The following is a 57,671-nucleotide window of genomic DNA, read 5'->3' as shown; positions in this document are numbered from 1 at the left end:
TGATGACTTCGGCACGCTCGATTCGCTCTCACAGCAGGTTCTCCGCGCCGTCTCCAGCGTTCGCGGAGCAGCGGATGCGCAGATTCAACTTACCTCTGGGGTGCCAGATCTCACCATCCGCATAGATCGCGGTGCGTTGGCTCGCTATGGCCTGAATGTCTCTGACGTAGAACAGGCTGTGGAGGCTGGCGCTTCCGGGGCAGTCATATCGCAATTGATCGATGGCCAGAAACGATACGACATCGCAATGCGTCTGCCTGACTCCTACCGCGCGAATCCTCAGACGATGCAAGACATCACTTTGCGCGCTCCGGGAGGCGCACAGGTCAAACTGGCGCAGCTAGCGAAGGTGCGGGTGGTGCGCGCGGCGGTCGAGATTGACCGCGAGGAAGGCCAGCGGCGCATGGTCGTCATGTCCAATGTGCGTGGACGCGACCTTGGCAGCTTTGTCACAGAGGTACAGGCAAATATTGCACACCAGGTGAAACTGCCCGCTGGCTATTCCATTGAGTTTGGCGGCCAGTTCGAGAATCAACAACGCGCCACCAGGCGACTGATGATCATCATTCCGATTGTCATCTTTCTTATCTATATCCTGCTCTATCTCACCTTCAAGTCCTTCAAACAAGCGCTGCTTGTAGTGGGCAATATCCCATTCGCTCTCGTCGGCGGCATCGCAGCACTCTGGCTGCGCGACATGAACCTGAATCTCTCGGCATCAGTTGGTTTCATCGCTTTGTTCGGAGTTGCCATGTTGAACGGAGTCGTCCTAGTCAGCTCAATCAATCAAGTCCGGGAGTCCGGGCAGACAACTTATGATGCTGTGCTAGCGGGAGCACGCCGCAGACTCCGTCCTGTACTGATGACAGCTTGTGTTGCGAGTTTTGGTTTTATCCCCATGGCGCTCTCGACATCTACGGGTGCCGAGGTCCAGCGACCCCTTGCGAGTGTGGTGATCGGAGGGCTCTTCACCTCAACTCTGCTGACTCTGCTGCTCCTGCCCGTTCTCTATGAATGGATCTTCGAGAAGGAGCGTCTAACGACGGTGGAACAGAATGGTGACAGCATGGCTCGATAGCTCAATCTTCCTTAGCGAGCTCAAAGTTCAGTGGCACACTCTGAGCCGGTGGTTTGCGAACCTTGAAATCAAGGTACGTCTGTTCGTGGCCTTCGGAGTGCTGCTCTCGCCACAGTACCAGCAGAAGCGGCGGAAACTCCGTAAGGACAACCATCGTCCGGTGGACCTTTGCGTGACATCCCGCACAGAGAGCGATCATCAGATGCAGTACAGACTTGCCCGGTTTCCGATGATGCACTCCGGGATCGGAATCACCGCACACCCTACAGACGTATCCATCGCGCTCTAAGACCTGCTCTCGCAAGCCGCCGAAATACTCGGCATCCTGCCGTTTCAGCGTGTAGCAGGTCGCGCAGAGGCCCAGGGCGAGGATCTTCTCGTTCCCGCAGGGACAGCAAATTGCGGTCTGGACCCCTTTCTTCAAAGCCCTACCCCTTCGTCTTCAGCTTGGAGTCGTTTTCGCGGCTGAACGCCTCGATCTCCGCCGCACTCGCCAGGATGCGGAGCCACTGTTCTTTGTAGAGCGTGACCGGAAAACGGTCCATGCCGTACAGAGAGAGCCCGCCTTTCTCGCTCACCTTCAAAGTGAGGCCGCCCTTGTCTTTGCTCTTGAGCTGGGCAGTTTCAGCTCGTAAGCGCTCCAACTCCGCTTGCATCTACAACTCACTCATCGTTTCCCTCCTCCGATTCCCTGCATACAATTCATTTTGCAAGCTTCCCAGCCCGACGCTTTTGACCGGAGCATACCGATATAGCGTATCCCGGCTGATGCCGAACTCACGCCTGGCTACGACCCACGCGATCTATTGAAGTTATATCTGTACGGTTATCTCAACCAAATCCGTCCCTCAAGACGCTTGGAAGCAGAGTGCCATCGCAACGTTGAGTTGATGTGGCTCCTAGGTCGGTTGTATCCGGATCATAAATCGATTGCAGAGTTCCGCAGGATTCACCGCTTCGGCGGTGACTGTGGGTTGATTCGGGGGGAATGGATTGCTATCGACGGATCAAAGTTCCGCGCTGTGGCAAGCATCGACAGCGCCCGCGAGCGGCTCTCCTTACAACGCTATTTGGAGCGTATGGAGAAGGCTGACGAAGAGCGGCAAGCAAGCATAGATCCGACCGCCGTACAGGCTGCACTAGAGGAGCTCAAACAACATAGTGAACCGGAAGTCAGCTTCATGCTGATGCGGCAACAGGTTTTATCGGCTTACAACGTGCAGACCGCCGTCGACGCAGAGCATGCGCTGATCGTTGCGCACGACCTGGTGCTGGATGCCGCTGATACACGCAGCCACGGCATTCAAGGTGGACACCGATGCTATCGCGCTCAAAGTCAAACAGGAGTTTGCAGCCAAAACGAAGGCACCGACGGCGAAGAGACCTGTAACTAAAGCCCACCTAAGGCTACACAGAAAGCGAAAGCTGCCTAGTCTCGGATTTTGTCTGTAGGAGCCTGCCTGGTGGCGGGCTCCATTTCTCGCGCCCGTCCTGCCAAAAAAACAAGGATGCGGAGCCCCGTTCCTTCTGGCCCGGCTCGGAGGCGGAGATACAACCGTCCGTCCGACCAATCAAATCCCGAACGATATGAGTGGGGCTCAGGTTATCTTCCATAAGAAAATTTGCTTTTGTGAAATCTGTGACATACCCTGATACTCTAAGTTGATCTAGTCTGAATCCCACCGGACAGACTGATCTGCGATGAGTGACTCTGATCCATGCGGATAATTTCTCCCAATCGACGCGTATCCGTTGTCACAGGGTTCGCAGTTCTATTTTTAGCGTTCACCGTATTCGGTTGGGGTATTGGATACAAACTCTCGCTTTATGACCCGCCCGGTAGTCCGTCAACCATAATTCCTGCGGCGAAACTTTTGTCACAGGAAGAACGACCGTCGACTGCAAAGGTCGACGGTCAACTACTCCCTGCAGCTCCGGTTCAAAAGACCCCTAACTATTACCCAGCGATTGTCTTTGTCGCTTTCATCTTTAGTCTGCGACTCCTCGTATCTACCTGGGTACGAGTGACGACAGAGCATGATTTGATCGCGCAGCGATCCTGTCATTCGAGCTTTTTCTCGTTCCGCCCCCCACCTGCATCCCTCTTCTGCAATTAGACAGTTCCCTTCAAATAGATAGTCGGACCTTCGCAACTCGCTAGGTCGTGCTCCTTCGAAGGGTTTGTTGACCCCATATATTTTCCTGTATTGCGATAGGTGCCTTCACCATGTCCATGCGATCTGCTTCGATCGTTTTGAGGGGTGCGCTTCTCATGGCGCTTCCATGTTTTGTCTCTATTGGCTGTAGCGAAAAGCAGGCGGATTCTGCGCCCGTTGCTACAGCTTCGATAGCTCCTGTGGTGCGTGGAGATCTTTCGAGCACGCTGACTGTCGCTGGCGAGTTCCAGCCGTACCAGGAGGTGGAACTCCACGCGAAGGTCTCTGGCTATATTCGGCGTATCAATGTTGATATTGGAGATCGGGTCAGGAATGGGCAGGTCATTGCTACACTCGAAGTCCCTGAACTGACTGCTCAGGTAGCAGGATCGCAGGCTGAGGTGCGGCACAGTCAGTCTGAGATTGCGCGCGCACAAAGTGGCGTCGCACTTACCGAGGCGAACTATGCTGCGGTCCACGCAGCATATACCCGATTGTCCGAAGCATCGAAGCAAAGACCAGGCCTGGTTGCAGAGCAGGAGCTCGATGATTCGCGGGCCAGGGATCTGGACGCTCAGGCCAAGATCAACGTCGCCAAGTCGGCCCTCGAAGCTACCAAAGAGCAATTGGGGGTTTCGCAGGCCGACAATCAGCGCGTTCAATCTCTCAAGGACTACTCCGTGGTGACCGCACCGTTCACCGGCGTCATCACCATGCGTTACGCCGATGTTGGCTCGCTCATCCAGGCCGGAACCGCGTCGAACACGCAGTCGATGCCGGTGGTAAAGGTAGCGCAGAGCGACCTTCTCCGTCTGAGAATGCCGGTGCCCGAGGAAGATGTTCCCTTCATCAAGATAGGTGGGGATGTCTCGATTAAGCTGCAGGCGACGGGGAAGACCTTTACAGGGAAGATCATTCGCTTCACACGCGAACTCTCTACATCAACCCGGACGATGCTGGCCGAGGTCGATGTTCCCAACCCCGATCTGACTCTCAGCACAGGAATGACGGCTCAGACCACCATCGTCCTGCAAGCGCAAAAGAACGTTCTTACCGTTCCCGCCGGGGCCGTGCTCAAGGGTGACGGCCGGGCATCGGTGCTGATCGTCGATACACACAACACGGTGCAGAAGGTGCCGGTCACTCTTGGGATTCAAAGCCCCGACAGGATCGAGATCACACAAGGACTCTCCGAACATCAGTCAGTCATCGTTTCCGGACAAACGAACTACCAGCCCGGTCAGGTCGTGCGTCCGCAACTTAGTACTATCTCGATGCCGAAGCAGGGGGACAACCAGTAATGTCATCCTTCGCCATCAAGTATCCCTTCTTCGTCCTAATGATGTGTCTTTTCGTGATGGTGGTCGGCATCACTACTGTAACTAGCATGCCGGTAGACCTCTTTCCAGAGGTCAATATCCCCGTTGTCGTCGTCGCGACGTTTTACGCGGGTATGCCACCTCAACAGATTGAATCCGACATCACGAATAGCTATGAACGATTCTTCACCCTGGGCAGTGGAATCGACCATATCGAATCCCGCTCTCTGCCCGGCGTCAGCCTTATTAAGATTTATTTTCAGCCCGGAACCGACGCGAATGCAGCAGTAAGCAATATCTCGAATCTTGCGATGGCGAACCTTCGTCGTCTGCCTCCCGGAACTCTGCCGCCCGTTGTTCTAAAGTTCGATGCCGCCAATTTGCCTGTCTGCCTCATCACCTTAAAAGGTGAAGGGCTCAACGAAACGCAGCTCAAGGATCTCGCCCAGTTCACAGTCCGTAACCAAGTCGCCAATGTCCCGGGAGCATCGGTCCCGCAACCCTATGGCGGACGCTATCGCCAGATCATGGTGTACGTCGATCCCGTGAAGCTCGAAGCCCACCAGATGAGCGTTACAGACGTAGTGGACTCTCTCAACAAGTCCAACTTGATTCTTCCCGCAGGTGACGTTCGCATTGGGATGAAAGACTACAACATCTATGCCAACAGCCAGGTTCCTGTCGTGGATCAGATTAACGACCTACCGCTCAAGACTGTAGGTAATGCCTCGGTCATGGTCGCTGATATTGGTCAGGTAAAGGATGGTGGACAGCTCCAGACCAACATCGTTCGAGTAGACGGTCAGCACTCCGTGTACATCCCTGTCCTTAAACAAGGCGGCAATTCCAACACGATCACCATCGTGAATGGCGTCAAGAAGGCAGTCGAAAACCTGCTGGATATTCCTTCCGTATTGAAGACAGACGTCGTCTTCGATCAGTCAGTCTTTGTGAAGATCGCGGTCAAGAATGTCATAAACGAAGGAACGATTGGGCTCTGCCTGACAGCGTTGATGATTCTGCTCTTTCTGGGCAACGTTCGCGCGACTGTCGCTGTACTCATCTCCATCCCGATCTCGTGTCTGGCTACATTTCTAGGACTAAACCTTGGAGGCAGCTCGATTAACACGATGGTTCTGGGAGGGTTGGCCCTCGCGCTGTCTCGTCTCATCGACAACTCCGTCGTGGTCCTTGAAAACATCTTCCGTCATATGGAGATGGGCGAGGCACCAGCGGAGGCCGCAGTCAAGGGAGGCAAAGAGGTACAGCTTGCTGTTCTTGCGGCCACGTTCAGCACCTGTATTGTTTTCTTTCCCGTCATCTTGCTCGTCGGTGTAAGCAAGTATCTCTTCACTGCACTTGCCCGCGCAGTTGTACTTGCTCTCTTCGCGTCTTATGTCGTCGCAATGACTGTCGTGCCCCTTTTCTGCGCGAAGTTCATCACGGTCGATCCAGCTCATCTTCATCATGGTGCGGCAGCGATTGAGGAAGACCTCGACTCGCATACCCCCAAAAAGATTAAGGTCAACTTCTTCCGCGTCATCATCGACAAATTCAACCTGGGATTCCATAAACTTCAGACGCAGTACGAAAAAGCAATTGCCATCTGCCTGAATCGTCCTGTGCTTGTCGTCGTTGTCTTCAGCCTGTTTGTAGTGTGCAGTTTTGCTCTCTATCCATTCCTTGGCAAAGCGTTCTTTCCTCGCACCGATCCCGGCCAATTCGTCGTCAACGTCAAGGTTCCGGCGGGAACCAGAATCGAGGTGACAGACGACTACATTGCGAAGATGGAGCAGGACATTCGGAGTGTGGTTTCGCCGGAAGACCTCAACATGATCGTTTCCAATATCGGCATCACACCCGACCTTTCCGCCATTTACACCTCGAACTCCGGAATGCATACGGCATTCATTCAAGTTAGTTTGAAGGAGGAACACAAGACTGGCAGCTATGCCTATATGCAGAAGGTCCGCGAAAAGCTCAACGAGGACTTTCCCGATGTAGCGACCTACTTTCAGGTGGGCGGTCTTGTGGATTCGGTGGTCAATCAGGGGAAACCCGCCCCAATCGATATTCAGATCGGCGGCAACGATCTGCAGCAAGCCTACGACATCGCCCAGGCGACAGCAGCCAAGCTGAAGAAGCTGGGCTCGGTCAACGACGTGCTGATTCCACAGGATCTGGACTATCCAGGGCTGGAGCTGAACATCAACCGCGTCCAGGCGGCTCTACTCGGTGTGTCACCCAAGAATGTCGTCGACAACGTCATCACGGCACTCACCTCGAACGGCGTCATCTCCCCGAGCTTCTGGGTCGATCCGAAGACCGGCAATAGCTACATGTTGACGGTTCAGTACCCCGAGAACCTGATCAAAACGATGACCGATTTCAAGCAGATTCCTCTCCGGTCCCCGGAAGGCGCTAACACTACACCACTCCAATCAGTTGCCGACATCAAGCAGATCAATACACCTACGGAGGTGGACCATTACCAACTACGCCGCGAGTTCGACATCTATGTCATGCCGAAGAAGGAGGACCTAAGCGAAGTCAACAAAGAGGTCGAGTCAATCGTCGGTCGGATTCAGAAGCCGCACGGCGTAACGGTTAAGATCCGTGGCTCAGTCCGCGATATGGATAACTCTTTCTCCAGTTTCGGAATCGGCCTCATTCTTGCCGTGGTGCTGGTGTACCTCATCCTGATGGCTCAATTCGCGTCTTTCTCTGACCCGTTCATCATTCTGCTGGCTGTCCCGCCCGGTCTGTCGGGAGTATTGATCTTCCTTTTGCTCACAGGTACGACCCTCAATGTCATGTCGCTGATGGGTGTGGTCATGATGACGGGTATCGCAGTGTCAGACAGCATTTTGATTGTTGAGTTCGTCGGAACGTTGCGGCATGAAGGGATGGTCCTGAAACAGGCTCTATCGGAGGCCTGCAAAGTGCGATTGCGTCCAATTCTTATGACGACCATGGCCACGATTCTTGGTCTCATCCCGATGGCGCTAGCGCTCGAACCTGGAAGTGAGCAATATGCACCACTGGCACGCGCCATTCTCGGAGGATTGTCGGTATCGGGCCTTGTCACTGTATTTCTAGTGCCCACTGCTTATCTGCTCATCCACCGAAATGAAGAGCATAGCGACGTAGCAGGGGAGGTTTAGCCATGCAAGCGAATCCAATCATCTATGCCGCACTCCTTTCATTGATTCTGGGGGCTCCGGGGCTGCTTGCACAGAGGGCCTCGACATCACTTCCAAATGCACCGATGACGCAATCGTTCCTTGTCGCGTCGGCACAGGCACGATCAGTCACGAACTCTCCATCACCTGCCGGGGCGGAAGGAATCCCGACACCTTTTACCCGGCAAGAGGCTGAAAAGCTCGCCCTGGCCAATAATCCTCGCATCCGCATCACTCAGTTAATCGCCCGAGTTCAACATCAGGCCGTGAGAGAACGCCGAGCCGATGAGCTTCCCAACTTAAACGGAAACTTGACTGCGGTAGAGGCGAACGACGGAAGCCGCATCTCCAGCGGTTCACTAACAGCATCGCGGCTGCTTGAACACGCTGGGATGGGAGTCCAAGTCAGCCAGCTCATCACCGACTTCGGACACACCCGGAATTTGGTGGCCTCCGCAAAACTGCAAGAGAAGGCCAGGTTGGCGGATGCTGAGGCAAGCCGTCTTGATATAGTCCTCGCTACTGATCAGGTCTTCTTTGCGGTCATCGAGGCGCAGGAGACACTAAAGGTTGCCACCCAGACCGTCAATGCTAGACAGGCGCTTACGGATCAAGTGAGTGCGCTCACGAAGGCAAAGCTGAAGTCAGACCTGGACGAGAGCTTCGCTCAAGTTAATTTGTCCCAGGCGAAGCTCCTGCAACTGGATGCGCAAAACAATCTTGATGCTGCTAAAGCTGCGTTCAGCGCGGTACTTGGCTACGACAAGGAGATGAACTTCCAGCTTGTTGATGATTCGGGCTCTCTCCCCGCAGTTCCTCCCGATTCGGATGCGCTCATAGCTCAGGCCATCCAAAATAGGCCCGATCTTCAATCGTTGAAATATAGCGAACAGGCCGCCGAGAAGTTCAGTAAGGCACAGCACGAACAGTTGTTCCCAACTATTAGTGCTCTCGGAGCAGTTGGCGGAACGCCTGTAGGCTCTTCGCAATATTTCACTACAAACTGGTATGGTGCGGTGGGCGGGAACGTAAGCATCCCGATCTTCAATGGCTTTCGACTCACGGCACAGGCCTCTGAAGCCGCGCTCCAATCGAAGGCCGCGACCGAGCAGACCCGTGCGTTGCGAGACCAGGTTGTCCGTGATGTCCGTACAGCGTGGCTCAACGCAAACACAGCAATGCAGCGGGTAACCGTGACGGCGGAGTTGCTGAAACAGGCAAATACCGCGCTTGATCTGGCCAAGACCCGATACGATCTTGGCCTCAGCTCCATTGTGGAGTTGAGCCAGGCAGAGTTGCAGCAAACGGAAGCAGCGATCGGCAATGCCAATGCGAGGTCCCAGTACAACTTCGCAATCTCAACGCTCAACTTCCAGACAGGCGTCCAGCCATGATCGAGAACTTCAAACTCCATGTGTTCCGGGTCGTCGCGGACACACTCAACTTCAGCAAGGCTGCGGAGGAGCTGCACCTCTCCCAGCCTGCCGTGACCTCACAAGTACGAAGTCTTGAAGAGGGATTGGGGATCGCACTCTTCGATAGGGTTGGACGAAACGCAACGCTCACCCCAGCCGGAAAGACTCTTCTTCCCTTTGTCCGCCAGATCGAAACGTTGTCGAGCGATGCAATCGCCGCCCTCGCCCCGTTTGGAGTGCAGGAGGGTGTCGAACTGAACATCGGTGCGTCCCATGCAGTTGGGGTCTATCTGTTGCCAAGACTGCTCCCCGCTCTTGTCCGGGAGTGGCCGAAGCTGCGAATTCATATCGTCAGCGGCAGCACGTCCGAAATCCTAAATGCTTCAGAGCGAAAGAGAATCCGATGCAGCGAGAAAGACCTGGGCAAGTTGAATCCCATTACGGTGCTGCGGAATGCCGCTGTCTTTGGCCCAGCGCAACTTCACCGCGTCCTTGCTGACCACTCTACATTTCAAGACGAACCCTTCTCGCGCATCTTCAAACATTTTGCTGTCTGACTCCGACACCTCAATGGCACCCTGCGAACTCACTCCCCAAGATTCCGTCGGAATCTTGCAACCAAAGAACTCGAAGTATCCGGGCTAGTTTTCTACTGGTGAGAACAAATTGACCACGGACTCTCCCCTGAGAGCGAGAAGTTGCGCCTCTAAAACCGGGCCCGAACCTTTTACCATGTCGAACTCGGCAGTGAGACCTTGACCAAAATCTCTTCCATTCAATAAACAATCAAGCACTCTAAGGTTCTCTGCAACCTGATCATTTATTTCGAAACTCATTTTGAGTTTCACGCTGAGTTGTCTTTCTATCTCACAGCAAAGCAAGAGTAAGCGTCGCATGTTCTGATCGAACGGCCCTTCACCTTAATATACGTCTCATCACAACGCCATGACCGGTTCTGACAGGCACCCGATCAGGCAACTTCCCTTTTTTCTCGCGGTTGATCCCTTGATTGGAGCCGACGAACATCTTCACGCTCGGCTCGATTCAATGCCTTGAAAGCTCCAGCAGCAACAGCAGCGCCAGCAAAATCAGCCACCAGGTAAATCCAGATATTCGCCCAGGACGATAGCCCGAGAACGGAGATGCCCGCCGCGACCGCTGGGTTGAACGCTCCACCGGAAATGTTGCCAACGGAAAATGCCCCCACCAGCACCGTGAAACCGATCGCCAGTCCATAAAAGGAATTGCCCAACGTGCTCTTGGCCGTAGCCACATTCAGCACGACGTAAACGAGCGCGAAGGTGAAAAGAAACTCCGCCAGAAGCGCGGGTATAGTCTCCGGTTGGAGCGGCACAACAGCGCCGCCCCCCTTTAGAAACTTTACGACCAAGGCCGCCAGTACCGCCCCCATAACCTGAAAAATCATGTATGGCGCCACATCTTTGGTCTCGCATTTCCCACGCAGCCAGATGCCCAGCGTAACGGCCGGATTAAAGTGCCCTCCAGAAATTGGCCGATGACCGTGCATCCAATGGTCAGAACCAGGAAGAAGGTTCCGATGAATTCAGCGAAGTACTTGTTCATGATCTATCTCCTTCAACTCTCGATTGCGACATCTTGTCACCTTTCAATAGACTTTCGCGGAGCGTCGATGGATTAGGTTGAGACGCTGTATGAACAAATCGTCACGAATTTTGACGACAAAAGTGAGTCGATTGGTACGTGCAACCCAATCAGCAATTCGGTTCAAGATCATTGGTAGAGTTACCGCGTTCTATTGCTGGAGATCTGGGGTAGCAGAGCTGTCGTGATCTGTTGTCAAAACTTAGGATTATGACAAAAAGTTCATTTGCCAAACCATGAAGTATTTAGGCGCACGGATCGATACACGTTATGGAGGTAGCACCATGAGTTTGTCCGCCATAAGTTCCGTCGCCATCACAAACAATCAGCCAGAACTTCAGAAATCAACCCCCACGCCAGTTGCATCACACCAAGCCCAGGCATCTTTGCCGACCGACACCGTTTCGTTAAGCCCTGCTGCTCAAAAAGCGACCAGCGGAGCCGACGTTGATCACGACGGGGACAGTCATTAAACCATTGCGCCAGGTTCCATAAAGTGGTCCGCGGCGTATGCAGGTTAGCTGCCAGCGTCGCGGGCTACTTGGCTCTCTCCGAGAGGCTTATCTGCCATCAACACAATCTTTCAATGAACAATTTGTCATTGTAAGGTTGATGTTTCGCCGTGTTAGGTTGTTTTATCTACTGGTGGTATCGTCGCCGCATTCTTCTTGGAGTACAGACATACATGAAGCGAATCGCTCTCTCTTTCCTCAGCTTCATAGCGGGGCTACTTTTACTACCAGCGGTAATCTACTGTTATTTGGTCTTTGGCAAACCTCCTGTGGCTACCACAGACGCTACATTTCCATTCGAGGCAAAGATCACACATATGGTCATGAAAAGCCGCATTAAGCGCGAGATGCCTACAGGCTCTCCCGTTGTTGCCAGCGATAACAACCTGACAGCTGGCGCGGAAATCTACAAGAACAAATGCGTGCAGTGTCACGGCACAGCTAATGAGTCCTCCCCCCTTGCCAGAAACATGTTTCCAAGGATTCCGCAGCTTTGGGCCAAGCATAAAAATGGCGTCGTCGGGGTTAGTGACGATCCCGTCGGGGAAACCTACTGGAAGATTAAGAATGGCATAAGGCTATCTGGCATGCCTGCATATGGAACAGTTCTTTCAGATCCGCAACTGTGGCAGGTTAGCTTATTGTTATCCAAGGCGGACAAGCCTCTTCCTATCGAAGCTTCTAAACTTTTGCTTCGATAGTTTTTCATCTCGACTTAGGGAACCTATTTATTAAGCAGAGGGCCGACCACGCGCTTCGCTCCTGTCAAGGGTGACGATCAGTCTGGATCTGCAGTCGCGATTTCAAGCAATAACGGCTCCGACCCCCAAATAGATGGATACGACTCGTCTCCGCGCTCTTCACGTCGAGGCTTGTTCAAACGCACGCGGATTCATCTCGAGATGAACATTTTGTCATGACAGAACTTCGCAGTGAGCGATATTGAGTCCGTATATTTGATAGTAGCTGTCGATGCGAGGTGTGCGCTGCTCCGATTCATCCGGATAGGGTGCGGACTGCCTGCCCCAGATGGAAGCACTATGTCGAGTGGAGATGGTATGCCGTGCGAGCTTGCGGTCTCGATAACACCAGGAGAGATCATGTTGACCCGCACAGCTTGGGCCCAACCTCATTCGCAAACCCCTTACTGTAGGTGCTGAACATTGCTCTGGTTGACAGCGCCGCAATACGCAAGAGTTCCATGACGATTTGTTCATTCAGTATCTCAAGTCAATTTATCGTTGCTTCGCGCGAGTCTAATGAAAAGCGAACGGCTAAGCCGTGCGGAGCAATCGATCATTTATGCCTGGAACTTCGTCCGTCTATTTAGTCTGTCTCGTACTTTTTTCAAGTTCTTACAGCGTCGCCCAATTGCAGCAGACATCTCAGCCCTCGTTACCTGATTCGCCAGATGTGTTCATCACGCTCCTAAGCGATATGCACTCTGCTCCTAAAGGCTACTCCTCCTCGAACGAGCCGGTCGCCGTCCAACAGAACAACACGTCGTCACCGGCCGATGAGCAAATTCCACAGACCAAACGCATCCTCGGTATCATTCCCAACTTTCGTGCGGTTAGCGCGAATCAGGTGCTTCCTCCGCAATCGGCGAAGGAAAAGTTCATCACCGCCTCCGAGGACTCTTTCGACTACTCCGCGCTGCTACTCCCCGCCGCTTTGGCAGGCTATTCGATGGCAACCAAAGCGACCCCGGAGTTCCATCAGGGTGCCGCCGGCTATGGCCGCTATTTTTGGCACACCTATGCCGATCAATCGATCGAGAACTACGCGGTTGAGTTCATCGTGCCGGCACTTACGCATGAAGACATCCGGTATTACACGCTGGGCAAAGGCGGTTTTTTTAAGCGAACCGGCTATGCATTCAGCCGCGTCGTCATCACGCGGTCCGATGCTGGAACCGCGACCTTCAACAGTGGCGAAGTCATCGGCGCTGGCGCAGCCGCTGGCATTTCTAATCTCTACTATCCCGCAAGCGAACGTACCTTCGGCAACACCGCTCAGAAATGGGGCATTAATGTCGGTGTGGATGCTGCGACCTTTGTGTTCAAAGAGTTCTGGCCAGATATCAACCATGCTCTCTTTCGTACCAAAGACTAAAGCAATGCCTAATCAAGCCTGCCGGCGGTTTCTGACTTCGCTGTTTTGTAGGTCGCAGGGCTTCCGGGAGGATAGATGCCAGCAACATGATTCGCTGCCTTAAAACAACAGAAAAGACCACAGGAATTCGACTGTTGACATTCCTCGCCGAGAAACAAGACCTTGCGATGGCAGCATGTTACAGCCGTGAGTGATCGGGGAACACGACGAACTTCGTCTGCGCGGTCGACTGAAGTTCGACTCTGCCCAACTCCGGCCTCTATCCATTCATTCCGAACTGCAATCGCACGAGGAGCATTGCCCATATGGCTGTTCATTTGATAAACCCTAGCGACAATTCTTTTGGGACTGCGGTGATTACTCCGCGATGGTTGTTTGTGTTGGCGGCGGCGACGCCCCTATCAATGGGCGACCCTCGTTTGGTGGATGAGTCACTGGAGCAGCTCGATCCGGCGACGATCCAAGCCGGGGATGTGGTTGGAATTAGCGTTCACACAGGCAATGCGCTGCGAGGCTATGAGGTGGGGAGGATTGCGTGGAAGCGGGGTGCAACGGTGGTGTATGGGGGTATACACGCGACGCTTTTCCCAGAGGAGCCGTTTGAGCGCGGTCATGCGGCTGCGGTAGTGAAGGGCGATGGGGATGTGGCGTGGGGACGAGTGCTGCATGATATCGAGGCAGGATGCGCGGAGCGAATCTATGACGGCGGGAAGATCGAAGGCGAGGAATTCCTGTCGGCGCGCTGGGATTTGATGCAGATAGATAAGTACATGTGGGCGTCGGTGCAGACAATTCGCGGGTGCCCTAAGCATTGCTCATTTTGCTCGGTGTGGCGAACCGATGGACAAACACCTCGGCAGAGAACCTTCGAGAAAGTGATTGACGAGATCATCGATTTGCGGCGGCGAGGCTTTCGGTTTATCGCTTTGGCGGACGACAACTTCTACCCGGTGACGCTGACGGACCTGCGATTGGCGCGGGAGCAGAACAACCATGAGAGGGTAGAGTCGCTGATGCAAACTCGAGCAGAGCGGTTCTCGTTGATGGCAGAGATGGCCAAGCTGCCGAAGGATATGGTGTTCTTCACGCAGATCACAATGGAGTCTGCCGAGGATACGGAGTACTTGGACGCGATGCGACGGGCGAACATTAAAGGAGCACTGGTGGGTGTGGAGGCGGTCACGCCCGAAGGGTTGAAGGCGGTGTACAAAGACTTCAACTACTCAGGGGATCGGCTCGTGCAGCAATTGCAAACCTTCCGAAAGCATGGGGTGCATGTGCTCGGATCGTTCATCTTCGGTTTGCCGACAGACAAGCCGAGCACATTTGATGCGACGGTGGAGTTGGCACTGAAGGCTGGCGTGACGTTCGCGCAGTTCGTGATGATGACGCCTTTTCCGGGAACAGTGGACTTCGGACGATGGGAGAAGGAGCAAGCAGAGAATCCGCTGATGGTAGATGGGACGCCGATTACACGGTACTGGCTGATTCCGACTGCGATCCGTCCAAAGATGTTTACGCCGCATCCGCTGATGAGCTCGGACGAGATCGGGGCGCGGACGCAGGGAGTCTGGGATAGGTTCTACGACTTCGGAGCGGTCTGGAAAAGATCCTCATGCGTACCTAACCTGCGAGCTCGCGTGGCGTTTGTGCTTTTGTCGAAGCTGTACCGGCAGATGTACGCCGGGACGGGCATCTCGACGGATAGCGCTCGGCGAAAGAAGGCGAAGACCTGGGCCCGATGGATGGCTCGGCAGGCACGCAAGATATTCCGTACGAAGCCGATGCCAGAGCTGATGTACCCAGTTTGGAAACCTAGAGTAAAGGGGCAACCGCGCCTGACACAGCTTACGGTTCAGAACCAGCACGTGTCCGGGGACTGATTTTGACACGCCTTGGGACGTAGAGGTTTGTTCGACGCGTTTAGACCTGATACAGAGTGACCGTCTCAACCTGCGCAATCTATGTTTTTTTTGTTGTCGTTGCTTTCGTTGTTTTTCGAAGACAGAGCGAGCAGCAGTCGGGGCAGTTTTCAACGACGACACGGGGCGGCCCTGGTCTCGCCGCCATAGATCGGCGCGATGAAGGCCAACGGTGCGCCGCGCGGTTCCATCGCGAGGTCGGTGGCCAAAAAGGCGCCGGCGGAAAAGCCGACCATGCCAATCCGATCCGGCTTGACGCCCCATTCGGCGGCTCGCTCGCGGACGATCTCGACCGCGGGACGGCCGTCGTCGCCGGCGATTTCCCGGGCGCGGGGATGCTCTCATCGGGCAGCCCATCGGCCAGTGCGCGGGGCGCCTTGGCGCCGGGAATTACGGCCGGAATGCCGGCGAACCTCTTGGCCACGTTCTCGGCGTACTCGGCCGGATCGGGCGGGGTGCCCCGCACCCGGTATTTCAGCAGGAAGGCCGTGTAGCCGCGCGCCGCCAGCCAGCGCACCGGAGTGATCCCCTCATGCTCCCAGGCCAGAACCCGCCAGACGCCGCCGGGGCAGACGATGATGCCGGCGCCATTGGCCTTGGCCGGGTCAGGCGTGAATACGGTGAAGCTCGGGTCCGAAACATTGCGCAGCATGACGGTCTCGGGACCGAAGACAGCCGGGCTACCGAAGGTGATTTCCGGCCCAACGTCGGGCAGGCTACTGGGGGCCCGTCAGGCCAGAGCCGGATCACCGTGTTCAGCTCATTTGGCCCGCAGTCCTTCCGCTTAATTTTTGTTCCTCGCTAAACCAAGTTTTGCTCGGATCTCTTCCCGCGCTGCGGCCAGGTCTCGTTGAAACCTTGGCGTAGCCAGCATGTAACCGAACACCACATACGCTACCCTGCGGCTTGCCTCGATGTCACTGGGGTAATGCACTCCGCACACTAAACGGTTTAACGCATAGTCGTCTGCGCGCGCCAGTATCTCAGTTCGCTTGTCCGGAACGATCTCCGCCAAAGTAAACGCTTCCAGGTAACCGGTCATCCCATGTCCACTTGGGTAAGAATCATGCTCCGTTTTTAGCGCGCACACAGGATGAAGGGTAGTGTCGGTTTGATATGGCCGTGGGCGCTGATAAGAATGCTTAAGCTGGTTTCCTACCACGCTCTGCTCATTCTTCACATGCACGCCCAGGGCCGCCGTAACTGGCAGCGCCTCCGCTGTAAAGCCCGGACCAAAGACTGTCTTGAAGACGAACATATTCTCCTCGCCTTCGTCTGCCAGTGCCTTTGCCATCGGCTCCGGCGTCCGCACCCGCTCGATGCGGTGCAACTCCGCCAACTCTGCCTTAGTCAAAGCTGAGTCCACCGCTGGCGGCTCCGGGAGGAACACCCCTACGTCCAGCAATGCGCTATCGACGTAATACGCCGTCTTCGCCGGTTTCGGAGTCGCTGCCGTAGGCTTCTCCGACTGAGACTGTACAACCACACATGAAGAAAGCATCAAGCAGATAGAAATAGGCCTAATAATGTTCACAGACTAAAATCCTCTCGCGTTGGGGCTGAAGTGGTATTGGTTGGATCCTCCACATGGCTAGATCCACGCCGCGGCCAGTCGAAGAAGTGAGATCGATTGTTCATACGTTCATCGATTGAATCTCCTAAGCTAAAGTGAGACAGATTGGAACGACGATGCCCGCGATAAAAACAATTGCTAAGAGTACCTTCCTGCGGCAGTACTTGTACGACATGTAAAGGCCGGTAGCCGTAGAAGCAAATAGGCCGACGCTAACGACCAAGAAGAAGATCTTCAGGGAAAGTGGGTGATGGGCTGGACCCTTTTCCGAACTCCCGGTCCTTTCTGGCCCACCGGCTTTACTTGCTAAGGAAGAGGTGGCCGGCTGCTGAACCTTGCTCGCAGGCCGTTCGGTGGTCTGCTTTTTGTGAAGTTGGGCCAACACGATGATCCAGTGTGCGGGCTTGTAGGTGCTGCCCTTAGAGCTCTCGTGGAGCGAGAGGGTTTGTAATGCACCGGTGAACGCAAAGAACACTATAGCTGGTGCTATAAAGACGCCGAGGTAGAGATGGATGAGGCGGACAACCTTGAGTGCGGCGATTGGCATGCCCATGGTTTGGACTTTCTCTTTGCATCTGGCAAAGACAGGCGATCTGAAACAGTACAGTCGCTATAAGTTTGTGAATCACTCGCCGGGCTCGAAGCCGAGCATTTGAACGTTTCTATCGTTTTCGCTGAAGGCCGAAGGTCACGGAAAGCATCACGCTCCGACCTGGCGTGAGCGTCAGCAGATCGCCGCCTGCTGAGGTGGTGCTTGCAAGATAGGTCGAGTTAACACCGCCTATCGAGACGGGCACGGCGGCATTCGCTGGAGTGACTCCGATGGTATTTTCTGAGTTCAAGAGATTATTGAAGCTCAAGCCGATCTTGGTTTGATCAAAGAGGGTGTTGTTGCGGACGGTGTAGTTGAGGAAAAGATTCACCATCGTAAAGGGATCGATCGCGACCTGGTTGTGATAAGACTTGTTGTCGTTCCACATGGGACCAATGCGCTTCTGAAAGATGCCAAGGTCGAAGTTGCGCTGCTGGTAGGTGAGTCCGAGGCCCTGGGTGTAGGAGGGAGTGTTCGCCACCAGAGGCCAGAGGGAACGCCGGCGCCAGTGTACTGGGCGCGGCCTACGCTCCCGTTGGCGTAAAGGCTGAGGCCGCGAGTGAGGGAGATGTTAGTCTCCAATTCGCCACCTATGGTGACGGAGTCGGGGTTGAGGAAATAAATGGGGGCTCCGTTGGGCGGAGTAAAGCTGGTATAGGCGTTCTGAAACTTGATGCGATAGACATCGCCGTCGAACATGACTCGCTTGAGTTTGAGCACGGTACCAGCCTGATAGGCGGTGGTGCGAGCAGGCTTGGGCAGGGTCTCAACCGCTCCTGACTTGACGTCGAAGACGCTGCTGGGTGGAATGACGCTGCCCTGAGCGAACTGGGCGTAGGCGGACCAGTTCGGCAGAATGCGGTAGTTGACGGAGCGTCCGGAAGAGGAGAGCTGTAGCCGGCATGATTGAAGACGGAGGACGCGCCGGCGGGCGGAGTACCGATCGTTTTGCCGTTGTCGGGGTATTGGGTAAAGTCCTGGGCATAGTAGGCGTACTTGAATCCACCGGTGAGCGTAAGCCGGGTAATAGCCCTGTAGGAGTACTCCGTGAATGGCTGATAGGAACTGGTCGTGAAGTATTCGCGATAGCTGGGCAGACTTCCGAAAGCCCGGGTGAACGGGTCGGTGGGATAGAGATAACGATTGGTGGAGGCCCATTCGTACCAGATACCGGCGGTGAAAACGCCATAGGCCGAGGTCTGGCTGACCGAGCTGACCTCACCATACTTGTGGTATCCGTTGAGCTGGTCGGAGGCGCAGGGAAGGATGCCGCTGACAGGAGTCGAGCAGAAGGTGGGATTGACTCCCCCTGTCGGGGTCTTGATGGGAGGGGTGGTATACCACTGGTGATTTTTATAGCTATAGGTGTACGGCTTTAAATCCAGCTTCCACCCATGGCCGAGATCCGAGAGAAGGCCGACGTATTCGAAGTTTGTGGGAAGATGATAGCCGTTATAGCCATAATAGTAAGGGCTTGTGGGATCGTTGTTCAGGAGGAAGTTGTAGCCGAATGCGGCGACCTGGGCTCGGGTAGGGGCCACCGTGTTGGGCGTATTGTTGTCCAGCATCACCCAGCCGCTGTAGCCCGTGAGGACGAGCTTGTCGGAGAACTTGTACTGTAGCTTCACGTCACCAGCTACGCGCTGCTGATGGTTGAAGGTCTGGAAGCCATCAGAGGTAAGGCGCTGTAGATCGAGCGAAAGGCCTGCCTTGCTGTTGCCGAGGATTGGACCGGAATCGTATTGACCGTCTAACAGGAGGGTGTTGAACGAACCATAGGCGACGGAAGTGCGAAGGGACTGCTGGTCGGGAACGTCCTTGGAGAGCAGGTTGATAGAGCCGCCGAAAGGTGTGGGACCTACCGTGGAAGCGGTACCAGGGCTGCGGTCGAAGTCGATGCCGCCGAGCCATTGCGAAGGGAAAAAGGCCCAGGAGTGATGTGTGGGGCCGTTGGTGTCGTTGAAGGGGATGCCGTCCCAGGTGATGTCGTAGTTGCCATCGGCGAAGCCGCGAAAGTAGGTCTTATCCTGGCCGAGGCCGATTCCATTCGGACTGATGCTGAAAGTCCCCGGCGCCATCTGTAAAACAGTGCCGTAGTCAGAGACTGGCGAGGAGAATTGCTTAATATACTCGGTGCCGAACTCGGATCGCGGGGATTCGGTATCGAGGGGCGTCTGTATCGGCGATAGTTGGACCGCAACTGAGTCAGAGTCTGCCGCTGAAACGGTAACTTGCTGGGATACATTTCCAACGGCCAATTGAAACGAAACATTCAATGGCTGTCCCGCAGTGACCCGCACGCCGGTGCGCGTGGCGTTTACGAATCCTTGGGATGTCACTTCCACCGTATATATGCCGGCGGACAGTCCATCGACCGAGAACCGGCCCTGGCCGTCGGTGCTGGCTTGTTTGCTGACACTGCCAGACGCGCCACGGATAATGACGGTGGCCTTGGGCAGAGCGCCGCCACTGGGATCCAGCACTGTCCCGGTGATCGAACTGGATAGCTGGGCGAGAAGAGAAGCTGGAACGATTGTGTAGAGGCACAGGACAAAGCAGATTGTGAATAGTCGAAACCAACGCGCACTCAAAGTGTTTTTCAAAACTATCCTCCTGAGGATCATCTGCGGTGTTGATGTCTGTTCCGCAAAAGTAGCTAGCGAGGATGAATGCAGTGTTACTTCCTCATGCGTGAGGCGGCACGATTAGCACAAGACCGAATAGATTCCGGCCGATGCTCATTTGTTCGTCGATGCATCAAACATATTGATTTCAGAGGTGATCCATTTGTTCTGCGTCTGTGAACGGTCGTGATCGGATTGCCCCCAATTGCGTCTTGAGTTGTTGGGCTAAGACAGAGTGAAGGCACTCATTTCTTAGAAAAGATGCAAGGTCTTCTTAAGGCATGATTAACGATCGACACAGCCCCTTATGAGCTAAACACGAGCCGGGCAGCATTCTTCTCGCTCTATACTCTGGCGTTGAGTTCGGCTACGGGAGCGTCAGAGAATACTCTGTCCGGACGGTATCTCCAGAGTGCAGAGAAGCGGCAGCGGGAAACCGGATCTGGAATTCGGAGCCCTTCATCGGCGTACTCTCCACTACGAACTCGACCCGATGCGCCTCGGCTATCCACTTGGCAATGGACAGGCCCAATCCGCTGCCAGCCAGATTCCTTCGTTCCCTAAGGTCGGCTTGATAGAACCGGTCAAAGATATGCTGGCGTACATCCTCGGACATCCCGATACCGGTGTCGCGGACGGTCAAGAAGACCTCTGACTGTGTCCCGCAGACTTCGACAAGAATCTCACCTTGCGCCGGCGTATATTTGATCGCATTGTCCAGAAGAATTCCTAACAGTCTTTGCAGCAACAACTCATCGCCCTCCACAAAGAGATCATCTGCAGGCAGTTTCCAATCCAGGATGATTCCGCTGGATTCTGCAAGATCCTCGACGCGACGGCAACCCGCGACCACTAGCTCTGTGACATTAACTCTCTGGAATGCGACCTCGTGAATGAAATTACCGCTTCGCGCCAATGATAACTGGGCATCCAACAGGGTCGAGGCGATTCGGCATTCACTAACGATGCGCTCGAGATCGCTTCGATATTCTTCCTCCAAGCGACGTCGATCGAGCGAGACCTGTGCTGTGGCCAGAATTACGGTAATAGACGTTCGCAGATCATGCGAAGCGTCGGCAGAGAATTTACTCAGCCGTGAGACGGCACCCTCCAGACGGTCCAGCAGTTGGTTCCACGCTATTGCCAACGACCATATCTCGTCCCGCGCCGAGGGGATGGGTAGCCGCGAGGAGAGGTTGCCAATTCCAATCTCTAAAGCGGCCTTCGTCATCAGATCGACCGGACGCATCGCGCGCCTACTCAAAAAATACCCGCCGACCGCAGATAGCCCAAGAAGACAAGGAAGCAGAAATAGAAGTGTCTTCTGGTAGGTGCTGAGAATGTACATATCCTCTTCGAGCGATCCGCCGATGTAGAGCATGACCGGCTGTCCGTCCAGCAAGATTGTGTGGCACACCACCGTCACTGGTTGCCCCTCCACGATCACATCCCTGAAGACCGGTGGGGCACATTCTGCAGCGGGGTGCGACAACCAGGCTGCCGCTGCCGGGCTAAACGGAAAAATCAGGCTACCTCGAAGATCTCTGATCTGGAATAGATTTCCTTCGTGAGTGATCAGTGCATAGCTTGCTAGCTGCTCCGAGAGCGGAGCGAGCGCGTGCTTCTGCCTGTTCTGTTCCAGATAAAGGATCAGCCGATGTTCGCGTCGGTTCAGGGTCGCTTGTTTCACCTTGAGGAGGGCATAGCGCAATGCTCCAAACGTGAGCAGGCCAAACAAAAGGAGGGCCGTCGATATGACAGCCAAATACCACAGCGTAAGTTTGGCTCGGACGGAGAGAGATCGCATTATGTTGTATTCATTCAGTCACTAACATATAGCCTGTCCCATGAACTGTACGGATCGTGATTTGCTGCTGATAGGACTGTAGTTCAAGTTTTGATCTGAGACCATGAACATATACATCCAACGTATTGTCTTTCACATCGGCCAGGTATCCCCAAGCCGCCTCAACCAGATCCTCTCGAGTCGCGACCAGGCCACTGCGACGCATGAGCAATTCGAGCAGATCAAACTGCTTCCGTGTCATATGAATAGACCTCCCATTCCGCCGGACGGATCGACGACTACGATCCAGGATGAGATCCCCGACCTGAAGTAAGGGAGGGGCCGGGGATTGCCCGCGTCTGGCAATCGCGGTCAAGCGAGCCAGAAGAATCTCCAACAGGAATGGCTTGACCAGGTAGTCGTCAGCTCCTAAATCAAACGCCTCAAGAACCTTTGGCACGGTATCTACTGCGGTCAACATCATAATCGCCGTCTTACAGCGTTTAGCCCGTACCCGCTCCAATACTGCGAGACCATCTATTCCAGGCAAAAGAATATCCAGCAGAGCAACATCGTACCCTCCGCCCACCATCATCTCAGCGCCTTCTCGCCCGTTGCCCGCGATAGACACTCGGTGCCCATGTTCACTGAGTCCGCGCTCAAGGAGACTCGAGATTTTCCGATCATCTTCGATGACTAGAACATTCATGGTTAGTTCCAAACTACGCCGCGTCAGGTTTCTAAATGATTAAGATTCTCTCCACAATCCCTTAGTTCGAGATGACAATTCGTTCATGTACAAGCGCGGAATCATACTGATTGCCAACATATCGATAGCCAAAGCAGAAGAGATAACTCCATTATGGGCATTGCAGTACTTTCGGGAGAATACATTCTCCTCGTTCTACGCCCGGTAAATCACGATAATGACTGCGATACAAGCCAAGGCTATGATAATCGCGGTGAGGTTCATATCAATAGAGAGCGCTCGGCCGCAACACGCCAACTGCACCGGAGGAATGCCATTGGGATCGGACAACGTTCCACCGTAAATCCTTCGCGTTGTCAACGCGAAAAGAAAGGCAAGAGGAGAGAGTGAGGTAAGGAGACAAGCTATATAAAAGCCATCCGCCCTCGGGAGGCCGTGAGACCAGATCAGGATGAATTCCACACCTGCAGGGAGCGTAACTGTGATGGTCTGCCATACGACATGGAATCGTGCATGCCCTGTCCAGGTGGGATTGGTCGCATGGGTCCGGTTAAGATCGATGGCAAGCGTGGCGAGTCCCTGAAGCGCGCAGAGAATAGACAGCAATATTCGCGCGACCAGCGCATGATTCAACGCTTCTCCTCCTCTTTGGAGACACGAACTCTACCCGAAGCGATTTATCTTGTCAGAATGGCGGCTGCAACAAATACAAAAAAGACGATGGAGATAACGCCATTCATCGTGAAAAAAGCGACGTTCATTCTAGTCAGGTCGCCGGGAGATACAATCGAATGTTCATAGAGAAGCAGTGCGGCGACGATAAAGACTCCAGCCCAGGCGAGCGGACCCAATGCGAAGAGGTGAATGAGCCAAAGTGCTAGGGCGAACATTGCAACGTGTAAAACCCTCGCCAACCAAAACGCTTTTGTAACACCAATCGCAGCAGGCAAGCTATTCAGTCCTTCCTTTCGATCATGCTCCGCATCCTGGCAGGCGTAAAGAGTATCGAATCCTCCTACCCAGCAGAGGACCATCAAGGTCAATACTAAAATTCTGAGATCGAGAGTCCCGCGGATCGCGATCCAGGCCGCTGTCGGTGCGGAGCCCAGTGTAAGACCCAGAACCAAATGCGACCAGCGAGTGAACCGCTTGGTGTAAGAGTAGAACAAAATGAGTCCAAGTTCAGCCGGTGCCAACAGAAGAGTCAGCCGGTTCAGTTGCGAGGCAGCGATCACAAATAGTAAGGAAGCTACGATCGTGAAGCTACCGACAAAGCCTTTCGATAACTGACCTGCAGGAATTGCGCGCATTCTGGTCCGAGGGTTTTTTGCATCGAGTTCGGCGTCTGCCCAGCGATTGAACGCCATGCCCGCGGATCTGGCGAAGACCATGCAAACAACAATCCAGAAAACCTGAGAGATGCGAGGCCTGCCCGATGCTGCTAGCATCGCAGCGGTTAAAGCGAACGGCAGCGCGAAAATCGAGTGTTCCCACTTGATCATCTCCAAGGTCACACCTATTTTATGCAAGGTTTGCATGTGCCTGCCTGTTGATCAGTGTTAGAGAGTGAGGAGCTTCGATCTTCTCTCCGATCTCACGCGGCCAGGTAATCGACAGCAAAGCTCCTCCAGTTGGAAGGTTTGACGCCGTCACACTTCCTCCGTGAGCGCGCACCACGGCTTCAACAAATGCAAGCCCAAGGCCATGCCCCTTGGAGTCTCTTCCTTTCACCCTCTGCTCGAACATTTGGAGGCCAATCTCCGAAGCAAATCCCGGGCCATCATCCTCCACAATCAGAATCGCGGCGTTCTCGCTTGCTCCAAGTTTTATCGAAACGGTGCATGATGCGGGGAGGTGATTGAGTTCGTTATCGAGGAGGTTTGCGATCACTCTATGAAGAAGAGCTGCGTCTGCCAGTACAGTGACAGGACCAGTGCTGCGCAGATTCACTCGAAGCCCTTTCTCCGACATACAAGGCTCGTACAAATCAATCATGACTCGAATTAGTTCATCAAGATCGACTTCTACGAGCGAAAGCCTAAGCGCGTCAGCCTTCGCTTCGGCAACATCAAGCGAAGTATTGAGGAATTCCGAGAGTCGATCGAGTTCATCGATAGCCAAGACGATCGGCTCACTTTGTTCGACCTTTAAATCGCTTGATAGAACGACCTCCAGCTTCCCTCGAATCGCCGTCAACGGGCTACGGAGGTCGTGAGCGAGGGACTCCGTGATGGTGTGCAGTTGATGCACCGAGCTTTCTATTCGGTCTAGCATGCGATTGAGCGTTAGCGCCAGATGCCCTACTTCGTCGTTCCGTTTGCTGGTCGGAACCCTGCTGCTCAAATCAGATTGCCCAATCCTGGATGCAGCTTCGGTTATCTCGCGAACGTGGCCCAGCATACGCCTGGTCACGAAGAAGACAATCGCGGAACCGAACAGTACGATGAGTAGCCAGAGGCAAAAAAAGCGAAAACGAAGGTTTCTCAGTACACGCAGTTCGTCTCGCTCCGAGAGCCCGAGATAGATGTGGCTCCTATCCTCCAGTTGCACCGACGCTACCCGAAAAGGGTGCTTGAATCCCTTGACATTCAAGTCGTAGGGCACGTCGGCAACAAACTTTCGCGCTTGAATCGCGGCTAAGTTTGGCGTCCCGTCACCGGCACCCACCCAAAGCTTGAGAGCTCCGTCGTCTCCGGCTTGAAGGAAGAAGACCGAATCGTTCTCATTTCCATTGGAACGCAGCTTGTTCGGCACCTCTCTACTTGCAAGTTCCGCGACTTCTCTCACCACCCGACCGTAGAGGCGGTCCTTTGGCGTTCGCCCGGCTACATCACCGAGTACTGCAACCTCTCCAGAGAGCCACGCGTCACTCCGCCGCTGTATGTCGTTTGCGACAAAGCGATGGAGCATCACAAAAACGAGCATTGTTCCAATTGCAAAGGCAAGAGTTGCCCATAGAGAAATGCGCCAGGCGGCGCTATGCATGATGGGATTAGCGGTCTTTGAGGACATAGCCAATACCTCGTAAAGTCTTAATCAGCGGCTCACGGCCTTCCGTATCTACCTTGCCGCGCAGCCGGTAAATATGTACGTCGACGACGTTCGTATCGGGTTGAATTCGCATTCCCCAAACTTCGGAGAGAAGCATCGATCGAGTAACAACGCGCCCAGCGTGTCGACATAAATACTCCAGAAGTACAAACTCCTGCGGACTTAGATTCAAGACCTCGCCTCCACGGAAGGCTCTACGCCTGATAAAGTCCAGTTCCAGATCAAGGACACGTAGACGGGATGCTTCTTCGGTCGCAGCTTGGTTTCTTCGCAGAAGATTGCGTAACCTGGCCAACAATTCTGCAAGCGCAAAGGGTTTGATGAGGTAATCGTCGCCACCTTGCTCTAACCCCTTGACCCTGTCGTCGACTGATCTTCGGGCCGAAAGTATCAGTACAGGACTGTTTACGCCGGACCGGCGAAGTTGCAAGATCAGGTCAATGCCATCTTGATCGGGCAGGCCAAGGTCGACGATCAGAACGTCATACTTTTTTCCAGATGCAAGTTGCATGGCGGTTCGCCCATCCTTGGCAGCGTTCACCTCGTAACCTGCATCGGCAAGGGACTGCTTCAGGAATCCCTGAATCTCGATTTCATCCTCCACAAGCAGGAGTTGCATGAAGTGATGGTAAGCCATTTCCAGCGCCTCGATCTCTCTTCAGACCAACTACACACCTTACTGACGAAACATGAACAACTTGTCATCTTGTGCGTCGCGGCTGCACTTCGTATTCCTCGTATCCTAAGAGTAGCGATTGTGTGTCTGCTCCTGACCATTAATCTCGCTGAATCATGCGCCGAGTTTTCATGAACGAATCGTCATCCTTGGCTGCGCCTTAATGCGCTATCAAAAGACTTAGCCTAGTCGTCTCAATAGGAGGGCGAGACAACTCGCAGGCCTGTCATTCTGCCCTCTGTAAGCCTGCGGAGAGGTTGAGCAATGTCGAACTGTCACATGAATATCATCGCGGGAGTATATGGCCGAGCAACACAGAAAACGATTGAACGATGCTTTTACCGGCTCTCTGCCATTGCCTGCGACTCTGGAGCCCCATTTGAAGGAGGCGTTGGATCAGGTATTGCGAAATCCCGGCAGCCTTATCCGTCCAGAGATTGTTACCGAGATATCTCTTGGGTACGGCCTGTTGGAAACTGATGCGACCGATCTAGCCATAGGACTCGAATACTTCCATACCGCGTCTCTGCTCTTCGACGACCTTCCTTCTATGGATGATGCGGTCGAACGGCGCGGAGTTCCTTGCGTTCATCTCGAGTTCGGAGACGCCGGCGCTATCTTGGCCGCACTTGCTTTGATTAATCGGGCATATGCCCTCACCTGGCGGGCTGTCTCAAACTCTGTGCCTGAGCGCCGGTCAAAGGCTTTAGCGTATCTCGAGCGACATCTAGGGGTGGACGGGTTACTCAACGGCCAGAGCATGGATCTTCATTATGGGACGCTGCCACACGACCGGCAAACGACCGAGCAAATAGCCATGGGCAAAACAGTATCCCTGATTCGGCTGACGCTGGTGCTGCCTGCCATCTTAGGTGGAGCTTCCAACGCCGAACTGCACCTACTGGAGCGCATTGCGCTGTATTGGGGTCTTAGTTACCAAATTGTCGACGATTTGAAGGATGTGCTGCAAAGTTCGGCTGAAGCCGGAAAGACGGTCTCTCGCGATCTGTCACTCAACCGACCGAACGTCGCCCTCGTGATCGGCGTCGGAGGCGCCGTTGAGCGTCTCCATCGTCTCATCGATCTTGGCGACGGAATGCTTCGTCGCTTGATCTTAGTGAGGCCGGGAGTTAGCTTCCTCGAGAACCTCCGTACAGAGCTTGGCGCAGAAGCGATCCAGCTCACGCAGAGCGTCTGTGGTGACGCTGGCGGAGGGACAGCATGATCTATTTCAAGTTGATTCTCACGAATCTACTGCGTCACAGGATCAGGTCCCTGATCAGCATTGCAGGCATCGCGTTTAGCGTGGCTGCCATGCTTACGATCGTTACGGTGCTGCAGGGGGCTGTAGGAATGTTCTCGGGCATCCTCTCGAATGACAGTGAGATCATTGTCTTTGAGCGCAACGTCTCCGATCTCTTCTTCAGCAACGTACCCGCGGCGGCAGTGAGGGAGATTGCATCCTGGCCGATGGTGCAGCATGCCGACCCAGTGCTCTTTGGCATCGTATCGAGCGCTGATCATCCAATTATCACCTGTTTTGGCATCACCACCGCCGACGCACGGCTGCGCAAAGCGACGTGGACAAAAGGAGATCGTTCCGTCTTCGCACAGCACGCGGATGACGTGGTGCTCGGTAAACGTGCTGCCGAGTTTATGAGCGCGACGCTTGGCAGTTCGGTGCAAATCGGACATGGAGTATTTCATGTGATTGGGATCATCAGGACGGCGAATGGCTTTGAAGATGGTGGAGTCTTCATGCCGCTTACCTCAGCCCAAAATTTCTTTCACAAGGAAGACTCATCCTCCGTCATTACGATCAAACTTGTGAACAAAGATGACGCCTCCGAGTTCAAACGCACGGTCAAGGTGAAGTTTCCTAACCTGGTTGCACTCGAAGACGAGGAGTTCACTCGCACCTACTCTCAATTCAAGATTCTGAAAGCGACCGCATGGGCAGTCGGTGGGTGCGGCCTTCTCCTCGGGGGGCTTGGAGTTGCAAACACGATGATCATGTCGGTGTTCACCCGCATTCGCGAGATTGCCATCCTGCGGGTCAGCGGCTTTTCAAACTCGCAAATTTCGGCAATGATCTTTGGCGAGTCAGCTCTCGTATCGGTTCTCGGCGCGGCAGTGGGACTCGTTATCGGCACCAGCTTTCTCTTCGCACTCAAGCTCATTCCGGCCCTTCACGGGTACGTCGACGTAGCGATTCAGCCCCTGGTTGTGCTTATCGTGATCGTGCTCGCATTTCTGACCGGTGTAGCAGGTGCTCTCTACCCGGCCCTTTATGCCATGCGCATCCGCGCGGTGGAGGCGCTTCGCTTCGAATGACAACTCCTATGCCAACAATCGAGACGCAACGCCGTATCGTCCTTCGAGCTAAAGACGTATGGAAGAGCTATGACGAAGGCGCCATCAGCGTACTCAACGGCGTCGATTTTGTGGGCTTCGAAGGTGAGACCGTGGCTTTGTGCGGCCCCTCGGGCTGCGGTAAGAGTACACTGCTTCATCTGCTTGGTGGGCTCGACGAACCAGACCGTGGCCGCGTCTCAGTAAACAGCGTCGAGATCAATCGCCATCGCAGTCCGCTACGTCTGCTCCGTCATGAGATCGGCTTCGTCTTCCAGCTTCATAACCTCATTCCCGATCTCACACTTGAAGAGAACTGCCTCATTCCAACCGTAGCTGCCGGCATCGCTCGTACTACGGCACTTGCGCGCCTGCGCGATCTTACGGAGCGTACCGGCCTCAGTCATCGGCTGGGTCATCGAATCCAGAAGCTCTCAGGAGGAGAGCGTCAAAGGACGGCGCTTTGCCGCGCCCTGATGAACCAACCTCGTATCCTGCTCGCGGATGAACCCACGGGTTCGCTCGACGAGGGGACAAGCGCCGTAGTTTTTGACCTCCTCCTCGATCTGGTTGCCAAAGAAGGCGTAACGCTGGTCATGGCCACGCACGATCGCGCGCTTGCCCAGCGTTGTGACCGTCTTGTCGAAATGCATGACGGGAGGATTTATGAGCCTCAGTCGGCCTAGTGCTGGCACGTTGCACCCGTTTCTCGTCCAAGAAGCGAACACGCAACTCCACGCTTCTGGTGACTCCAATAGCCGTCGCGTTATGGCGACTGCGGCGTGGCACAGTCTATTTTGGCTCGTCGTCGCCAATTCAGTGGGCGTCCTTCTTGCGTCCATGCTCCTACTTCCCCGAATTAACAATCTGCTCGGGCAATGGACCTACGGGCGCTGGATGCCGGTTCACATGAATCTGCAACTCTATGGCTGGTGCAGCCTCCCACTAGTCGCCTTTCTCTTCAGGGTATACGGCTCCGATCGCGAGCAGATGGTGGGCTGGTGTCGTCCGGTACTATGGGTCTGGTCTGTTGCTCTCGGCATCGGAGCGCTCTCCTGGCTGAACGGTCACTCCAGCGGCAAGCTCTTCCTCGATTGGGTTGGGTACCCTCGGGTTCTGTTTCCAATGGCGCTCGCATCGGTATGGGTGCTTCTCACATGCTCACTCGTGAGCGGGTGGAAGCGCGAGACGAACTCAGGCCTGACAGCTCGAATCTTCAAAATAACTGGGTTGGCTCTTCTGCTGATGATCCCCTTTCTCATCTACATCGCAGCGAGCCCGACCATCTACCCGCCCGTCAATCCGGATACTGGAGGCCCGACCGGTGCGAGTCAGCTTGAGTCGACATTGGCCATCATCGCGATCCTGCTTCTGCTCCCATTTGGACTTACCAGACGCAAATCGTCACGTTCATGGCAGATGACTGCGGCGTGGTTCATTTTCGCGGCTGAGTTCCTGTTGTGCCTCGGTCTGGGACGAGCGAACGTGAGCCATCACAGGCCCATGCAGTGGATCAGTCTTGGCAGCCTTCTCGTCTGGATTCCACTAACGCCGACCTACTATAACGCCTTCCTTTGGCACCAGAACACACGCCGCTGGCGGATCTCATTTCTCTGCTGGTGGTCGATCCTGGTTCCGACAGGCTGGATGCTATTCCTGCCCGGAGTGCTTGATCATTTCAAGTTCACGGACGGGCTCGTCGGTCATTCATTTCTTGCAATGGCAGGGTTCGTCTCCAGCTTGCTGATCTTCGTCATGGTTCAGCTTCTGGGTGAGGACGGCTGGATCTTCAATGGCACCTGGTCGTTCTATGTATGGCAGGCAAGTGTCCTTGCCTACGTCCTGGTCATGTTCTTCGCAGGGTGGCGCGAAGGTTCGGACTCAGCCTTCTCAATTGTCCCCGGTATCCTGCGCAATACCATCTACGCTCTGCGTCTGCTTCTCGGGATACTCATATTGCTTGCTTCTCTCGACTGGTTTATCGACGCCTTTAGCCTCTTGAAGGAGGTCGCTTTGACGTCCCTTACCGAAACGCAGGCGGAGAGACTATGAAGCGTCGCCTCCTGCTTGGCTATCAGATCCTCACCGGCCTTTCAGACGCTTCGACCGGGGTGCTGCTCATCGTTGCGCCTACAACGACCTTGCACATGATGAGGTTGCACGCGCCACAGGACTCGCTTCCCTATCTTTCATACGTCGGCGTCTTCGTGCTTTCGGTTGGGATCGCCTGCCTCTATGGCGGCGTGCTGCTCACAACCCGGCCCGTACTGGTTCAGAAGCTCGAGGCCGTCTGGCTGCTGACTGCGATCACTCGTGGACTCGTGGCAATCTTTGTCGTCGCAAAGATCTTCTCGGGTTCACTCGAACCTGGGTGGATGACGGTCGCCTTGACCGATGGAGCAATTGCTCTTCTTCAGACAATCGGATTGGCCAGAGGCTGGTTGGGCAATGTCACGGCATAGTGTTCAGCGATCCGGATGGCGAGGCGTGAGCCTCGTTGCCATCACCTATGTCTATTTTCTGATCTTTGCCCAGTTTTCGTTCCTCAAGCGACTTGCTGAGCTCGGCATCACTAATGCGCACCTCAAGATCGTCATGGCAGCGATGGCAGCCGGAGGGATTCTCCTTAGTTTGCTGGCTGTCCGGTCGATCTTCGGCTCTTCACCCCGTCGCCGATTGCAGATGGCACTCTGCACCTGCGGAGCGGCGGCCTTGCTCACTCTGCTCCCGCTCGCAACCGGCGCGAGCATCATCGTCTCATTTCTGATCGGAGCTGGGCTTGGTCTTCTGACAGTCACGCTCGTTACCCATCTGCACCTCTGGCTCGGAGAAGGTCATCTCCTGCTGAAGGTTGGTCTGGGTACCGGCTTCGGCTATCTCATCTGTAACTTTCCACCTCTCTTCACGGGCTCGCCAAATGTGCAAGCAGTCACAGCCGCTGCTCTTTGTCTCGTCGGCGTCCTCGCCGCTGCAAAAGTGACGATTGAAGCCTCCACCGAAACGCTTCCAATACCACTCCACCAAATCTCCTTCGGTCTCATTCTGCTCTGCTTCACTGCTTTGGTCTGGCTCGATTCGGCAGCTTTTTTTATCATTCAGAACACTCCCGCTCTGAAGGGTGGCACCTGGGAGGGGACAGTCCATCTCTGGATCAATGGCTTGCTGCACCTGAGTGCGGCAATCGCGAGTGCATGGTTGCTTCGACGTCGGGGCTTGGGGTTTGTGCTAGGCCTTTCCGTTCTTGCGCTGGCCTTCGCTTGTCTGCTCCTACTCGATCCCAACCAGGCGTTTCTGGCATCCTTCTTCTATCCCCTCGGTGTTTCTCTTTACTCCGTTGCGTTGGTCGCCTACCCATCGTTACTGGCACCAGCCCCGTCGCCCGCAGAGCGAGCCCGCAAAGCCGGTCTGATCTACGCGGTCGCGGGTTGGTTCGGATCGGCGATGGGCATCGGCATGGGTCAAAACCTCCGACAGGTTCCTGTGGCATTCATTTTGCTTGCGTGCGCATTGGTTCTCGGTCCGCAACTCATCGAGTTGCTTTGCCGTCGCGGGCGAGAGGTAGCGACAACGGCCGCGGTTCTGCTCGCGGCCTTCTGCGTCCATCGAGCAATCCTCGCTTCTCGTCCCGAACAGCATGCTCTCACGCAGGTCGAACGGGGACGCCAGGTCTACATCTCTGAGGGATGCATCAACTGCCACTCTCAGTACGTGCGCCCGCATACTCAGGATGTCCTGATATGGGGTCCGGTCCAGACGATCGATGAGTTGCGGTTGGAGCTTCCCCCATTGATCGGGAACCGGCGTCAGGGGCCAGACTTGTCAGAAGTTGGAGGTCGCCGTTCCCCGCTTTGGCTGAGAGCCCACTTCTACAGCCCACTGGAGGTGAGCCACGCTTCGTTCATGCCCTCTTACGCGTGTCTTTTCGGAGCCCCAGGAAGCCTCGGTGACGATCTTATCGCTTACATGGCCAGCCTCAGGAACTCCGGAGCCGAACAGCATCTTGTAGCCGAGCAAGCATGGACACCCCCAGCCGCAGCTGTTGCAAAAGCAAACGCAAGTGACGGGGCGCATCTCTTCACCTCGTACTGTGCAACCTGCCATAACTCCGATGGACACACCAGACAGAGTTGGCGGACGAGCTTCAAGCGGCTTCCCCCGAATCTAGCAACTGGGCCGTGGTTACATCTCCCGGCATCGGATACCGCCGAGGAGCGAGAAATTCACCTTGCACGGATCGTGAAGTTTGGCATACCCGGATCCGACATGCCGGGCCACGAGTACCTTTCGGATCAGGACGTATCCTCACTCGCATTGTGGCTAACACAAATCATTGTGAATCCAGACCACCTTGCAAGCACTCACACCATCTCCGGAGAAAATTAATGAAGACCTTTGTCCGCTCGTTCGTTGTTGCGCTTCCGCTGCTCTTCGCATCTTCCCTGCTCGCCCAGCACCAGACCTTTACCGTTAGTCCCGAATCGAGCGACGTAAGCTTTACGCTTGGCGGCTCTGACCACGGGACACACGGGACATTCCATGTGAAAAATGGATCGATCGACTTTGATCGCTCGGCCCCGCAGATGTCAGGCTCTGTGGTTGTGGCGGCTGGCAGTGGAAAAACTGGAAATGACTCTCGGGACAAAAAGATGACGGACACCGTGCTGGACGCACCTCACTTTGCAGACGTGTCTTTTGTTCCGCAAAGCTACCAGGGCATGATCACTCCTACTGGCGACTCGACGATACAGGTTACCGGAACCTTCACGCTCCACGGCACATCCCATAATCTAACGGTTCCAATGCAGATCCACATCGACGGAGCAAACTGCACCGCCAAAACTCACTTCATCGTGCCTTACGTCAAGTGGGGATTGAAAGACCCGAGCGTCTTCATCCTCAAAGTTGCCAAAGAGGTCGATGTCAATCTGACCCTCGTTGGCCACCTTTCAAACTAGCAAGCTATTCCTATGAGCCAAACTCCTGCGATAGCACATCCAACCGATATCCGACGCGGATGAACAGCTATTCCTCGGTGTTGGGAACTGTGTCTGCTCCAACCCACCCGTTTCCAGACTTCTGATGTTATAGACAAGCAAGGATAGTCAATGATGCTGACTCGAAGACGCTTCACACAGCTTTCAGGCATGGCCGCGGGGTCCGTCCTTCTGAGAGCAGCATCCGGAGCGAGTCTTACTCCGGATGTCACACTTGAGATCGCTCCATACACGCTCGAGGCCTCTCCTAAACACCACTTCCGCACAGTTGCATACAACGGCCAGGTTCCCGGCCCTCTTCTCCGTATGCGCCAGGGGCAGGAACAAACAGTCGAGGTCCGCAACCTTACCGCCGACCCAGAAGTGGTCCACTGGCACGGTCTGTTTCTTCCGTCGCAGATCGATGGGGCAATGGAAGAGGGCACACCGATGATCGCTCCAGGGGCGACGGCCCGATATACCTTGAAGCCCTATCCGCCCGGATTTCGTTGGTTCCACACCCACACCTTTGCGGGCAAGGACCTAGGCAAAGCGCAGTACGGCGGCCAGCATGGTTTTCTCATGATCGAGCCACGCGAGAACGCGGGACACTACGACCGGGAGGTGTTTCTCGGACTCCATGATTGGGGCGGTCATATGTTCGGCGGGGATGATGGCTCCATGAATCCGGTGTACGACGTCTCGACCATCAATGGGAAAATGCTGGGGGCCGGCGATCCGGTGCGTGTCAAGCAGGGGGAGCGCGTCCTGATGCACGTTCTCAACTCAAGCCCCACTGAGGTTCATTGGGTTGCACTCGCGGGCCACAGCTTCCACGTCGTCGCTCTGGACGGCAATCCCGTACCGCAACCTCGGACCGTTCCAATGCTTCGCCTCGCGCCCGCCGAAAGAGTGACTGCGTTGGTTGAGATGAATGCTCCGGGAGTTTGGGTGCTTGGAGAGGTGCGGAAGCACGTTCAGGCAGCTGGCATGGGAATTGTGATCGAGTACGCAGGTGCGACTGGCGAGCCAGTCTGGAAACAGCCGAACGATCTCGTCTGGGACTATCGTCAGTTCGCAACCTCGGGCGGGCCAAACCCGCGCGGAAACGAGATCGTTAGTATCGATCTTGTCTTCGACTCAAAATTTCAGGGGCATGGCAACGAGGAACTCTGGAGGATTAACGGAAAATCCTATCCTCAGACCGACGAGCCGATCCTCAAAACAGGACAACGCTATCGGCTTGTGTTGAAGAATCTGAGTGCAGACGATCACCCGATGCATCTGCACCGCCACACGTTCGAAGTGCGCAAGTTGGGCGGAACCCCAGAGATGCGCGGTTTGAGGAAAGATGTCGTACTCGTTCCCGCAAAGAGCACGGCTGAGGTTGAGTTTGTCGCAGACAATCCAGGTAGGACGCTCTTCCATTGTCACCAACAGGATCATATGGACAGAGGTTTCATGATGGTATTTCGCTATGCGTAGTTATTTTTGGAAGGCCCAACAATTGTTCCGCTCTTTCAGCCTGCTGCTTATTATGGTTGCCTGTTTGCTCTTGTGCTCAAGAGTTGCACACGCTCAGGGAAACTACGAAATTCAGGTCTATGGCGCAGACACGGTCGCGCCCAAGAATCTAATGGTCGAATTGCACTCGAACTACACAGTGTCCGGCCAGACTAAGACGATCGACGGTGTGTATCCAACCAACCACCAGGAGCACGAGACCCTCGAACTCACGCAAGGGATCAACAACTGGGCAGAGATTGGTTTCTACGTCTTCACCAGTGAGCAGGACGGACAAGGAGTCCAGTGGGTCGGAGACCATATCCGGCCGCGGGTAAGGGCGCCGGATAGTTGGCATCTCCCGGTGGGGCTCAGTCTTTCGACCGAGGTCGGTTATCAAAGAGCCGTCTATTCTCCGGACACCTGGACATGGGAAATCCGTCCCATCATCGATAAGACCCTCGGGCGCTGGTACCTCGCCTTCAATCCGGCGCTTGAACGTACCTGGCACGGTCCGGATGTAATACAAGGACTCGGCTTCTCACCCGGATTCAAGGTCAGCTACGACTTCACTCGTCAGATCAGCGGTGGCCTCGAATACTACGCGGACTATGGGCGCATTGGAGCCTTCGATCCACTACATGCCCAACAGCAGCAGATCTTTGCGGTAACAGACCTGAATGTCTCTCCCAAGTGGGAGATAAATATTGGTGTCGGCGTGGGGCCCACAGCAGCGACCGATCACCTGATCGTCAAGGGAATTCTCGGCAGACGCTTCGATTGGGGAAGAAAATCGGAGGTCGAATAGGCAGTCAAATATTGATATTTGCTCAGACCCGAGGGAGAGACGATGACCGATTCGGACAATAAGAGACTACTCGCAGCGCTGGAGGCCAACTGGCAAGCGGAGATGGAAGGTCATCACACCTATTCGGCGCTGGCCAAAGGAGAGACTGATCCACAGCGGCGGAACGCTTTACGAGGTCTGGCCGCTGCAGAAAAGCATCATGCCGGCCTTTGGGCTGGACGCATTCTGGAACTCGGTGGACAGACGCCCCAGTACACGGGTGGTGAATCCGGACAGGCCGAATCTCTGGCAACGCGGATAGGCGGAGCGGACCTTGCCCTGCGCCGCCTGGAGATCGACGAGGGGCGCGACATTGCCAGATACGGCAAGCAGTTGAAGGCGCTCGGCGACGAACCAAGCATTGCGATTCTCAAGGAAGTGATCGCCGACGAACGAGAGCATTATCAGACTCTGGGAAATCTCATCCGCTCGCGACGTCCGCTGCCTGCAATGACTCCTGAGCAGTCGCAGGAAGCGCTCGATAGTCTGCTGAACGACCGCAAGGAAGGCCATCCGCAAGCGGCAGGCTGGGTGGGCGATACCATCTACGGCATCAACGATGGGCTTGGCTCTATCTTCGGTATCGTCTCCGGCGTCTCGGGGGCGACACTGGGCAACAGCCATTTTGTTCTCATTGCCGGTTTGGCTGGTATGGTGGCTAGCGCGCTCTCCATGGGATCTGGCGCGTATCTTGCCGCGAAGAGCGAGCGGGAGATCTTCGAGGCCGAGTTTGCAAGGGAGCGGGAGGCCGTTGAGGATAACGAAGCTGAGGCCCGCGAGGTGCTTTCTCTCAGCTATCAAATTCGGGGACTCCCGGAAGAAGATGCAGAACGCTATGTCGAGCATTTAGCGAAGAATAAGGAGCAACTAATCAAGGCGCTTGCGCGTGAGCGTCTGAATACAACCGAAGAAGGACTCAGCAAACCGCTGGTCTCCGCTGTCTCAGGAGCGCTCTCCACTGCGGTAGGAGCGTTGATCCCGATTATTCCATTCTTCTTTATGGCGGGGATTCCGGCAGTGATTGTTGCCGCGATCGTCTCACTGGTCGCACATTTCGCCGTAGGTGCCGCGAAGTCTCTGATTACTATTCGCTCCTGGTGGAGTAGTGGTCTTGAAATGACGATTGTTGGGGCAGTTGAAGGGATCGTAACTTACGTAATTGGAATCGGCATAGGCAAAATTGGAGGAGGCCACTAAAGCTGAACAGCCCGGTTTTGGCTGAGCCGATTCGGTTTGGAATTTAGATTGACGCGGAGCCGTCGCCAAAGGGCGATATCTTCCGTGGATGTTCTTCATGAAGTTCGTGGTGCAGTTCGTCGACTTTGGCTTTGGCCTTATCTAAAACCTTCTTGCCAACAGGAGTGATCTTGTAAACCCGTCGCTTGCGACCTCCAACATTCTTGAGGGCAGACTTCAGCAGACCGCCGCGCTCTAAGCTATGCAAGAGCGGATAGAGACTTCCTAGGCCTATGCGATACCGTGATGCGTCAGATTTCGAAGAGCCAACTGACCTGGTGGCCTCCACGCATGTGGAGCATGTCGTGGGTGATGTAGGCGCCAGGCGTGAAGTCAGTAATCATGGCAAGGGAGTTGGTGCGGTCGGCACCGGGGGTTTTGGGCGATGTCTTCGCGACTGATGAGGGTGGTTGGGGTGACGGTGTTGACATTGGCGGCGTTGGTTTCGGTCGTGACAGTTACGGTTTGCTGCACAGCTCCGAGTTGTAGTTCGAAGTGCAGGATGGGTGAGGTATCCGAGGCGAGCGCGAGAGTTTGGCGGACACTGACGAAGCCGGCTTGAGGCACCGTAACGACATAGTCGCCGAGCGGAACCGCCGGAATGGAAAGGAGCCATCCTGGCCAGTGACCGCGGTCTTGGTGAATGCAGAGGTGGCCGCGTGCAGTTCGATGTGAACTCCCGCGATGGGGCGGTGCTGTGGATCGTGGACAACACCGTGAACCTGGCCGAGATCGCAGCGTGGGCGATTGGACTGCAAAGCAATCCAAGGAAAATGAGGCAGGCAATAATACGGCGCATGAAGCGACCTCCTCGTCACAGGAATGTGACTTGTCGGAATCCAGACACTGGCGGTGCACGCTTAACGGCTCGAAAGAGACCGGAAAAGACAGTACCAAAGGACAGGGATTAGCCGAGGAGGGAGGGCGGTCCACGCTTCTGACGAGAACGATCACGCGAAATGCGCCGCATTGACTCTGTCTGTGCCACGCCCGTAGGGTGGCTGACGAGCGAAGCGAAAACAGCGTCTGTTATTGGGAGAGCCAGGAGTTCGGAGTGCGTGGCGACAAGAGCGGACGGGCAGTGGGGCACTTTTCAGCCGGTGCGTTGAACTGCGTTACCTGCTGCGTCAGATTGCTTCGATCAGCCATCCCATGCAGTGATGCTTCCCATCGCGACGGCAACACGCGGGCAGGCGCGTCACGTCGCTCGTGCTCAACGCGAACAGCGGAGAGACAAGCGGGAGGCCGAAGACGGCCAACAATAGAATGGAAAGGAGTCTACGCAATAAGTGTATTGAACCATCGAACAGCATAAAGCGGCAAGGAACGTGTCAGAGTTATGGACGACAGGGTTGTTAGAGTCGATGATTCCGCCCAAAGGGTTTCACTCATGAGATTGCGGAACGACTCCGAGCGATTTGCACATGGTGCGTATGTCGTTATGCTTCTTCTGAACAATCCATCAAAGATATGTAAAGACTACAGCCCAATCAGCACGTTCATAGTTGGAACTCGCATTCGATTCTAGTCTCGAATGACGGAACAGCCCGAGACACTCATCCAGACGGCTGAAGGTCAGATCGCGGTTTCGTCCGACCGATCGGCTACTCGGAACTAGTGCCAGCGATCGAGATTCTGTTTCTTTCTAGTCTCGTTCCTTCCCCTGAACCCCTCCCGCGAAGGCGGCAGGAGACGTTCCGAGACCGTTACGAACTCGACGGGACCATCGGGCGCTAGTCCTCCGCGACGGATATCTGACGGGGATTTGCCGCACGGTCTGAATCGTGCCGTTTTGAGAACGAATGATGCCTTTTCAGGAGGCAGACGAATTACAACTCAGCAAGAACAGGTCTGGCCCTTTCGGGCACGTCTGCCTTCCACGATCAATATGGGCACAGCCAGAAGAGCCGCTACCTGGTCGAGCCAGCGAAGGCCGAAGGTAGACCGCAGAAGAAGACCGGCAAGCGTGAGCGCAGCCAGATAGGCGCAGGTGGCGGATTGCACCGCGTCGGCGCGCAATGCCTTGTTGCCAGTCTGCTCTGCAACCGCGCGCTTCTTTCGGGCGAGAAGCGGCATGAGCAGCAAAGCCCCTCCTGTGATTGCAATTCCGAGCTTGCTCGTGTCTGCCTCTACCCGACGGAGTAGACCGGCAAGAGCGATGACGGAAATCACGCCAGCCAGTCCGTATAGCAGTGCAGAATCTGGCGGCACGAAGTTCCGAAACCCGAAAGCGAGGCGTGAACTGGCGGGTTATCCTTCCGTCACTTTGGAAATGATGGCCGGACAGCGGTGGATTCTGTTTGAGCGCCGACCGCACCGCCGCTGTACGACTCCGTATTGCACGCCGCGGAACAGCAGAACATTAGTCCGTCGAAAATCCAGCACATCACGGCTCCCGAAGAAGCATTTCCATTTGTCGCCGATGGATCAGCGGTTGCGTTCCTTGTCAAAGCGGGCGCTTTGCTCATGGCCCGTAACGGCGTCACGGTCCGGCCGCTCGCGCAACCAGACCTGCGTCTCAAGACGTATTTAGTGTCTCGGGCAGACAACGAATCGAAGCTTGCGAGCGAGTTGGTAAAAGCTTTCATGAGGAAGATATCGGACGTGAACAAGTACAAGCAGTTGTTGCTCCGCATTTCGGCATAGCTGGTGCAGCGATTTCCGCTTGTGTCAAGCTTGTGGCGCCGTCCCATCGATCATCTGAATTTCAATTGGCCCCGACCAATCACAATTCAGACATGAAACGATTCCGGTCGTGATTGTCTTGAGGTCGATCTCCGCCAGATTCAGGACATGATCGCATTTGGGGCAAATATGTACGCTCTCCCAATGTCTTCTCTCTCGCGGGTCTGGCGTGTGCGGACTCATAAAAGGCTGGTATCCTTCTCCGCAGGTCACCCTGCTGCAGCATCGCCTACGACGCGATAGATTCTTTCACTTCAAAGCTTCACGCAGAATCTTTCTGGCGCGTAACAAACGAGACTTAGTTGCAGCAACAGAAATGCCGGCGAGCTCGGCAACTTCCTTTACCGAACTATCATTGGATTGTTGAATCTCAACCACATTTCGCAGAGTGGGCTGTAGACAGCATATTGCTCGCCTTAAGCGCTCTACTCTTTCGTGCCTTGCATAAAGCTCTTCAACGTTCTTCGTCTGATCTGCAATCTCCCAAGGCTGCCAGGTATCACCATCCGTGATCTCCATGGAACTCTCCGGGTGAGAGCGTTTCCTTCGAAGTATCATAAGCGACGAATTGATCGCGATTCGCGTGAGCCAGGTCGAGAATTTTGCCCTGCCATCGAAAGTGTTCAAATGCGTATAGGCTTTCATCCACGCATCCTGGATCGTGTCTTCCGCATCGTCTCGGTTTCCCGTGATCCGATAGGCCATGTTGAATGCTATCTTCGAGTGCCGCGTCCATAGCTCCGCGAAGGCGTGGTGATCCCCTAACTTGGCGGCGGCAACGAGGACGTCATCAGTTGGAGCACGAGCAGCGAATTTAACATTCGCGAGAAGCTCATCCTGTTGCCTTTGTGAATCCACTTCCGCCATCACTATCCCCTTTTCTCAAAAGCTCAAACTCTTTAGCAAAACCTCAGGGGTAATTCGAAGTGTCTAGTTTTCGGATTCCTCAACTAAAAACTCGGTTTATCGTCAAATTAAGAGCGTCTAAACCTTCCGAAGGATTCGACCCATACATCAGAAGAGATGATCTGCTGATGGTCAGGCCTCTTCTTGTTCTTTTCCGCACCCTTAGCTCAACTGGATGTTCGAAATCTCGATCGACACAACAAGCGGTTCTCGATTGACGCTGGCGTCTTGTTGGCGAAGATGCGATGCACAGTCGGAAAACTTGATCCCGGACACTTCTACGTAGGCGTCGATATAATGCGCTCTCGGTATGCCGCCAGAGCTCTCGACATCGTACTCATGTCGCTTCAAAAGTCGAAGTTTGTCCATATAAAAAGTCTGCTTGGAGCTGTAGGTGGCGATACTATCGGGAAAGTGGACCTCCCGGCGCCGCCAGCTTTCGCCATTCTCTTTCCAGCGACAGTTCTTCAAACACCACACCCGGCCAAGCCAACCCAAAAGGCATGTTTAGGTACGTCCACATCGCGTAGCCGGCAAAGTAGGCCAAGTGCAGGTCGGTCCACGGCGTCTCAAGCGTGTGCCCTGCAAAGGATTTGCGAGGCTCCCGCAGTTCTCCAGAACTGTTCCATCGACTGTCTCAATAGCAACCCTGCCGGGTGCAAATCTGGATCTGCGACCAGGTACTCCGAAGGGCGAATGCGAGGCCCATTCGCTGCGGAGGCCTACCGTGATGTTGGTTTCGTCCAGCATACCTACTTGGCCCTTGACCTGCCACAGTCCGCCACCTTGCACAAGATGTGCCGACACCGTTTCGAATTGTTTCCAGCGATCCAGGCCTCCATGGGCGTCGATCGCAAGTTCGGCAAGTGAATTCATGTTTTCGGTCTCCTTTGGGTGATGCCAGAGAACTTCATCAGTTCAAGCGCGTTGTTTTGCGGTTCATCTGCGCTCTAGTCGTTCAGAAAAAGCAGAACGTGATCGACAAACAGCGTCGAATACTGGAACAACGCACCATGCCCGGAGTCGGGATATAAGATCAACTGTGCTTTCTTCAGATGCTTGAACATGAAGTAGGCATTCCCGTCGGGAAGCATGGTATCGTCGCTCCCGCTCACCACCAGCACAGGTTGGTCGATGGCATTAAGAATGGCGTTTTCAGGATCTTTGGATGCGCACCAATCAATCAGTGCTTTGGCCTGCGGGTCGCTGACGGCCTTGTTGCTCTCCGGATCTCGATCCACGGTTCGCATGCTCGCGCGCTCCAGGAACGCACGGCCCGCAGCCTGGCTGGCCGCGGAGGAAGTAAAGAAGAGGGGCAAGCGCGTATCGGGCGCCTCCTTATGCGAAAATGCCTCCTTCAGCACCTTGAGCAGATGCTCCTCCCCTCCCTGGGGAGCGGTGCCAACCAGGATGAGTTTTCGCACAAGGCCGGATTTCTTGGCGGCCACGCTCTGTGCAATGAATCCTCCCAGTGAATATCCGAGCAGATCAACTTTGGCGAATCCAAGGGCAGCGATGAATTGTTCGGCATCCGTCACCATTTGCGCCACATTGTCGGGGGTCTTACCGCTCGATTGCCCAACGCCACTGTTGTCAAAGACGATCACCGGGCGGGATGCTGCTAGACCGTTCACGACCGCGGGATCCCAAGAGTCCATCGTCCCTGTGAAGTGTTGTAAAAGGATCAGCGGCATACCTTCGCGCGGCCCTAATCGTCGATAGGCGAATTTGATACCAGATGCTTCGATGAATTCATTAGGTGCGGTTTCGAGCCATATAGTCGTCATCTCTACTGTTCCTTCCTGCTGTTTCTTGATTGAGAGTTATTCGATCCCGTTCGCATCGGAACCGGTTCGCGCTCTAGCGGTCCATCCGTTCATGGACGCCAATTGAAAATTTCCCACTGTCATCTACTCCTCTATTTCTGCGATCTAGCAATGCAAGTCGAACGCCATTCGTAAACGATTGAAAATACGTCGAAGCAAACTAACTCGTTATCGGGGTTTTCGCGGAAATCGTGTTTCCATCTGGGGTGGGCGAATCCAACAGAGGAATCGGCCTTGCGGACACAAGGGCCAATTGCTGTTTCATTCCCATACTTGTTGTAACGATTGATAGGCTGTCCTCACTATGAAACCGCCTCAACGCCCATGCGAGAATTCAAGTGCAAGTACGAGCCGCGCAACCCGGGACGAGAGCTGTCCCCCCCCTTTATGTGATGGCCCTGCAATGGATCGGAGCCGCGGTTGTCTGCATCCTTCCTCCATACCTCGGAGGCGAGTTCTATCCTGCGGCAGCCCTGACGCTCTGTGTGATTGCCATATCGCTTTCGCCTGACTGCAGAGCAATCTCAAGCTGCGCTCGTTGTTCTCACACAGACTCCATGCGCGAAGAGTTGTGCATCGGTGATGCTGCGGTGTGATCTTACCGAACGAACTGGACAGTGGCGAAACGGATCGGAAACAGCCCTCTTTACGAACATGCGGTACCGGGCAGTGCTCGAGAGAAAACGCACGGAGAACATCAATCCGGCGCATAAGAAAGCGGCTGAAAGAGACACCGCTGCCGCATGGCGAACACATGCGCCGTGGGCCGGGTGAATGTCATGTACGCCTGTCTTCACGCTCCGAGTTGGCCAGCCCAGGCCGTTTTGCGGCTGCAGCCTGAACTCCGGCGGCAGCCAGTGGCAATCCTCGATGGCGATCGCCATGCGAGCAGGTTCTGGCCGTAAACACTATGGCACGGCGGGCAGGAGTCGCAGTCGGGACGAGCCGGTTACAGGCAGAGTCGTTTTCGCATATCCAGTTGCTGCGCCGCTCGCCGGAGCAGGGACGCGCATCGAGGACAGCGTTGCTGGAATGTGCGTCGAGCTTCTCTCCACGTATTGAGTTAATCCAGATGCAACACGTTCCTGAACCCAGTGGACTAATGATGCTCGACATTCATGGCACAGAGGCGCTGGTTGGCCCTCCGGAGGTACTAATCAACAAGCTTCGACAGCGTGCCAGCGCACATGGTTTCTCACCCATATCGCCGCGTCGACGAACTTCGATGTCGCTGTCTGTGCGGCACGAGGTCTCACGGGGTGCGGATCGTCGCGCGGGTAAGGAATTGGAGATGTTGGCGCCATTGCCGCTCCATGTTCTCGATCTCTTGTCCGACATGGCTGAGACGTATCATCTTTGGGGTATCCGCAATTGCCGCATGTTGGCTGTCCTGCCCGAACGCGATCTGGTCGCACGGGTTGGATTCAAAGGACAACGCCTGCGTGCACTCGCGCGAGGCGAGCACTCTCATTTCTTCGTACCGATCGAGCCGAGCTTCGCCTCGCAGCTCGTCGAATCGATGGAGCTGGAACATCCGGTCGAGTTGTTGGAGCCGCTTCTCTTCCTATTTTCACGGCTTCTCGATCAACTTTCTGCTGCGCGTGCAGACCCGCTCTCTGGCTATCGCCTCGATTGAAGTTCGTCTCAGGCTCGAAGCCGATACACAAGGGCAGGATCGCTGGCATGGCCGAACTATCCGGCCAGCGCTTCCGAGTCAGGATGCCCACCGCCTGCTAGAACTGGTGCAAACTCGATTTTGAGGCGCATCCGCCCGAGGCCGCAGTCATTGCGCTTGAAATGCGTGTCATCCCGGCACGGCCTCACATCGCTCAGCATGGATTGTTCCTTCCGCAAGTTCCGGAGCCGGACCGTCTTGAGGTGCTACTCGCACGCCTCAAGAAGCTGCTCGGAGAGGACAGGGTCGGTGCTCCCCGACTGCTGGACACACAACAAACGGATCCCTTTCGCATGAGAGAATTTTGCACCGCCCGCGCCGCGAGACTACATTGTGCCTCTTCACAGAGGAAACCTACCGGTGGCCTTCCGGGTTTGCCGTCCTCCTATGGCAATCGGTGTCACCCTGCGAGGCAATCAGCTCACAGCGATAGCTGTCGATGGTGAGTCTTATGCCGTCGTCCAGCAGGCAGGTCCCTGGCGCAAGAGCGGGGAATGGTGGTCGCAGACGAACTGGTGCCGGGAAGAGTGGGATGTCCTGCTCGCCGGAAGGACTTCGGAGAAGGTCTGCCGTATCGCGCACGATCCCAGCTCACCTTGCTGGTATCTCATGGGTACCTATGACTGATGGAATACGTCGAACTCCATGCCCGGTCTGCATTTTCGTTTCTGGAAAGCGCTTCCCTGCCCGAATCACTAGCGGCGCGGTCGCAGATCTGCAGATGCCCACAATGGCCTTGCTCGACCGCAATGGTCTCTGTGGAGCGCCGCGATTTCACACAACCGCCAGAAAACTTGGCATCCGCGCTCACATCGGAGCGGAGTTCGCGGTTGCATATGCTTGTCAACGCCTCCGCCCACCTAACTATTTGCCACACCAGGTTCCCGCGGCGCCTGCACGCATTCCTGTACTACCAACCTCACGCACTGGGTACCAAAATCTCTGTCGTCTCGTCACCCGATACAAACTGCGGTCAGGCAAGAAGGCCAAAGGAGCGGCCCGATTCGCTGACGTCGAAGAGCTTCACGACGATCTGGTCTGCCTTATAGGAGGAGACAAAGGTCTGCTGGCCACGGCTTTGGCGCGCGGCGGCTATGACGCAGGCTGCAAAGAAGTGGAGCGGCCGGTCTCGATCTTTGGCCCTGAGAACGTCTATGTCGAATGCAAAGGCACTTTGATCGTGATGAGGAGTGGCGGAACCGCGCGGCAATCGACATTGCTCGTTCCCTGAATTTTCCGCTTCTTGCGACCAACGGTGTAGGGTATGCGACCTCCTATGAACGCGAAGTACTCGATCTCTTCACGGCTATCCGGCACAAGACCACCTTCGATCAGGCCGGTCGGCTCCTCGCCATCAACTCAGAGCGCCACCTCCGTTCCGCGAGAGAGATGGCAGAACTCTTCTATGACTATCCCGAAGCCATAGGGAACACGATGGCTTCGGCTTCGCGCCTGTCCTTCGCGATGGATGATCTCGACTACGAGTTTCCCCGTTATCCGGTGCCCGACGGCGAATCGATGGACTCGTTCCTGCGCAAGCGCACAGAAGATGGCGTGGGGTCACGCTACCTGCCGAAGAGGCATGCCGATTTGTTGGCCCCGAGCCCAGCAACAGGCAGATCGCGAACTCAAGCTCATTGAGAAGCTTGGTCTCGCCGGCTACTTTCTAATTGTCTGGGACGTTGTAGAGTTCTGTAAAGACAATGGCATTCTCGTGCAAGGCCGCGGATCGGCGGCCATTCATGCCCTGTATGTCGAGAGCATAGGTGCCAGGATGCGTTTCGACGTACTCAATTCGCGGCGAGAACATGCACGCAATGGTGTGAAGAATCGCATGCGCGGAACCTTCGTCCTCTCGCACACGAGGAACGGCAATATGTCCGGGATAGATTCCGCCTGCAGACGCGTCATGCCGACCTCAACGCCTAGCGAACGCGCTGCTTTGTTGGCCGCAAAAACACTCTTGGTCGGCGGCTCACCGTCGATTAACACAAAGGGGCACTTCCGCAGTTCCGGTCTCTGCTGCGCAGCCACTTGCGCGGCGAAGTTCGGGGGATGCAGAACGGCATACATCACCGCACCCGAGACCAGAGAGTTTCAGCACGCCATTCAACCCGCGTCGATGGTTTCTTATGGAGGAATGGAGAGATTTCATTGCGATTGCGCTCCCGCACCAAGGTGTATTGCTGACTCTCGAAGAGGTCCGTTTCGCCGTTGCCGCTGAACGGTTGAATGCTCGCCGGTTCGCAGCGTAGGGCGAGGGCCGCACAACTGCTGGCGCACAGCGATTGGCTGAGAAAGATGAGAGCAGTGCGGGCCTGCTCTGCCGCAAGACGAAACCGATACCACGTCGCCAGTGGAATACGGATCGTGTGCTGCGGAAGCACATCGCTCATATCGAGCACAATGGCGGCAAAGCCTCCGGCCTGAAGTAATAAATCCGTCGCCTTCAGTGCCTGCTCCAGCCGTGACCAAGGTTTGTCTGTGACGCGCTGCTTGCGTTCTGCCGACATACGGAGCCATAGCAACCGTTTCAAAACGATGTTCGCCGCGGCTGCGGATTCAGGCGAAAGCGCGTCGCTCACATCGACCCACGCACAAGCCGCGCCGGACTGCGTGATGGCCGCGATAGCAGAGAGTCCGAAGGATGTCTTGCCCGTCGATGCTGCGCCCGCAACTTCAGTGATGCTCCCGCGCGGAACGCCGCCGCCCAGAACTGCATCCACTTCGCTGATTCCGGTTGGGAAGAGTTCCGGGGCCTGCTTGATCTTGAGCGTGAGGGCGGCGGGCACCCGGTTTGCGAGTGTGGTTTCGATCTGGAGACGGATTGCGGCTGTCGAAGGCATAAATGACGTATTCGCCTTATGTTCGCCTATCCGTGGCTACTCCTGCAAATCACCGTTGCCTCGCGACTTGAGCATTGTGGAGATAAGTTAATGTAACTAAGTGGTTTATCGGAACTAAACTTTCTGTTTCGTTCGGCATACACTAGGAGCACGTGTGGCCGATATCGTCGAAAATCCGACAAGCAGCGCAACTCTACTTGATTGAAGCCCGCGGGGCGAACGGGAACGTTCGGCTTCGTGACAACTACGTCGTAGCCGTACTGTTTCAGGAGCATTTCGATCGGTTCGGTGCCCTCTGCCAGAGGCCCGACTTTGACACGAGTGATGGTCAGTTTCTCGCTGACAGTCCTCTACAACACAGTTGCAGCGTTCGCACAAGCAGGAGGACTTCTGTCGGACCAGAGGTTGCTAGAGTGCGGACGTTCTCTCACGTACAAAGGAGTGTTTGCACCTCAAACCTGTACATGTCTACGAAGGTAGAAAACTCGGGAACGCCGAGTTCGATGATCGATGTCGCGGCGTCGATCATCGTAAGGTTCTGCGCCAACAGATCTTGATAGTGCTGTCTCTCTCCAGCAGTGAAGCCGCGCATTTGGTACGCCAGGCTGATATGGAATCCAAAGGTATCGTGGCCTGGTGCGCGATACCGAAAGACTTCAGTCGCCATCCGATCGCGCAGCGTACGAAGCTTCAGTTTCTCATTCGCGTCCGCGGGCACAAGTTGCAACCCGCACGGCCGCTGCGGAGCCAATGTCTTTTCTTTGTCTAAGCGGAAACGTAGCGGCAACTCAGTGTGCATCCTGAATCGCGCGATCCTTTCGCCGATGATGCGGTTGCACTCGGCGATCGGTGTATTGATTGGGATGTCTGAAGGCCAGCCATATCTTCGGCGATCCTGGTCATTCGGTCCGCCAAGTATGGTGGCGTGGTAGCTATCGCTCGGCAGTACCGCGAGTTTGGTGCCAAAGGAGCTTGAACGCAGCGCATCGCCCAGCGCTGCGACCGCGTCGTGGAATCGGCTTTGTTGCGGAAGGTGACAGATTACAGTGTTTCCCGCGAACGGGCGCGGACTGCCGTCCGGGTTAAATTTCAGCAGGGTATCTTTGGGTATGATCTCGAGCTGAGGATCGTCTTTTTGTGGTTCCTCGGATCCGGCACGTTGGGCGCTCAGCCTCAGTGGAAAGAGTCCGGCCAGGGAAAAGGCTGACGAGCACAACAGAAACTGACGCCGGCTGTGGGTCGATTCAGGAGAATGCAACATGCTGGTTTTGTTTACTCCGGGATTTTATTTGAGATAGACAAAGTTCGGTCTTGATGAACTGAGATTTGGAACGGATTACGAAATGCGCCTTCCAAGTGGTAGCGGTCTACAGCATGCCGCCACCACTCGCAGGCGAATTGTTCTGTGGGTTTAGAACGCCAGTCGCAGCGCTAGCTGCACCTGGCGCGAAGGAAACACGCTGGTACTACCGCTAAACGTTCCAAAGCTTCCGTTCGGGCTCAGAACACCTGTAGCTCCAACCGTCCCAATGTTCGTATTAGGACTGATGTAGTTCGTGGCGTTGAGCACATTGAAGGCTTCGATACGGAACTCTAGACTCTGCGCCTCGGTGAAGAGGGAGAACTTCTTATGGGCCGAGAGATCGAGCTGACCGAACGCCGGCCCGCGAAGAATGTTACGTCCTGCGTTTCCGAAGAGCTGTGATCCGGCGGGTGCCGAGACCGCAGCGATATTGAGGTAACCATTCACAGCGCTATTAGTTTTGGTGAGTGTCTGACCATAGACTGCGTGGGTTGTGCTGACGATATTCGGACGAAGCGAGTAAACAGAACTGGTTGTCGAAACCACCTGATTTGAATTTGCTGTATAGGTCAGGTTCAGGGGTACGCCGCTTGTGACGCTGTTGATGCCCGTCAACTGCCATCCCCCGAGAATCTGCTGTTCCCACTTCGGTGCTGCTGATCCCCATCTGTGTCCGGCCCCGAAAGGCAGGTCGACGATGAACGAGGTTGTGTCATTCAACGGCTGGTTATATCCCGATGGGCCACGGTCTCCACGTATATTCGCGATGTTCACAACGGCGCTGTCGCCGTTGCTCGATTCGAGATCTGCAGAGGAGTTGTTATATGCCTGCGACCACGTAAACGAATTGATGAGAAAGAACCCATCCGAGAAGCGATGCTCTAGCTTGGTCTGCAGCGAGTTGTAGGTAAGAAAGTCCGAATTCGTTTCGGTGAGGATGTCTGTAAAGTTTGCGATCGGTCGGCGGTTCAGCAACGATGCGCTACCGCTTGACGTGCAAGCTCCTGAGGAAATCTCGGCTGCGGTACAACGCCTGGCCTGGTTAGTGTCCGCAAGAGCCGCGATATGGACGCCGTGACTACCCACATACGCGATTTCGAGAGTTGTCCTTCTTGGCAGTTGCTGTTGGACCGATAGATGGAACGCTTGTATATAGGCGTTCTTGAAGTCCTTCGGTGTGTAGCGGGTTTGGGCGCGTACAGTCGAGAAGTTGCTTGGTCCGGCAAAGTTGTCCTGGTACCCATCTTGCGTTCGTCGGAAGCAAGTTGTGGGATCCTGCGTCAGAGAGGTGCAGAGGCCTTGAGAGGGCGTCTGGTTGACGGGCAGCGTCGCGGAGTAGTTGTTCGGGCCGTTATATGCCAGCAGGCCTTCTCCGCCAAAGCGGAAGAGGAAGGCGTAGCTGATTCCATAACCTCCGCGAATGACCGTTCCGGGCAGAGCCTGATAAGAGAAACCGAAGCGAGGGCCGAAGTCCTTATAGTCGGGATCGATCAGGGCGCGGTCAGCGAGTGAAGACCCGCCAACGTAGTGCATCTTGTAGACGTGACCCGGTGCTGTGCTGTTCACATCGGTGCCACTACCGGCATGAAGCAGTTGCTGATTGACCGGATCGAAGTTGAGGATGTTGTTGTTCTGCTCGTAATAAGGAGACATGAACTCGTAGCGCAAACCGGCATTGATAGTCAGCTTGGGAAGAGCCTTCCAGTCATCCTGGATGTACCCGAAGTGCCAGAAGCGCTTATAGTTCACTTCGTTGGGAGCGTTGAGCGCGTAGTTGCTTCTTGCCCCGAATAGGAAGTCGGTGAGGTTCGCGGCCTGCACGGTGGTGACAGAGCCAGCCGAACCAAACTGACCGGCATAGGTGTCAGACCCGAACTTCGGATGGAAATCCGAGATCGCTTGCGCCAGCCAGCCATACTCATATCCAACCTTGAGGCTATGCTTTCCCTTGGCCCAGGTGTAGTTCACCTTCGGATTGGCTTGCGTTGGGTTCGTGAACTGAAGAGCCGAAGATTGCGTTCCGAACTGTGAGAAACCGGTGACCGATTGCGTATTGAGTCCGCCTCCAAGAGTTGGGTCTTGCGGGACGTTAGGGATGCCCGCCATGAGGCTAGGCTGACCAAGAAGCGCCGGGCTCTTGCCGCTTTCTGTCCAGGTCTGCCCAAAGCGAAGCTCTAAGATCGAGTTCGGAGAGACGATCCAGTTGTAGCCGGCCGCAAGTTGACGGGTGCGCGCGTAGAGCGTTCCGCTGCTATTTCCGCCGGCTAACCCAGGATAATTGGGGGGCTGGAATGTCTCAGCTGCACGTTGACTGTACCGAAAGAAACCATTCTGAGTTGGAGTCAAGACGAAATCAACTCTCGCATCTCCCTTATTCTCAAAGTCAGTCGTAGCCGGCAGGTATTGGAAATTGTTCGCGGTGAGCGCTGCGCCCGGAATATTCGGCAGAGGTAAAAGATTCATCGCGGTCAAGGCCAGAGGATCGATATTTGGATCCGAAAGCGGCACTTGCCCGTTGGCATAGACCACACCCGTGTAAGGATTCTTGATAGGGATAGGAGTGCCTGAAGGTGTACCGTCCGAGGTGAAGAGCCCTCCGTGTTCGGCTTGAGTGGGAAGGTTGGCGGTCGTCAGGATATGAGCGACAGAACGAAAGCCCTCATAGTCCGCGAAAAAGAAGAGCCTGTTCTTCAAAACAGGACCGCCGAATGTGCCGCCGAATTGATTTTGGACCAGAGTAGGCTTTACCCCTGTGCCACGGAAGGGACCAAACGCGTTGAGAACGGTGTTTCGAAGATAGTCGTACGCGACCCCATGAAAGGCGTTGGTTCCACTGTGCGTGGTTACGTTGATGATGGCGCCGCCCGCGCGACCGTACTCGGCAGAGTAGTTGTCGGTTTGGACCTTGAACTCTGCGACAGCATCCGGAGAGGGTATGACCGCTTCGTTAGCGAAGCCCTGGTTGGCCTCTTGATAGGCATTATTGTCGATACCATCGAGCAAGAAATTGTTGTACTGCGAGGTGAGGCCGTTGACGTTGTAGGAGCCTTCGCGTGGAGGATTTGCCACAACGGTTCCGTTCAGGGACTGACGAACGCCCGGAACCAACTTGGAAAGGTCTGCATACGCACGGCCATTCAATGGAAGAGTGACAGCCTCGGCCGCCTGAATCGTCTGACCACGGTCGCTGGTATCGGTTTCCAACTGACTAGCAGCTCCCGAGACGGTTACGCTTTCCGTGTCGCCCCCCAGCTTCAATCCCACATCGACTCTTTGCCTTGCGCCGACATTCACCGTGAACCGGTCGGTCACGGAACTCGCGAAGCCAGGAGCCTGCACGTTGAGGGTGTATCCGCCTGCCTGGACATTCGTAAATTGATAGTTGCCGGTCGAGTCAGTTTGACGGGATACCTTGATGCCCCTTGCCGTGTCCATCAGCACAACAGTGGCTCCGGAGATCGAAGCTCCACTCGGATCCTTAATGTTCCCAAGGACATCGGCAGTATCGAACTGAGCATGAGCGAACGCGGTTGACAGAAAAAGCAAGACGACGAGAATCGCGTATCGAGCCGCGCAACTGCTGGCCCGAGTTGCGCCCCCATTAGCATCGTTACGACTTGCAGATGCTGGGCGTAGAGAAAACCTTCGAATCACGGCGGCAACTCCTGGAGAATGGCAATGAGATGATTGGTGAACGGACCTAAGCCGTCACTCGCAGCCGACCCTAGCAGCGGAGCGGGGATGATCCAAGCCATTTCGCGGCTACGACGCCGGTACATCTTCTAAGTCTTTTGTCTCCTGCGATGTATCAGGTAACCGCATGGAAGCTGATACATAAACATCGCGTGAATTGATCGTTGATCTTCCATTGATGCGACTGTGATCTACTCAGCAGCACACGGTTAAGGAAAAATGGGGATTACCAGAACGAGCAGCGGTCTCTCGTCGAAAAACGCCGAAATTGAGGCTAGACGTTCTCTAGTACGTAGGGTTGTTGAATCCTCTACGTTCGCGAAAAGCGAACGCTTATCGAGTTTTCTGATTTGCATCTGTGATCTCACCCTGAGCGGACGCGCCAGTGAAATCAACGAACAGAAGATTGGAACTACGGTCTTCGGACGCGCCCCCGACTACGACTCGTCTATCGATGGAATCGTGCGACCCCAAGCCAGCCGCCTGCGGCAGCGCCTCGATCTTTATTTCAACGGAGAGGGGGTGAACGAACCAGTTCGCATCACCTTGCCCAGAGGAAGCTATGTCCCCGTGTTTGAACCCAATCCGGGGCAAAGCCCAGCTGTCGACCCTCCCTCTGTCCCAGCAGTCATCCCTTCCGTATCGTCTCCCTCCGAAACCAGCGCAACGCTCCCCTGGAGTCTCCGAAGTGCGCGACTTCCCTGGATACTGGTCATGGTCCTCCTCGCTGCGCTGCTTGTGGTCGGAGTCAGGAGCGCGAAACGCTTCGCCGCCAATACGTCAACGTCCTCGACGCCAAATCCACTGTGGAGCGTTCTCTTTCGCCCCAACCAGAGAACAATCGTTGTTCCCAGCGACACTGGGCTGGTCATGTGGCAGAGTGCCACCAGGCAAAGTATCGATCTGGAGGGCTATCTCAGCGGAAGTTATCGGGCGCAAAGTACCGGTGACATTCCCACAGGACAGTTAGATCCTGCCGACATCGCGAGCCGACGATACACATCGATCGTCGATCTTGGCATAGTCAAACAGTTGACCCAAATCGCTGATGCGCAAAAAAATAAGCTTGCTTTGAGCTACGCTCGCGATGTGCGTGTCGATGATCTCAAGGAAGCTAATGTTGTTCTGATTGGAGCGGCAGTCGCAAATCCGTGGGTGGAATTGTTCGAGCCGAAGATGAATTTCGTGTTCGCCGACGCACACATCCGTCAATATACGGTGGTGAATCGCGCGCCTACCGGAACTGAGCCTGTCAGATGGACAGCGAACTACGACGACGTACAGCATCGCGTCTACGGGGTGGTGGGGTTCCTGCCAAATCTGGGTGGAACTGGCAGTGTGCTGATACTCGAAGGGACCTCAATGGCAGGCACCCAATGCGCTTGGGATTTCGTCGCAGACGACTCGTCATTCCTTCCGTTCGTCAATCATATAAGGCGGCCTGACGGATCGATCCCATACTTCCAGCTCGTGTTGGAGAGTAAGAATCTGACTGGTTCGGCGGTAAAGAGAAGTATCCTCGCGTGGCGGGTGATGGATTAACCAGTTAATCCGCGTCGCACCAAGCGTCTACGCGAACCAGGCGTACCCTCACCTGCCGGACTTGCCTCTCTTATGGCCATCCTGAATCCATTTCGGTTTTTGCAGACGTGGCAGATTCAACGACTGCAACTCCAACGCGATTACATCCAGATGAATGACCGATCAACCGCATTTCATGCTGGATTTATGTATCAGCACGTCGCATATCCCTGATACAACGCCACAAACAATGGGCTTACACAAGGCAACAGAGTCGTAGCCGCGAAATCACGTGAACAATACCTGCTCTGCTGCTAAATTCCGCTCTGAGTGAAAGCCTCGATAGCGAAATCCAGAACGCACGCTGAGTCGCCAATACGCTTCTGCTTAGACAAGAAACGACATTCGCCTTCAGCAGGCGAGCGGGATATAGCTCGTACCGTGGGGACGCGAACTGAAAACTGAAATTTAGAATACTGCGCGATCGGAGGGCTGCGACAGTCTTTCGCTATCGCGCAGACGGCTGGAAATCTTTGGTCCTAGATCGGCCTGACATACCAACACTTCTCCCTACACGATTCGACAACAACGCTGATCAACCTCTATCGACTTGGCGATAAAACGCCCGGTCCCTAGCCTGATAGGAGACACACAATGTTACCCCGAAGCGCCACTTCGATTTCATGAGCCTTTGCTTGCTACTTGCCAGCGTCATTTGTGCAACCGCAGCCGCGCCCCTCGCTGCTGTCGCACAGGATACGGTCGAACCGCCAAGCGATACAGTCTGGTCAACGTCAATTCTTACCAGCTCGAATCTCAATCTTTTTGATACCCCGCAAATCATGCAAGCTCTTTATCACCCTCATTCAGATCTCGTTTTGCTCTCCGCCCACCGTGGCTTCCACGCGCTGGCGGGCTCTAGCCAGGTGCCGGGCGTCCCCGAGAACTCGCTGCAGTCGATTGGATATGCCGCGGAAGCGGGCTGGGAGATGATCGAACTCGACGTCAAGCTGACGAGCGATGGTGTGCCGATCCTCAGCCACGATAAGACGTGGGGAAGACAGTGGTGCGGGCTGGGCTCAGTCTTTCTCCCTGGTTCGGCATCTCCGTACGATCCGTTTACCCCTCCCGGTTCCACCATCAACGATGGCAAAAATCCCGGAGTGAACGGTACGACCCTGTCGAATACGAGATCTTTCCTGGGCAACACCGTGCTAAGAGATAGCGTCAGTCTCCTGAACCCGTTCACGAATCACGGCTGCAATGGCTATAACAATACTTTCGGGGAATATCCGCCCACCTTGGCGGATGCTCTTGACTACATCACCAAAAACAAGATCCGAATGGTCGTCATGCTCGACATCCAGGGTCTCGACATCGCGCAGGCAGCACTCAATGTCGTACTAGGCAAAAGCGACGACGCCGGGCGTCCTTTCCTCAACTCAGTGATCTTTAAGATGCCAATGTCTGTATTTCCCCATGGGACATCGGATTTCTTGAACACCTTCGGAAATAGCTTCGCCAGCATAAACTTTATACCGGTCATCAACACTGCGGATGTTGCACCGACAACTACCACAATTACAGACACGGAGGATGGAGGCTTTGATTTAACAGATGTCGGGAACACCGGTTTCGGCGGCGAATCAGGCATCCTAAATTCGTTGCAACATTTCGAGACTGACGCTCTCCAAGCTCCAAACGGAACCGTCGGGTTAATCAGCATACCTGCGGTAGAAGTTAACATTAAGGAACCGGGAGGCATACTAACCCAAACTGTGTTGCCAGCCGCCAAGCTGAACCTGGAAACACAACTTCCCATGACTGTCGGGACCTTCAACCCGGTCGGCGAGTATTACCCCAATGGGCCCACTGCGGAACCACAGTTTTTTAGGTCCTCAAACGGTTCCTGCTGCGATTACCTCGAGCAGTACCTGTACAACAATCCGAACGGGACAGGGCCCCTCGACTCGAACCAGCCCATGGACCGGAGTGATCAGCGTCGCGATCTCAACTTTCTCACAAGTCAAGGCTTCCAGTACCTCATTACAGACGACCCAACCACCGCACACCATCTACTGCAACAGCAGGGCAAGCGGAACCTCTGCTATCTGGAACCCACCCCACTGCCAAACTGCTCTTCAGGTGGAATCGGCCCCGTCACCGACCTGGGACCTGGTTTTCCGGGCGAAATCGAACCCTTGGAGACAGGCAGTACTGGCGTGCTACTCGCAAATCCAACCCAATCTCCAGCCCAGGAGCTCATTGCCTTACAGCCGGCACAGTCATTCACGCAACAAACCGCATATTACGACAGCTGGTCCGTTTACCAAAACGCCTTTTACCTCAAGAATCTGGATACACAAGGCGTCGCGAGCAAGCTCACAACACTCATCTATTCCTTTGAGAATATCGACCCCGTCAATCTAACCTGCCTCGCAGCAAACCAGGCAGCAGGCACTGATCCTAATAGCCCAACCAACTACGATGGAGCCTCGGATGCTTATGCGGATTATCAGATGGGCTTCACATCGGCCAACAGCGTCGATGGAAGCACCGATCAGTGGGGACAGGCACTCGAGGGGAATTTCAATCAGCTTCGAGAGCTGAAAGCAAAATATCCAAATGTGAAAGTCTTGCTCTCGATTGGAGGCTGGACCTATTCGAAGTTCTTTTCTGACGTTGCAGCAACCCAGGCCTCACGGCAGAAATTTGTCAGCTCTTGCATCAACCTTTACCTCAACGGAAATCTTCCTGTACTTTCCACCAGTCCGGCAGGCGGAAACGGCGCAGCGGCGGGCATCTTTGACGGATTCGATATCGACTGGGAATACCCGGCAAGTGCAAATGGGAATGTAGGCAATCACTACTCACCGGCAGACACTGCGAACTACACCGCGCTGCTCGCAGAGTTTCGGTCCGAACTTAACGCACTTGGCGGTAGCAACAAGCATTACATGCTCACGGCTGCCGTTCCCGCTGGTCCAAGTGACATTGCCAATATTCAGGTATCGCAAATTGCACAGTATCTTGACTTCGCCGACGTCATGGCCTATGACTTCCATGGCGCGTTTGAGACAACGGGGCCGACGAACTATCAGGCACCGCTCTACGACACGCCCGCGAGCACGGCTTACGGGACCGGTTTCACGGCGGACGCTGCGATCACCAATTGGCTCAACGGCGGCTTTCCCGCCAATCAACTCGTCATGGGCATCCCGACATATGCAAGGGGATGGACTGGCGTGCCTACCGGCAGCACGAACGGTCTCTATCAGTCCGTTACTGGCGCAACTGCTTTTTTTCAGTACTCACAGGAGGCTGGTGTAGCCGACTACAAAGAGCTTGAGGCGGCGGGCGAGCTGAATAATATCTACTATGACCCCGTCACCGAGAGCACCTATGCCTATGATGGAACGAACTTCTACGGCACAGAAACTCCCTGGTCCATTGGATGGAAGAAGCTCTACGCTCAGCAAAAAGGCCTTGCGGGAATGTTTCTGTACTCCCTCGAGGATGATGATTCGACAAGCACACTCGTCAATGCCACCTTCGGTCCCTTACAGTAATCAAGCCGTTCGGCGATCTAAACACAAATGTGGCCCGCGCTTAGCGGGCCACATTTGCAGTTGGAATGATGCAGCCGGCGCCATGTTGTTTAGGCTAGAGTCACTTTTCGGGGCCGCCTCGTCGACTTTCTCTCTGCAATGAGTTTGCGGCGCATTCCGTAAGGTACCCAGCCCCATGACACCGACGGTAAACGCTCACGATAATGCGGCTCTAGTTGCTTCCACCACCGTCTGCTCTGTTGCTCGTGATATTCGTCGAAGAGTCTTAGGTACCTCAACGTCGCAGCCATGACGTACTCAACCGTCCGATCCGCCATTCCGCTGTCTTCCATCTTGATCACCTTGACATCGGGGGACCAGCTGGTTCGGATTGTGTCGCCAGATGTCGAGAATCGTTTCTACT

49 protein-coding genes and 3 pseudogenes (1 of these 52 running past the window's edge) are annotated in these 57,671 nt (G+C 55.0%); 26 read left to right on the top strand and 26 right to left on the bottom strand.

The features are described from left to right. Nucleotides 1–1,078, top strand: the 3' portion of a protein-coding gene (locus BDD14_RS25635; RefSeq protein ID WP_130422432.1) for an efflux RND transporter permease subunit. It extends 2,018 nt beyond the left edge of the window; 1,078 of the gene's 3,096 nt are visible here — the last part of the coding sequence; its start codon lies beyond the left edge, outside the window; its stop codon occupies nucleotides 1,076–1,078. 1 nt (nucleotide 1,079) lies between these two features. On the opposite strand, the gene BDD14_RS25630 is transcribed toward BDD14_RS25635, so the two are convergent. Both BDD14_RS25630 and BDD14_RS25625 read right to left on the bottom strand, forming a co-directional pair. Beyond that, nucleotides 1,080–1,502: an HNH endonuclease gene (locus tag BDD14_RS25630; RefSeq protein ID WP_242618203.1), complete on the bottom strand. Its 423-nt coding sequence runs from the start codon at nucleotides 1,500–1,502 to the stop codon at nucleotides 1,080–1,082. 4 nt (nucleotides 1,503–1,506) lie between these two features. After that, a complete protein-coding gene (locus BDD14_RS25625) occupies nucleotides 1,507–1,734 on the bottom strand; it encodes a hypothetical protein (RefSeq protein WP_207231831.1) in 228 nt (75 codons plus the stop codon). Between the two features lie 126 nt (nucleotides 1,735–1,860). Between BDD14_RS25625 and BDD14_RS34705 the strand changes: the two are divergent. From BDD14_RS34705 to BDD14_RS25600, 5 genes and pseudogenes are all read left to right on the top strand, one after another. Then, nucleotides 1,861–2,109: pseudogene (locus tag BDD14_RS34705) on the top strand (transposase); the annotation flags it as partial. Nucleotides 2,110–3,305: 1,196 nt separating this feature from the next. Further along, nucleotides 3,306–4,535, top strand: coding sequence for an efflux RND transporter periplasmic adaptor subunit (locus BDD14_RS25615; RefSeq protein WP_130422430.1), 1,230 nt, complete (start codon nucleotides 3,306–3,308; stop codon nucleotides 4,533–4,535). Beyond that, nucleotides 4,535–7,717, top strand: coding sequence for an efflux RND transporter permease subunit (locus BDD14_RS25610; protein ID WP_130422428.1), 3,183 nt, complete (start codon nucleotides 4,535–4,537; stop codon nucleotides 7,715–7,717). Before BDD14_RS25615 ends, BDD14_RS25610 begins: the two co-directional genes overlap by 1 nt. Nucleotides 7,718–7,719: 2 nt before the next feature. Continuing rightward, nucleotides 7,720–9,129 (top strand): TolC family protein, encoded by a 1,410-nt coding sequence (locus BDD14_RS25605; protein WP_130422426.1) that lies wholly within the window; start codon nucleotides 7,720–7,722, stop codon nucleotides 9,127–9,129. Beyond that, entirely contained in the window at nucleotides 9,126–9,707 is a 582-nt protein-coding gene (locus BDD14_RS25600) for a LysR family transcriptional regulator (protein ID WP_130422424.1), read from the top strand. The genes BDD14_RS25605 and BDD14_RS25600 overlap by 4 nt, the downstream gene beginning before the upstream one ends. A gap of 413 nt (nucleotides 9,708–10,120) precedes the next feature. On the opposite strand, the gene BDD14_RS25595 is transcribed toward BDD14_RS25600, so the two are convergent. Beyond that, the gene (locus BDD14_RS25595) at nucleotides 10,121–10,678 is read right to left on the bottom strand and encodes an MIP/aquaporin family protein (protein WP_207231830.1); all 558 of its coding nucleotides are present in this window, start codon (nucleotides 10,676–10,678) and stop codon (nucleotides 10,121–10,123) included. 780 nt (nucleotides 10,679–11,458) lie between these two features. On the opposite strand from BDD14_RS25595, the gene BDD14_RS25590 reads away from it, so the two are divergent. The 3 genes from BDD14_RS25590 to BDD14_RS25580 all read left to right on the top strand — a co-directional run bounded on the left by BDD14_RS25590 (nucleotide 11,459) and on the right by BDD14_RS25580 (nucleotide 15,283). Then, nucleotides 11,459–11,986: a c-type cytochrome gene (locus BDD14_RS25590; RefSeq protein WP_130422422.1), complete on the top strand. Its 528-nt coding sequence runs from the start codon at nucleotides 11,459–11,461 to the stop codon at nucleotides 11,984–11,986. 736 nt (nucleotides 11,987–12,722) lie between these two features. Then, complete coding sequence (locus BDD14_RS25585; RefSeq protein ID WP_242618202.1) at nucleotides 12,723–13,400, top strand: hypothetical protein; 678 nt, start codon at nucleotides 12,723–12,725, stop codon at nucleotides 13,398–13,400. Nucleotides 13,401–13,705: 305 nt separating this feature from the next. Beyond that, complete coding sequence (locus BDD14_RS25580) at nucleotides 13,706–15,283, top strand: B12-binding domain-containing radical SAM protein (protein ID WP_130422418.1); 1,578 nt, start codon at nucleotides 13,706–13,708, stop codon at nucleotides 15,281–15,283. Nucleotides 15,284–15,362: 79 nt separating this feature from the next. Here the strand turns inward: BDD14_RS25580 and BDD14_RS33310 are convergent, their stop codons facing one another. The 12 genes and pseudogenes from BDD14_RS33310 to BDD14_RS25530 form a co-directional block, all read right to left on the bottom strand. Then, entirely contained in the window at nucleotides 15,363–15,974 is a 612-nt protein-coding gene (locus BDD14_RS33310; protein WP_242618201.1) for an alpha/beta hydrolase family protein, read from the bottom strand. 132 nt (nucleotides 15,975–16,106) lie between these two features. Next, nucleotides 16,107–16,808 (bottom strand): acid phosphatase, encoded by a 702-nt coding sequence (locus BDD14_RS25570; protein WP_165420248.1) that lies wholly within the window; start codon nucleotides 16,806–16,808, stop codon nucleotides 16,107–16,109. Between the two features lie 172 nt (nucleotides 16,809–16,980). After that, nucleotides 16,981–17,448: a PepSY domain-containing protein gene (locus BDD14_RS25565; RefSeq protein WP_242618200.1), complete on the bottom strand. Its 468-nt coding sequence runs from the start codon at nucleotides 17,446–17,448 to the stop codon at nucleotides 16,981–16,983. 109 nt (nucleotides 17,449–17,557) lie between these two features. Beyond that, entirely contained in the window at nucleotides 17,558–17,968 is a 411-nt protein-coding gene (locus BDD14_RS33305) for a hypothetical protein (RefSeq protein ID WP_242618199.1), read from the bottom strand. Nucleotides 17,969–18,048: 80 nt separating this feature from the next. Further along, nucleotides 18,049–18,645 (bottom strand): annotated as a pseudogene (locus BDD14_RS33300) (TonB-dependent receptor domain-containing protein); the annotation flags it as partial. Between the two features lie 740 nt (nucleotides 18,646–19,385). Next, nucleotides 19,386–20,111, bottom strand: a pseudogene (locus tag BDD14_RS34040) (carboxypeptidase-like regulatory domain-containing protein); the annotation flags it as partial. A gap of 367 nt (nucleotides 20,112–20,478) precedes the next feature. Further along, on the bottom strand, nucleotides 20,479–21,918 hold the full coding sequence (locus BDD14_RS25555; RefSeq protein WP_130422414.1) for a sensor histidine kinase: 1,440 nt from the start codon (nucleotides 21,916–21,918) through the stop codon (nucleotides 20,479–20,481). A 10-nt stretch (nucleotides 21,919–21,928) separates the two neighbouring features. Next, on the bottom strand, nucleotides 21,929–22,606 hold the full coding sequence (locus BDD14_RS25550; RefSeq protein WP_130422412.1) for a response regulator transcription factor: 678 nt from the start codon (nucleotides 22,604–22,606) through the stop codon (nucleotides 21,929–21,931). Between the two features lie 195 nt (nucleotides 22,607–22,801). Next, a complete protein-coding gene (locus BDD14_RS25545) occupies nucleotides 22,802–23,239 on the bottom strand; it encodes a hypothetical protein (RefSeq protein WP_130422410.1) in 438 nt (145 codons plus the stop codon). Between the two features lie 44 nt (nucleotides 23,240–23,283). Beyond that, nucleotides 23,284–24,144, bottom strand: a complete 861-nt coding sequence (locus BDD14_RS25540; RefSeq protein ID WP_130422408.1) for a UbiA-like polyprenyltransferase — start codon at nucleotides 24,142–24,144, stop codon at nucleotides 23,284–23,286. Further along, a complete protein-coding gene (locus BDD14_RS25535) occupies nucleotides 24,128–25,618 on the bottom strand; it encodes an ATP-binding protein (protein ID WP_130422406.1) in 1,491 nt (496 codons plus the stop codon). The genes BDD14_RS25540 and BDD14_RS25535 overlap by 17 nt, the downstream gene beginning before the upstream one ends. Beyond that, nucleotides 25,599–26,294: a winged helix-turn-helix domain-containing protein gene (locus BDD14_RS25530; RefSeq protein ID WP_242618198.1), complete on the bottom strand. Its 696-nt coding sequence runs from the start codon at nucleotides 26,292–26,294 to the stop codon at nucleotides 25,599–25,601. The genes BDD14_RS25535 and BDD14_RS25530 overlap by 20 nt, the downstream gene beginning before the upstream one ends. A 418-nt stretch (nucleotides 26,295–26,712) precedes the next feature. Here BDD14_RS25530 and BDD14_RS25525 point away from each other — a divergent pair, with 418 nt between their 5' ends. The 10 genes from BDD14_RS25525 (at nucleotide 26,713) to BDD14_RS25480 (ending at nucleotide 37,205) form a co-directional block, all read left to right on the top strand. Further along, a complete protein-coding gene (locus tag BDD14_RS25525; protein ID WP_165420247.1) occupies nucleotides 26,713–27,558 on the top strand; it encodes a polyprenyl synthetase family protein in 846 nt (281 codons plus the stop codon). Beyond that, the gene (locus BDD14_RS25520) at nucleotides 27,555–28,667 is read left to right on the top strand and encodes an ABC transporter permease (RefSeq protein ID WP_130422402.1); all 1,113 of its coding nucleotides are present in this window, start codon (nucleotides 27,555–27,557) and stop codon (nucleotides 28,665–28,667) included. The genes BDD14_RS25525 and BDD14_RS25520 overlap by 4 nt, the downstream gene beginning before the upstream one ends. After that, nucleotides 28,664–29,371, top strand: a complete 708-nt coding sequence (locus BDD14_RS25515) for an ABC transporter ATP-binding protein (RefSeq protein ID WP_242618197.1) — start codon at nucleotides 28,664–28,666, stop codon at nucleotides 29,369–29,371. The genes BDD14_RS25520 and BDD14_RS25515 overlap by 4 nt, the downstream gene beginning before the upstream one ends. Further along, entirely contained in the window at nucleotides 29,352–30,737 is a 1,386-nt protein-coding gene (locus BDD14_RS25510) for a heme-copper oxidase family protein (RefSeq protein WP_130422400.1), read from the top strand. Before BDD14_RS25515 ends, BDD14_RS25510 begins: the two co-directional genes overlap by 20 nt. Beyond that, nucleotides 30,734–31,147 (top strand): hypothetical protein, encoded by a 414-nt coding sequence (locus BDD14_RS25505; protein ID WP_130422398.1) that lies wholly within the window; start codon nucleotides 30,734–30,736, stop codon nucleotides 31,145–31,147. The genes BDD14_RS25510 and BDD14_RS25505 overlap by 4 nt, the downstream gene beginning before the upstream one ends. A gap of 25 nt (nucleotides 31,148–31,172) precedes the next feature. After that, entirely contained in the window at nucleotides 31,173–33,068 is a 1,896-nt protein-coding gene (locus BDD14_RS25500) for a cbb3-type cytochrome c oxidase subunit II (RefSeq protein WP_165420246.1), read from the top strand. Continuing rightward, the gene (locus tag BDD14_RS25495; RefSeq protein ID WP_130422394.1) at nucleotides 33,068–33,640 is read left to right on the top strand and encodes a YceI family protein; all 573 of its coding nucleotides are present in this window, start codon (nucleotides 33,068–33,070) and stop codon (nucleotides 33,638–33,640) included. Before BDD14_RS25500 ends, BDD14_RS25495 begins: the two co-directional genes overlap by 1 nt. Before the next feature lie 150 nt (nucleotides 33,641–33,790). After that, entirely contained in the window at nucleotides 33,791–35,143 is a 1,353-nt protein-coding gene (locus BDD14_RS25490) for a multicopper oxidase family protein (protein WP_130422392.1), read from the top strand. 151 nt (nucleotides 35,144–35,294) lie between these two features. Continuing rightward, the gene (locus BDD14_RS25485; RefSeq protein ID WP_242618196.1) at nucleotides 35,295–35,969 is read left to right on the top strand and encodes a hypothetical protein; all 675 of its coding nucleotides are present in this window, start codon (nucleotides 35,295–35,297) and stop codon (nucleotides 35,967–35,969) included. Nucleotides 35,970–36,011: 42 nt separating this feature from the next. Continuing rightward, a complete protein-coding gene (locus tag BDD14_RS25480; RefSeq protein ID WP_130422390.1) occupies nucleotides 36,012–37,205 on the top strand; it encodes a VIT1/CCC1 transporter family protein in 1,194 nt (397 codons plus the stop codon). A gap of 43 nt (nucleotides 37,206–37,248) precedes the next feature. On the opposite strand, the gene BDD14_RS34700 is transcribed toward BDD14_RS25480, so the two are convergent. The 4 genes from BDD14_RS34700 to BDD14_RS25460 all read right to left on the bottom strand — a co-directional run bounded on the left by BDD14_RS34700 (nucleotide 37,249) and on the right by BDD14_RS25460 (nucleotide 39,455). Continuing rightward, entirely contained in the window at nucleotides 37,249–37,533 is a 285-nt protein-coding gene (locus tag BDD14_RS34700; protein ID WP_423201770.1) for a PadR family transcriptional regulator, read from the bottom strand. Next, a complete protein-coding gene (locus BDD14_RS25470; protein WP_130422388.1) occupies nucleotides 37,496–37,675 on the bottom strand; it encodes a hypothetical protein in 180 nt (59 codons plus the stop codon). Before BDD14_RS25470 ends, BDD14_RS34700 begins: the two co-directional genes overlap by 38 nt. A 27-nt stretch (nucleotides 37,676–37,702) precedes the next feature. Then, nucleotides 37,703–38,062, bottom strand: coding sequence for a carboxypeptidase-like regulatory domain-containing protein (locus BDD14_RS34695; protein WP_423201769.1), 360 nt, complete (start codon nucleotides 38,060–38,062; stop codon nucleotides 37,703–37,705). A gap of 1,018 nt (nucleotides 38,063–39,080) precedes the next feature. Continuing rightward, complete coding sequence (locus BDD14_RS25460; RefSeq protein ID WP_130422386.1) at nucleotides 39,081–39,455, bottom strand: cation diffusion facilitator family transporter; 375 nt, start codon at nucleotides 39,453–39,455, stop codon at nucleotides 39,081–39,083. 111 nt (nucleotides 39,456–39,566) lie between these two features. On the opposite strand from BDD14_RS25460, the gene BDD14_RS34690 reads away from it, so the two are divergent. Next, complete coding sequence (locus BDD14_RS34690; protein ID WP_130423619.1) at nucleotides 39,567–39,890, top strand: type 2 periplasmic-binding domain-containing protein; 324 nt, start codon at nucleotides 39,567–39,569, stop codon at nucleotides 39,888–39,890. Between the two features lie 288 nt (nucleotides 39,891–40,178). On the opposite strand, the gene BDD14_RS25450 is transcribed toward BDD14_RS34690, so the two are convergent. From BDD14_RS25450 to BDD14_RS25440, 3 genes are all read right to left on the bottom strand, one after another. Beyond that, a complete protein-coding gene (locus tag BDD14_RS25450; RefSeq protein ID WP_130422384.1) occupies nucleotides 40,179–40,796 on the bottom strand; it encodes an RNA polymerase sigma factor in 618 nt (205 codons plus the stop codon). Nucleotides 40,797–41,342: 546 nt separating this feature from the next. Next, entirely contained in the window at nucleotides 41,343–41,711 is a 369-nt protein-coding gene (locus tag BDD14_RS32605; RefSeq protein WP_207231829.1) for a hypothetical protein, read from the bottom strand. Between the two features lie 74 nt (nucleotides 41,712–41,785). Beyond that, a complete protein-coding gene (locus BDD14_RS25440; RefSeq protein WP_130422382.1) occupies nucleotides 41,786–42,622 on the bottom strand; it encodes an alpha/beta fold hydrolase in 837 nt (278 codons plus the stop codon). Between the two features lie 949 nt (nucleotides 42,623–43,571). Between BDD14_RS25440 and BDD14_RS25435 the strand changes: the two genes are divergently transcribed. The 4 genes from BDD14_RS25435 (at nucleotide 43,572) to BDD14_RS33285 (ending at nucleotide 45,977) form a co-directional block, all read left to right on the top strand. Next, nucleotides 43,572–44,297: a DNA polymerase Y subunit UmuC family protein gene (locus tag BDD14_RS25435; RefSeq protein WP_130422380.1), complete on the top strand. Its 726-nt coding sequence runs from the start codon at nucleotides 43,572–43,574 to the stop codon at nucleotides 44,295–44,297. Between the two features lie 399 nt (nucleotides 44,298–44,696). Next, the gene (locus tag BDD14_RS25430; protein ID WP_130422378.1) at nucleotides 44,697–44,963 is read left to right on the top strand and encodes a hypothetical protein; all 267 of its coding nucleotides are present in this window, start codon (nucleotides 44,697–44,699) and stop codon (nucleotides 44,961–44,963) included. After that, nucleotides 44,869–45,567, top strand: a complete 699-nt coding sequence (locus BDD14_RS33290; RefSeq protein ID WP_341273321.1) for a PHP domain-containing protein — start codon at nucleotides 44,869–44,871, stop codon at nucleotides 45,565–45,567. Before BDD14_RS25430 ends, BDD14_RS33290 begins: the two co-directional genes overlap by 95 nt. Continuing rightward, nucleotides 45,498–45,977 (top strand): hypothetical protein, encoded by a 480-nt coding sequence (locus BDD14_RS33285; protein ID WP_242618195.1) that lies wholly within the window; start codon nucleotides 45,498–45,500, stop codon nucleotides 45,975–45,977. The genes BDD14_RS33290 and BDD14_RS33285 overlap by 70 nt, the downstream gene beginning before the upstream one ends. A 99-nt stretch (nucleotides 45,978–46,076) precedes the next feature. Here BDD14_RS33285 and BDD14_RS34685 read toward each other — a convergent pair whose 3' ends face one another. The 4 genes from BDD14_RS34685 to BDD14_RS25405 all read right to left on the bottom strand — a co-directional run bounded on the left by BDD14_RS34685 (nucleotide 46,077) and on the right by BDD14_RS25405 (nucleotide 52,139). Beyond that, a complete protein-coding gene (locus tag BDD14_RS34685) occupies nucleotides 46,077–46,409 on the bottom strand; it encodes a Y-family DNA polymerase (RefSeq protein ID WP_130423617.1) in 333 nt (110 codons plus the stop codon). Continuing rightward, nucleotides 46,409–47,182 carry an ATPase domain-containing protein gene (locus BDD14_RS25415; RefSeq protein ID WP_130422376.1) on the bottom strand — a complete coding sequence of 258 codons (774 nt, stop codon included), beginning with the start codon at nucleotides 47,180–47,182 and terminating at the stop codon, nucleotides 46,409–46,411. The genes BDD14_RS34685 and BDD14_RS25415 overlap by 1 nt, the downstream gene beginning before the upstream one ends. A 427-nt stretch (nucleotides 47,183–47,609) precedes the next feature. Then, complete coding sequence (locus BDD14_RS25410) at nucleotides 47,610–48,443, bottom strand: DUF1868 domain-containing protein (protein ID WP_130422374.1); 834 nt, start codon at nucleotides 48,441–48,443, stop codon at nucleotides 47,610–47,612. Nucleotides 48,444–48,593: 150 nt separating this feature from the next. Further along, entirely contained in the window at nucleotides 48,594–52,139 is a 3,546-nt protein-coding gene (locus BDD14_RS25405) for a carboxypeptidase-like regulatory domain-containing protein (protein WP_130422372.1), read from the bottom strand. A 258-nt stretch (nucleotides 52,140–52,397) separates the two neighbouring features. Here BDD14_RS25405 and BDD14_RS25400 point away from each other — a divergent pair, with 258 nt between their 5' ends. Both BDD14_RS25400 and BDD14_RS25395 read left to right on the top strand, forming a co-directional pair. Continuing rightward, nucleotides 52,398–53,720: a hypothetical protein gene (locus tag BDD14_RS25400; protein ID WP_130422370.1), complete on the top strand. Its 1,323-nt coding sequence runs from the start codon at nucleotides 52,398–52,400 to the stop codon at nucleotides 53,718–53,720. A gap of 674 nt (nucleotides 53,721–54,394) precedes the next feature. Continuing rightward, nucleotides 54,395–57,268 (top strand): glycoside hydrolase family 18 protein, encoded by a 2,874-nt coding sequence (locus tag BDD14_RS25395; protein WP_165420243.1) that lies wholly within the window; start codon nucleotides 54,395–54,397, stop codon nucleotides 57,266–57,268. The last annotated feature ends 403 nt before the right edge of the window (nucleotides 57,269–57,671 follow it).

This window comes from Edaphobacter modestus, assembly GCF_004217555.1.
GTDB lineage: Bacteria > Acidobacteriota > Terriglobia > Terriglobales > Acidobacteriaceae > Edaphobacter > Edaphobacter modestus.
Note: the sequence above shows the minus strand (reverse complement) of the source record. Positions and strands in the feature narration are given on the sequence as shown.

Excerpts from the sequence above, each read along its gene's own strand:
- BDD14_RS25585 (WP_242618202.1), top strand. The coding sequence starts at position 12,723 with ATGCACTCTGCTCCTAAAGGCTACTCCTCCTCGAACGAGCCGGTCGCC.
- BDD14_RS25555 (WP_130422414.1), bottom strand. The coding sequence starts at position 21,918 with ATGCGATCTCTCTCCGTCCGAGCCAAACTTACGCTGTGGTATTTGGCT.
- BDD14_RS25485 (WP_242618196.1), top strand. The coding sequence starts at position 35,295 with ATGGTCGAATTGCACTCGAACTACACAGTGTCCGGCCAGACTAAGACG.
- BDD14_RS25490 (WP_130422392.1), top strand. The coding sequence starts at position 33,791 with ATGATGCTGACTCGAAGACGCTTCACACAGCTTTCAGGCATGGCCGCG.
- BDD14_RS25590 (WP_130422422.1), top strand. The coding sequence starts at position 11,459 with ATGAAGCGAATCGCTCTCTCTTTCCTCAGCTTCATAGCGGGGCTACTT.
- BDD14_RS25400 (WP_130422370.1), top strand. The coding sequence starts at position 52,398 with ATGGGGATTACCAGAACGAGCAGCGGTCTCTCGTCGAAAAACGCCGAA.
- BDD14_RS33310 (WP_242618201.1), bottom strand. The coding sequence starts at position 15,974 with ATGCTGCGCAATGTTTCGGACCCGAGCTTCACCGTATTCACGCCTGAC.
- BDD14_RS25610 (WP_130422428.1), top strand. The coding sequence starts at position 4,535 with ATGTCATCCTTCGCCATCAAGTATCCCTTCTTCGTCCTAATGATGTGT.
- BDD14_RS32605 (WP_207231829.1), bottom strand. The coding sequence starts at position 41,711 with ATGAATTCACTTGCCGAACTTGCGATCGACGCCCATGGAGGCCTGGAT.
- BDD14_RS25410 (WP_130422374.1), bottom strand. The coding sequence starts at position 48,443 with ATGTTGCATTCTCCTGAATCGACCCACAGCCGGCGTCAGTTTCTGTTG.
- BDD14_RS25565 (WP_242618200.1), bottom strand. The coding sequence starts at position 17,448 with ATGGGCATGCCAATCGCCGCACTCAAGGTTGTCCGCCTCATCCATCTC.
- BDD14_RS33290 (WP_341273321.1), top strand. The coding sequence starts at position 44,869 with ATGTCCTGCTCGCCGGAAGGACTTCGGAGAAGGTCTGCCGTATCGCGC.
- BDD14_RS25520 (WP_130422402.1), top strand. The coding sequence starts at position 27,555 with ATGATCTATTTCAAGTTGATTCTCACGAATCTACTGCGTCACAGGATC.
- BDD14_RS33285 (WP_242618195.1), top strand. The coding sequence starts at position 45,498 with ATGCAAAGGCACTTTGATCGTGATGAGGAGTGGCGGAACCGCGCGGCA.
- BDD14_RS25625 (WP_207231831.1), bottom strand. The coding sequence starts at position 1,734 with ATGCAAGCGGAGTTGGAGCGCTTACGAGCTGAAACTGCCCAGCTCAAG.
- BDD14_RS25535 (WP_130422406.1), bottom strand. The coding sequence starts at position 25,618 with ATGTCCTCAAAGACCGCTAATCCCATCATGCATAGCGCCGCCTGGCGC.
- BDD14_RS25480 (WP_130422390.1), top strand. The coding sequence starts at position 36,012 with ATGACCGATTCGGACAATAAGAGACTACTCGCAGCGCTGGAGGCCAAC.
- BDD14_RS25580 (WP_130422418.1), top strand. The coding sequence starts at position 13,706 with ATGGCTGTTCATTTGATAAACCCTAGCGACAATTCTTTTGGGACTGCG.
- BDD14_RS25615 (WP_130422430.1), top strand. The coding sequence starts at position 3,306 with ATGTCCATGCGATCTGCTTCGATCGTTTTGAGGGGTGCGCTTCTCATG.
- BDD14_RS25540 (WP_130422408.1), bottom strand. The coding sequence starts at position 24,144 with ATGCAAACCTTGCATAAAATAGGTGTGACCTTGGAGATGATCAAGTGG.
- BDD14_RS25595 (WP_207231830.1), bottom strand. The coding sequence starts at position 10,678 with ATGCACGGTCATCGGCCAATTTCTGGAGGGCACTTTAATCCGGCCGTT.
- BDD14_RS34685 (WP_130423617.1), bottom strand. The coding sequence starts at position 46,409 with ATGTATGCCGTTCTGCATCCCCCGAACTTCGCCGCGCAAGTGGCTGCG.
- BDD14_RS25435 (WP_130422380.1), top strand. The coding sequence starts at position 43,572 with ATGGCACGGCGGGCAGGAGTCGCAGTCGGGACGAGCCGGTTACAGGCA.
- BDD14_RS25510 (WP_130422400.1), top strand. The coding sequence starts at position 29,352 with ATGAGCCTCAGTCGGCCTAGTGCTGGCACGTTGCACCCGTTTCTCGTC.
- BDD14_RS25440 (WP_130422382.1), bottom strand. The coding sequence starts at position 42,622 with ATGACGACTATATGGCTCGAAACCGCACCTAATGAATTCATCGAAGCA.
- BDD14_RS25530 (WP_242618198.1), bottom strand. The coding sequence starts at position 26,294 with ATGGCTTACCATCACTTCATGCAACTCCTGCTTGTGGAGGATGAAATC.
- BDD14_RS25415 (WP_130422376.1), bottom strand. The coding sequence starts at position 47,182 with ATGCCTTCGACAGCCGCAATCCGTCTCCAGATCGAAACCACACTCGCA.
- BDD14_RS25550 (WP_130422412.1), bottom strand. The coding sequence starts at position 22,606 with ATGAATGTTCTAGTCATCGAAGATGATCGGAAAATCTCGAGTCTCCTT.
- BDD14_RS25605 (WP_130422426.1), top strand. The coding sequence starts at position 7,720 with ATGCAAGCGAATCCAATCATCTATGCCGCACTCCTTTCATTGATTCTG.
- BDD14_RS25495 (WP_130422394.1), top strand. The coding sequence starts at position 33,068 with ATGAAGACCTTTGTCCGCTCGTTCGTTGTTGCGCTTCCGCTGCTCTTC.
- BDD14_RS25450 (WP_130422384.1), bottom strand. The coding sequence starts at position 40,796 with ATGGCGGAAGTGGATTCACAAAGGCAACAGGATGAGCTTCTCGCGAAT.
- BDD14_RS25515 (WP_242618197.1), top strand. The coding sequence starts at position 28,664 with ATGACAACTCCTATGCCAACAATCGAGACGCAACGCCGTATCGTCCTT.
- BDD14_RS25505 (WP_130422398.1), top strand. The coding sequence starts at position 30,734 with ATGAAGCGTCGCCTCCTGCTTGGCTATCAGATCCTCACCGGCCTTTCA.
- BDD14_RS25600 (WP_130422424.1), top strand. The coding sequence starts at position 9,126 with ATGATCGAGAACTTCAAACTCCATGTGTTCCGGGTCGTCGCGGACACA.
- BDD14_RS25470 (WP_130422388.1), bottom strand. The coding sequence starts at position 37,675 with ATGTCAACACCGTCACCCCAACCACCCTCATCAGTCGCGAAGACATCG.